Annotated in this window: 61 protein-coding genes and 7 pseudogenes (1 of these 68 only partly in view); 46 read left to right on the plus strand and 22 right to left on the minus strand. The window is 59.6% G+C overall.

Annotated features, from left to right (window positions below; translation table 11 throughout):
* The first annotated feature begins 97 nt into the window (after window positions 1–97).
* The 8 genes from N1937_RS03885 (at window position 98) to N1937_RS03920 (ending at window position 5,254) form a co-directional block, all read left to right on the plus strand.
* Window positions 98–376, plus strand: coding sequence for a sigma-70 family RNA polymerase sigma factor (locus tag N1937_RS03885; RefSeq protein ID WP_260057515.1), 279 nt, complete (start codon window positions 98–100; stop codon window positions 374–376).
* Between the two features lie 32 nt (window positions 377–408).
* Entirely contained in the window at window positions 409–774 is a 366-nt protein-coding gene (locus tag N1937_RS03890) for a hypothetical protein (protein WP_260057516.1), read from the plus strand.
* Window positions 740–1,138 (plus strand): hypothetical protein, encoded by a 399-nt coding sequence (locus N1937_RS03895; protein ID WP_180694243.1) that lies wholly within the window; start codon window positions 740–742, stop codon window positions 1,136–1,138. Before N1937_RS03890 ends, N1937_RS03895 begins: the two co-directional genes overlap by 35 nt.
* Entirely contained in the window at window positions 1,135–1,434 is a 300-nt protein-coding gene (locus N1937_RS03900; RefSeq protein WP_260057517.1) for a GcrA family cell cycle regulator, read from the plus strand. Before N1937_RS03895 ends, N1937_RS03900 begins: the two co-directional genes overlap by 4 nt.
* Entirely contained in the window at window positions 1,431–1,628 is a 198-nt protein-coding gene (locus tag N1937_RS03905; RefSeq protein ID WP_260057518.1) for a response regulator transcription factor, read from the plus strand. Before N1937_RS03900 ends, N1937_RS03905 begins: the two co-directional genes overlap by 4 nt.
* Window positions 1,629–1,641: 13 nt before the next feature.
* A complete protein-coding gene (locus N1937_RS03910) occupies window positions 1,642–2,235 on the plus strand; it encodes a hypothetical protein (protein ID WP_260057519.1) in 594 nt (197 codons plus the stop codon).
* A 184-nt stretch (window positions 2,236–2,419) separates the two neighbouring features.
* Complete coding sequence (locus N1937_RS03915; protein WP_260057520.1) at window positions 2,420–3,112, plus strand: hypothetical protein; 693 nt, start codon at window positions 2,420–2,422, stop codon at window positions 3,110–3,112.
* A gap of 567 nt (window positions 3,113–3,679) precedes the next feature.
* A complete protein-coding gene (locus N1937_RS03920) occupies window positions 3,680–5,254 on the plus strand; it encodes a carboxylesterase/lipase family protein (RefSeq protein WP_260057521.1) in 1,575 nt (524 codons plus the stop codon).
* A 157-nt stretch (window positions 5,255–5,411) separates the two neighbouring features.
* On the opposite strand, the gene N1937_RS03925 is transcribed toward N1937_RS03920, so the two are convergent.
* The gene (locus tag N1937_RS03925; RefSeq protein ID WP_222295566.1) at window positions 5,412–5,915 is read right to left on the minus strand and encodes an AAA family ATPase; all 504 of its coding nucleotides are present in this window, start codon (window positions 5,913–5,915) and stop codon (window positions 5,412–5,414) included.
* 392 nt (window positions 5,916–6,307) lie between these two features.
* Here N1937_RS03925 and N1937_RS03930 point away from each other — a divergent pair, with 392 nt between their 5' ends.
* On the plus strand, window positions 6,308–8,080 hold the full coding sequence (locus N1937_RS03930) for an adenylate/guanylate cyclase domain-containing protein (protein WP_260057522.1): 1,773 nt from the start codon (window positions 6,308–6,310) through the stop codon (window positions 8,078–8,080).
* Window positions 8,081–8,173: 93 nt separating this feature from the next.
* On the opposite strand, the gene N1937_RS03935 is transcribed toward N1937_RS03930, so the two are convergent.
* The 5 genes and pseudogenes from N1937_RS03935 to N1937_RS03955 form a co-directional block, all read right to left on the minus strand.
* On the minus strand, window positions 8,174–8,692 hold the full coding sequence (locus tag N1937_RS03935; protein WP_260057523.1) for a DoxX family protein: 519 nt from the start codon (window positions 8,690–8,692) through the stop codon (window positions 8,174–8,176).
* A complete protein-coding gene (locus tag N1937_RS03940) occupies window positions 8,689–9,489 on the minus strand; it encodes an HvfC/BufC N-terminal domain-containing protein (RefSeq protein ID WP_260057524.1) in 801 nt (266 codons plus the stop codon). Before N1937_RS03940 ends, N1937_RS03935 begins: the two co-directional genes overlap by 4 nt.
* Complete coding sequence (gene bufB, locus N1937_RS03945; RefSeq protein ID WP_260057525.1) at window positions 9,476–10,402, minus strand: MNIO family bufferin maturase; 927 nt, start codon at window positions 10,400–10,402, stop codon at window positions 9,476–9,478. The genes N1937_RS03940 and bufB overlap by 14 nt, the downstream gene beginning before the upstream one ends.
* A gap of 45 nt (window positions 10,403–10,447) precedes the next feature.
* Window positions 10,448–10,753: a BufA1 family periplasmic bufferin-type metallophore gene (locus N1937_RS03950; protein WP_012760544.1), complete on the minus strand. Its 306-nt coding sequence runs from the start codon at window positions 10,751–10,753 to the stop codon at window positions 10,448–10,450.
* A gap of 291 nt (window positions 10,754–11,044) precedes the next feature.
* Window positions 11,045–11,473 (minus strand): annotated as a pseudogene (locus N1937_RS03955) (TSUP family transporter); the annotation flags it as partial.
* Between the two features lie 354 nt (window positions 11,474–11,827).
* Here N1937_RS03955 and N1937_RS03960 point away from each other — a divergent pair.
* The 3 genes from N1937_RS03960 to N1937_RS03970 all read left to right on the plus strand — a co-directional run bounded on the left by N1937_RS03960 (window position 11,828) and on the right by N1937_RS03970 (window position 14,155).
* The gene (locus N1937_RS03960; protein WP_260057526.1) at window positions 11,828–12,379 is read left to right on the plus strand and encodes a hypothetical protein; all 552 of its coding nucleotides are present in this window, start codon (window positions 11,828–11,830) and stop codon (window positions 12,377–12,379) included.
* Between the two features lie 305 nt (window positions 12,380–12,684).
* Window positions 12,685–13,308, plus strand: a complete 624-nt coding sequence (locus N1937_RS03965; protein WP_222282091.1) for a DUF1684 domain-containing protein — start codon at window positions 12,685–12,687, stop codon at window positions 13,306–13,308.
* Window positions 13,309–13,672: 364 nt separating this feature from the next.
* Window positions 13,673–14,155 carry a hypothetical protein gene (locus N1937_RS03970; RefSeq protein WP_222282090.1) on the plus strand — a complete coding sequence of 161 codons (483 nt, stop codon included), beginning with the start codon at window positions 13,673–13,675 and terminating at the stop codon, window positions 14,153–14,155.
* A gap of 86 nt (window positions 14,156–14,241) precedes the next feature.
* On the opposite strand, the pseudogene N1937_RS03975 reads toward N1937_RS03970, so the two are convergent.
* Both N1937_RS03975 and N1937_RS03980 read right to left on the minus strand, forming a co-directional pair.
* A pseudogene (locus N1937_RS03975) lies at window positions 14,242–14,519 on the minus strand (transposase domain-containing protein); the annotation flags it as partial.
* A gap of 810 nt (window positions 14,520–15,329) precedes the next feature.
* Window positions 15,330–15,566 carry a hypothetical protein gene (locus N1937_RS03980; protein ID WP_222022653.1) on the minus strand — a complete coding sequence of 79 codons (237 nt, stop codon included), beginning with the start codon at window positions 15,564–15,566 and terminating at the stop codon, window positions 15,330–15,332.
* A 141-nt stretch (window positions 15,567–15,707) separates the two neighbouring features.
* Here N1937_RS03980 and N1937_RS03985 point away from each other — a divergent pair, with 141 nt between their 5' ends.
* The 4 genes and pseudogenes from N1937_RS03985 to N1937_RS04000 all read left to right on the plus strand — a co-directional run.
* On the plus strand, window positions 15,708–16,235 hold the full coding sequence (locus N1937_RS03985) for a nucleoside kinase (protein ID WP_170281600.1): 528 nt from the start codon (window positions 15,708–15,710) through the stop codon (window positions 16,233–16,235).
* Between the two features lie 197 nt (window positions 16,236–16,432).
* Window positions 16,433–17,041 (plus strand): TetR/AcrR family transcriptional regulator, encoded by a 609-nt coding sequence (locus N1937_RS03990; protein WP_260057527.1) that lies wholly within the window; start codon window positions 16,433–16,435, stop codon window positions 17,039–17,041.
* Window positions 17,042–17,052: 11 nt separating this feature from the next.
* Window positions 17,053–17,340, plus strand: coding sequence for a YciI family protein (locus N1937_RS03995; protein WP_017963250.1), 288 nt, complete (start codon window positions 17,053–17,055; stop codon window positions 17,338–17,340).
* A 4-nt stretch (window positions 17,341–17,344) separates the two neighbouring features.
* A pseudogene (locus N1937_RS04000) lies at window positions 17,345–17,574 on the plus strand (DNA-3-methyladenine glycosylase I); the annotation flags it as partial.
* A gap of 168 nt (window positions 17,575–17,742) precedes the next feature.
* Here N1937_RS04000 and N1937_RS04005 read toward each other — a convergent pair.
* Both N1937_RS04005 and N1937_RS04010 read right to left on the minus strand, forming a co-directional pair.
* Window positions 17,743–18,438: a methyltransferase domain-containing protein gene (locus N1937_RS04005; protein WP_260057528.1), complete on the minus strand. Its 696-nt coding sequence runs from the start codon at window positions 18,436–18,438 to the stop codon at window positions 17,743–17,745.
* A gap of 324 nt (window positions 18,439–18,762) precedes the next feature.
* Window positions 18,763–19,317 carry a hypothetical protein gene (locus N1937_RS04010; protein ID WP_221964383.1) on the minus strand — a complete coding sequence of 185 codons (555 nt, stop codon included), beginning with the start codon at window positions 19,315–19,317 and terminating at the stop codon, window positions 18,763–18,765.
* 512 nt (window positions 19,318–19,829) lie between these two features.
* Between N1937_RS04010 and N1937_RS04015 the strand changes: the two genes are divergently transcribed.
* The gene (locus N1937_RS04015) at window positions 19,830–20,633 is read left to right on the plus strand and encodes a glycosyltransferase family 25 protein (protein WP_260057529.1); all 804 of its coding nucleotides are present in this window, start codon (window positions 19,830–19,832) and stop codon (window positions 20,631–20,633) included.
* On the opposite strand, the gene N1937_RS04020 is transcribed toward N1937_RS04015, so the two are convergent.
* A complete protein-coding gene (locus N1937_RS04020; RefSeq protein ID WP_260057530.1) occupies window positions 20,630–22,024 on the minus strand; it encodes a HAMP domain-containing sensor histidine kinase in 1,395 nt (464 codons plus the stop codon). The genes N1937_RS04015 and N1937_RS04020 overlap by 4 nt on opposite strands.
* 58 nt (window positions 22,025–22,082) lie before the next feature.
* Entirely contained in the window at window positions 22,083–22,766 is a 684-nt protein-coding gene (locus N1937_RS04025) for a winged helix-turn-helix domain-containing protein (protein ID WP_222295554.1), read from the minus strand.
* Window positions 22,767–23,207: 441 nt separating this feature from the next.
* On the opposite strand from N1937_RS04025, the gene N1937_RS04030 reads away from it, so the two are divergent.
* Both N1937_RS04030 and N1937_RS04035 read left to right on the plus strand, forming a co-directional pair.
* Window positions 23,208–24,329, plus strand: a complete 1,122-nt coding sequence (locus N1937_RS04030; RefSeq protein ID WP_017963258.1) for an NADH:flavin oxidoreductase/NADH oxidase — start codon at window positions 23,208–23,210, stop codon at window positions 24,327–24,329.
* Between the two features lie 200 nt (window positions 24,330–24,529).
* Window positions 24,530–24,901 (plus strand): hypothetical protein, encoded by a 372-nt coding sequence (locus tag N1937_RS04035; RefSeq protein WP_260057531.1) that lies wholly within the window; start codon window positions 24,530–24,532, stop codon window positions 24,899–24,901.
* A gap of 96 nt (window positions 24,902–24,997) precedes the next feature.
* Here N1937_RS04035 and N1937_RS04040 read toward each other — a convergent pair whose 3' ends face one another.
* The gene (locus tag N1937_RS04040) at window positions 24,998–25,798 is read right to left on the minus strand and encodes an SMP-30/gluconolactonase/LRE family protein (RefSeq protein WP_260057532.1); all 801 of its coding nucleotides are present in this window, start codon (window positions 25,796–25,798) and stop codon (window positions 24,998–25,000) included.
* A gap of 223 nt (window positions 25,799–26,021) precedes the next feature.
* On the minus strand, window positions 26,022–26,900 hold the full coding sequence (locus N1937_RS04045) for an SDR family oxidoreductase (RefSeq protein ID WP_260057533.1): 879 nt from the start codon (window positions 26,898–26,900) through the stop codon (window positions 26,022–26,024).
* 125 nt (window positions 26,901–27,025) lie between these two features.
* On the opposite strand from N1937_RS04045, the gene N1937_RS04050 reads away from it, so the two are divergent.
* The 13 genes and pseudogenes from N1937_RS04050 (at window position 27,026) to N1937_RS04105 (ending at window position 37,746) form a co-directional block, all read left to right on the plus strand.
* A complete protein-coding gene (locus N1937_RS04050; RefSeq protein WP_162118203.1) occupies window positions 27,026–27,670 on the plus strand; it encodes a TetR/AcrR family transcriptional regulator in 645 nt (214 codons plus the stop codon).
* 101 nt (window positions 27,671–27,771) lie between these two features.
* Window positions 27,772–28,506: an NADPH-dependent F420 reductase gene (locus N1937_RS04055; protein WP_260057534.1), complete on the plus strand. Its 735-nt coding sequence runs from the start codon at window positions 27,772–27,774 to the stop codon at window positions 28,504–28,506.
* A 68-nt stretch (window positions 28,507–28,574) separates the two neighbouring features.
* Window positions 28,575–28,961, plus strand: coding sequence for a GFA family protein (locus N1937_RS04060; protein WP_260057535.1), 387 nt, complete (start codon window positions 28,575–28,577; stop codon window positions 28,959–28,961).
* A 121-nt stretch (window positions 28,962–29,082) separates the two neighbouring features.
* Entirely contained in the window at window positions 29,083–29,379 is a 297-nt protein-coding gene (locus tag N1937_RS04065; protein WP_017963265.1) for a DUF982 domain-containing protein, read from the plus strand.
* Between the two features lie 423 nt (window positions 29,380–29,802).
* Complete coding sequence (locus tag N1937_RS04070) at window positions 29,803–30,897, plus strand: glycosyltransferase family 4 protein (protein WP_170278648.1); 1,095 nt, start codon at window positions 29,803–29,805, stop codon at window positions 30,895–30,897.
* Window positions 30,898–30,912: 15 nt separating this feature from the next.
* A complete protein-coding gene (locus tag N1937_RS04075) occupies window positions 30,913–33,117 on the plus strand; it encodes an amylo-alpha-1,6-glucosidase (RefSeq protein WP_260057536.1) in 2,205 nt (734 codons plus the stop codon).
* Window positions 33,118–33,267: 150 nt separating this feature from the next.
* A complete protein-coding gene (locus N1937_RS04080) occupies window positions 33,268–33,756 on the plus strand; it encodes a hypothetical protein (RefSeq protein WP_260057537.1) in 489 nt (162 codons plus the stop codon).
* Complete coding sequence (locus N1937_RS04085) at window positions 33,753–34,970, plus strand: Nramp family divalent metal transporter (protein ID WP_170261928.1); 1,218 nt, start codon at window positions 33,753–33,755, stop codon at window positions 34,968–34,970. Before N1937_RS04080 ends, N1937_RS04085 begins: the two co-directional genes overlap by 4 nt.
* A gap of 1 nt (window position 34,971) precedes the next feature.
* A complete protein-coding gene (locus tag N1937_RS04090; RefSeq protein ID WP_222282078.1) occupies window positions 34,972–35,337 on the plus strand; it encodes a hypothetical protein in 366 nt (121 codons plus the stop codon).
* On the plus strand, window positions 35,334–35,633 hold the full coding sequence (locus N1937_RS04095; RefSeq protein ID WP_260057538.1) for a PRC-barrel domain-containing protein: 300 nt from the start codon (window positions 35,334–35,336) through the stop codon (window positions 35,631–35,633). The genes N1937_RS04090 and N1937_RS04095 overlap by 4 nt, the downstream gene beginning before the upstream one ends.
* 67 nt (window positions 35,634–35,700) lie before the next feature.
* Window positions 35,701–35,800: pseudogene (locus N1937_RS31510) on the plus strand (Crp/Fnr family transcriptional regulator); the annotation flags it as partial.
* 344 nt (window positions 35,801–36,144) lie between these two features.
* Window positions 36,145–36,606, plus strand: coding sequence for a DUF2231 domain-containing protein (locus N1937_RS04100; protein ID WP_162118194.1), 462 nt, complete (start codon window positions 36,145–36,147; stop codon window positions 36,604–36,606).
* A 444-nt stretch (window positions 36,607–37,050) separates the two neighbouring features.
* Window positions 37,051–37,746, plus strand: coding sequence for an SOS response-associated peptidase (locus N1937_RS04105; protein WP_017963273.1), 696 nt, complete (start codon window positions 37,051–37,053; stop codon window positions 37,744–37,746).
* A gap of 487 nt (window positions 37,747–38,233) precedes the next feature.
* Here the strand turns inward: N1937_RS04105 and N1937_RS04110 are convergent.
* The 3 genes and pseudogenes from N1937_RS04110 to N1937_RS04120 all read right to left on the minus strand — a co-directional run bounded on the left by N1937_RS04110 (window position 38,234) and on the right by N1937_RS04120 (window position 39,893).
* A pseudogene (locus N1937_RS04110) lies at window positions 38,234–38,829 on the minus strand (general stress protein).
* Window positions 38,830–38,845: 16 nt separating this feature from the next.
* On the minus strand, window positions 38,846–39,160 hold the full coding sequence (locus N1937_RS04115; RefSeq protein ID WP_260057539.1) for a PepSY domain-containing protein: 315 nt from the start codon (window positions 39,158–39,160) through the stop codon (window positions 38,846–38,848).
* A gap of 334 nt (window positions 39,161–39,494) precedes the next feature.
* On the minus strand, window positions 39,495–39,893 hold the full coding sequence (locus N1937_RS04120) for a RidA family protein (protein WP_260057540.1): 399 nt from the start codon (window positions 39,891–39,893) through the stop codon (window positions 39,495–39,497).
* A 137-nt stretch (window positions 39,894–40,030) separates the two neighbouring features.
* On the opposite strand from N1937_RS04120, the gene N1937_RS04125 reads away from it, so the two are divergent.
* On the plus strand, window positions 40,031–40,642 hold the full coding sequence (locus N1937_RS04125) for a TetR/AcrR family transcriptional regulator (RefSeq protein WP_260057541.1): 612 nt from the start codon (window positions 40,031–40,033) through the stop codon (window positions 40,640–40,642).
* Window positions 40,643–40,670: 28 nt separating this feature from the next.
* The gene (locus tag N1937_RS04130; RefSeq protein WP_260057542.1) at window positions 40,671–40,988 is read left to right on the plus strand and encodes a hypothetical protein; all 318 of its coding nucleotides are present in this window, start codon (window positions 40,671–40,673) and stop codon (window positions 40,986–40,988) included.
* A 2-nt stretch (window positions 40,989–40,990) separates the two neighbouring features.
* Here the strand turns inward: N1937_RS04130 and N1937_RS04135 are convergent, their stop codons facing one another.
* Window positions 40,991–41,197: a hypothetical protein gene (locus N1937_RS04135; RefSeq protein ID WP_260057543.1), complete on the minus strand. Its 207-nt coding sequence runs from the start codon at window positions 41,195–41,197 to the stop codon at window positions 40,991–40,993.
* A 320-nt stretch (window positions 41,198–41,517) separates the two neighbouring features.
* Here N1937_RS04135 and N1937_RS04140 point away from each other — a divergent pair, with 320 nt between their 5' ends.
* The 9 genes and pseudogenes from N1937_RS04140 (at window position 41,518) to N1937_RS04180 (ending at window position 47,006) form a co-directional block, all read left to right on the plus strand.
* Window positions 41,518–42,207: a transposase gene (locus N1937_RS04140; RefSeq protein ID WP_260057544.1), complete on the plus strand. Its 690-nt coding sequence runs from the start codon at window positions 41,518–41,520 to the stop codon at window positions 42,205–42,207.
* A 309-nt stretch (window positions 42,208–42,516) separates the two neighbouring features.
* Entirely contained in the window at window positions 42,517–42,879 is a 363-nt protein-coding gene (locus N1937_RS04145; protein ID WP_260057545.1) for a MarR family winged helix-turn-helix transcriptional regulator, read from the plus strand.
* A 3-nt stretch (window positions 42,880–42,882) separates the two neighbouring features.
* A complete protein-coding gene (locus N1937_RS04150) occupies window positions 42,883–43,698 on the plus strand; it encodes an NAD-dependent epimerase/dehydratase family protein (RefSeq protein WP_260057546.1) in 816 nt (271 codons plus the stop codon).
* Between the two features lie 260 nt (window positions 43,699–43,958).
* Window positions 43,959–44,264, plus strand: a pseudogene (locus N1937_RS04155) (alpha/beta fold hydrolase); the annotation flags it as partial.
* 396 nt (window positions 44,265–44,660) lie between these two features.
* Window positions 44,661–44,975, plus strand: coding sequence for an ArsR/SmtB family transcription factor (locus N1937_RS04160; protein ID WP_003546150.1), 315 nt, complete (start codon window positions 44,661–44,663; stop codon window positions 44,973–44,975).
* Window positions 44,972–45,331, plus strand: coding sequence for an SRPBCC family protein (locus tag N1937_RS04165; protein WP_260057547.1), 360 nt, complete (start codon window positions 44,972–44,974; stop codon window positions 45,329–45,331). Before N1937_RS04160 ends, N1937_RS04165 begins: the two co-directional genes overlap by 4 nt.
* A gap of 46 nt (window positions 45,332–45,377) precedes the next feature.
* Window positions 45,378–45,989 carry an ATP-dependent Clp protease proteolytic subunit gene (locus tag N1937_RS04170; protein WP_162118189.1) on the plus strand — a complete coding sequence of 204 codons (612 nt, stop codon included), beginning with the start codon at window positions 45,378–45,380 and terminating at the stop codon, window positions 45,987–45,989.
* A 376-nt stretch (window positions 45,990–46,365) separates the two neighbouring features.
* Entirely contained in the window at window positions 46,366–46,584 is a 219-nt protein-coding gene (locus tag N1937_RS04175; RefSeq protein ID WP_170278660.1) for a hypothetical protein, read from the plus strand.
* A gap of 164 nt (window positions 46,585–46,748) precedes the next feature.
* Window positions 46,749–47,006, plus strand: a complete 258-nt coding sequence (locus N1937_RS04180) for a GlsB/YeaQ/YmgE family stress response membrane protein (RefSeq protein ID WP_017963287.1) — start codon at window positions 46,749–46,751, stop codon at window positions 47,004–47,006.
* 78 nt (window positions 47,007–47,084) lie between these two features.
* Here N1937_RS04180 and N1937_RS04185 read toward each other — a convergent pair.
* Window positions 47,085–47,334: pseudogene (locus N1937_RS04185) on the minus strand (pyridoxamine 5'-phosphate oxidase family protein); the annotation flags it as partial.
* 115 nt (window positions 47,335–47,449) lie between these two features.
* Between N1937_RS04185 and N1937_RS04190 the strand changes: the two are divergent.
* Both N1937_RS04190 and N1937_RS04195 read left to right on the plus strand, forming a co-directional pair.
* On the plus strand, window positions 47,450–47,602 hold the full coding sequence (locus N1937_RS04190) for a hypothetical protein (protein WP_222387343.1): 153 nt from the start codon (window positions 47,450–47,452) through the stop codon (window positions 47,600–47,602).
* The gene (locus tag N1937_RS04195) at window positions 47,599–48,660 is read left to right on the plus strand and encodes a Cj0069 family protein (protein WP_222387342.1); all 1,062 of its coding nucleotides are present in this window, start codon (window positions 47,599–47,601) and stop codon (window positions 48,658–48,660) included. The genes N1937_RS04190 and N1937_RS04195 overlap by 4 nt, the downstream gene beginning before the upstream one ends.
* Before the next feature lie 292 nt (window positions 48,661–48,952).
* On the opposite strand, the gene N1937_RS04200 is transcribed toward N1937_RS04195, so the two are convergent.
* The 3 genes from N1937_RS04200 to N1937_RS04210 all read right to left on the minus strand — a co-directional run bounded on the left by N1937_RS04200 (window position 48,953) and on the right by N1937_RS04210 (window position 50,722).
* Complete coding sequence (locus tag N1937_RS04200) at window positions 48,953–49,807, minus strand: DUF1236 domain-containing protein (RefSeq protein WP_017963290.1); 855 nt, start codon at window positions 49,805–49,807, stop codon at window positions 48,953–48,955.
* Between the two features lie 101 nt (window positions 49,808–49,908).
* Complete coding sequence (locus N1937_RS04205) at window positions 49,909–50,304, minus strand: DUF1236 domain-containing protein (RefSeq protein WP_017963291.1); 396 nt, start codon at window positions 50,302–50,304, stop codon at window positions 49,909–49,911.
* Between the two features lie 145 nt (window positions 50,305–50,449).
* Window positions 50,450–50,722, minus strand: coding sequence for a BON domain-containing protein (locus N1937_RS04210; protein WP_162118186.1), 273 nt, complete (start codon window positions 50,720–50,722; stop codon window positions 50,450–50,452).
* A 796-nt stretch (window positions 50,723–51,518) separates the two neighbouring features.
* Between N1937_RS04210 and N1937_RS04215 the strand changes: the two genes are divergently transcribed.
* Window positions 51,519–53,089, plus strand: partial view of an arylsulfatase gene (locus N1937_RS04215; RefSeq protein WP_260057548.1) — the 5' portion only. 52 nt of this gene lie beyond the right edge of the window; 1,571 of the gene's 1,623 nt are visible here — the first part of the coding sequence; its start codon is at window positions 51,519–51,521; the stop codon falls past the right edge of the window.

A 53,089-nucleotide genomic window follows, 5' to 3' on the forward strand; every position in this document is an offset into this window, starting at 1 on the left:
CGGTCGTCATCGATGAATTTGAATCAAGCACGGGACGAGCCACCCGCTCCGGCGGGAACGGCGAGCTGCGTTCGAAATCTGAAAGAAGGATCAAGCGATGAGCATCCAGGCCGAGGCCGCGCCAGCGCAGCAAACCAATCACATGAACGCGCTGGAACTCTTCCGCACCGGCCGAGACTACATCGAAATATCAGCCATCCTCGGGTGGCCGGTGCCCTCGGTGGAAACCGAGATCCACTGGCTGCGAAGCGCTGAGAAGGGCGACACCGCCCAGCAGGACCATGCCTGTGGCGAGACCAGGCGGCTTCCTCACCGCACCGCCAGGCCCGGCGCCCCGGTCAATTTTGCCGGTGGGCGGCGGAGGCTGCGGGCTTGAAGAGGCCATCTCAACCCGGAAAGGCACATCGCATGGCTAAGGACACAGTGAGCGAGGAGATCATGGAGATCCTCCGCCCGGTGCTGGGCGAGGAACTGGCGGCGGCGATCATCGAGCATCGCAAGCGCACGCTGAAGAAGCCGCTGACGGTCTATGCCGCGCGGATGCAGGCCAGGGAATATCTGATGACCGGCGATCCGGTCGGCGCCGCCGAGATGCAGATATTCCGCGGCTGGCAGGCGATCAAATGCGACTGGTACCTCAAGGAGAAGGCGAGGGAAGCCGGGTCGATCAACAGCAGCACGAGAAGGACAGCAGTGGATGCCGCACGAGATTTCCCCTCTGGTGAAGATCATTTCGGGGATGCTTTCTGGCTTCCCGGCATCCGCCGGCACTGATCCCGACATGCAGATCCGCGCCTATCTCGTCGCCGTCGAGGGCCTGCCGGCAGAGGCGGTCTGGCGGGCCGCCAAACGCTTCATCTCCGGAAAGGTCAGGGACCATAACCGCGCCTTCGCCCCGAGCTCGGCAAGCTTTGCCGAAGAGTGCCGCCATCAGCAGGCGGCGATCGAGGCCGAGCGCCGGCCGCGCCTGGAAGCAGAGCCCGAGGTGCCGCGGCCGAAAGTGCCGGCCTACAAGATGCAGCTGCTGCGCGATGCAGCCAATGGCAGCCGCAACGCCAAGCGGGAGCTCGCCCGCATGTTTCCCGACAACCCGATCATCGCCCGCGCCGCACGCGATGCACAGGAGGCAGCCAAGTGACCATCACCTTTTGGACGGAAGACAAGATCGTCAGGGCGGAAAAGCTCTGGAAGGAAGGGCTGTCGGCGAGAGAAATCGCCAACCTGTTCGGCTCGAAGAAGAACACCGTCATCAACATGGCGCATCGAAACCGCGACAGGTTCCCCTCGAGGCAAGACACCTGGCATCCGCAGCCGAAGCCGGGCCCGCCCATCCAGCCGATCCGCCACCCCGACCGCGTCACGCGGGTGACCCTGTCCGGCGCGCATGTGACGATGCCGCGCGTGCCGTCCATCGATGGGCCAGCGGAGCCATGAGCCACGTCACCCCACGCGAAACCGAAGTGATCCGCTGGATGGCGTCGGGCAAGACCGCCGCCGAGATCGGCACCATTCTCGGCATCTCGCCGATCACCGTGAACACCCACATCGCCAACGCCAAGATGAAGCTCGGCGTCTTCAAGGAAACGGCGCTGGTCGCCGCGGCACTCAGAAACGGCATCATTCGATAGAAGGACGATCAGCATGGGCGGCAAAGCCACCAAGGTGAAGACAGGACGGGTTAACAAGGGCGCCGGCCGGCCGCGCAAGGAAAATGTCGAGCGTTTTCCCGGCGGCAAGATCAAGCCCTTCGAAACCGAGAAGGACAATATCAGCGTGGCGATCTCAGCCCGCCGCCGCATCCACGGCTTCGGCCGGACGGTTGATGACGAGACGGTCAGGAGCCCCTTTGCCGGCTACACCCTCGGCCGCATGTTCCTCGACGGCCTGATCACCGCCGAACAGCGCCAAGCCGGCGACGACTATGCCGAGGCGATCGCCCGCTACCACAAGACGACAGGCATCCCGGCCCCGAGCCCGAGGGCGCAATCGCTGTTCTCAGTCAAAGTCCACGAAGGCGAGCAGACCGAAACCTTCGCCGACCGCGCCCGCAAGGCCAGCAACCGGATGATGGCGCTGCAGGGTATCCTGCTGCGCTGCCCCGACGGCCCGCAGGTGCGCAGCATGGTCTATAACGTCACGGTGATGGACTACGCCCATCTGCGCCAGATGCCGCCGCAGCAGCTGTTGTGGCTGCGCAGGGGGTTGACGGCTTTGCGGGGGGCGAGGAGTGGGTGATGCAGTGGTTCACCCCCTGTCTTGAGCCGTCGGATTTGCGGCTACGACTGTGTCCGGCGGTGTTCCAAGCTGAGCCACAAACGGACATTGCTTCCATCGTAGAACGTTGTTAGGCATACTCAATTTTAGTGTCCGCAAGCCCTTCGAGAATTCCAATCATGTCCTCGACAACCGACGAGCACGTATGAATTTTGCCGCTGTTATATTGGGTGTGCTCCTCATTTGCGCATTGCTGTTCTTAGCAGCTATCGCAATTCTGTTTCTGGGGCTGCGACGCATGTGGCGACGGACGAGACCTGATCAGCGCTTCCTGAGAACTCTCATTATAGCTTTGGGTCTGGCGGCTATCGCATTGCCCTATGTTGCGATCAAAATTGGCGAGCGAAGGTCCGTTCTCGCTCGCGTTCCCGAACCACTCGAAGTGGCAGAGATCGAATACCGCCTGGAGGAATCTTGGGGCGTCGGTTTCATGCCCGGGGACAACGAAACCGGTTTCGTCGTCTATCGGCTGACCGATGACAGCGCAGACTGGGCGCGGAAACAGGGCAGCCAACTGGGCAACATGCTGGAGGGAGCAAAAGGAGCGTGGCGTGAAACACCGGTCGACGACAGTGGCGACGAAACAGCGATAGGCCGTTGGCACACCTACGACCGTGATCTGGATATGATGGCGGTAGAGCGTCCCAAGCACCACCCTGCGACGATATTTGAATACCTGGAAAAGTACGGCTTCACGATCTCAATTGCTCAAGGGCGGGATCACGAAGCCAACCAGTCGATACAGTCAAGTGGATCGTTTTACTCCTACGGACAAGGCGGCAGTGTCACGATCATTGATCCGGGCCGGGGTAAGGTTTATTTCGCCTATGCCGGATGAGCATCCATGACCATTCGCCATCGCTGCTGTTGCCGCAGAGCCCACCCGCAGCCTCCGTCGTCCTCGAACTTGACCCGAGGCCTCCATCAACAGCGGCCTGTAGACACGGGCGGGAGCGCGGCGAGGGGCATGCTGCGACGTTTCGATTCCCTCTTCTCCCCAGCGGGGAGAAGGTGCCCGTAGGGCGGATGAGGGGGCCGGCGAAGCCGGTCTTTCCAACAACGTCCACGCGGGCTCAGCCGCTGCGGCATTGTCTCGACCGTGTTCAGGGCGATGGGGCACGGCGTTGCAGGACTGGTTTCACGAGAGGGTGTACCGGGTGGCCCCCTCATCCGCCTGCCGGCACCTTCTCCCCGAGGGGAGAAGAGACTTGCGGCAGCCTCTCCGTTCCCATCGGCCTCAGGACGGTAAAGCCACTGGCTCGACCCCGGTAAGGCTAGTGTGAGGGGCAGCCGTTGCGCGAACCGGACAACGATGGCTCAAGGCACGTCGGACGGACCCTTTTCGTTGCCGCTCCATCAGAGTATTTTGCTCCCAAACTGTCTCAACTTGGCGCTGGAGAGTGCAGTGTTTGCGGACGGCGGGCGCACGTTTCTGCTCTTTTTGGCCGTCGCATCGTGTCAGCTGACCTTCGCGCCACGATTGGGTGCGGCAGAGGACACCGTGACGATCGACAGCGGAATGCTGAAGGGTGAGAGGTCGGGCACGGTCGTCAGCTTCAAAGGCATACCCTATGCGGCGCCGCCGGTTGGCGATCTGAGATGGCGTAATCCGAGGCCAGTGGAGACGTGGAGCGGTATCAAGGATGCCCGCGATTTCGGGCCGTCCTGCATGCAGGCCGACGACCTGCCGAAGTCAGAGGATTGTCTGACCCTCAATGTCTGGACACCCGTCAAGCGTCCCCGGACGCCGCTGCCGGTGATGGTTTGGATTTACGGTGGCGCTCTTGCCCAGGGAAACACCCCTCAATATCCCGGTGGTCAGCTAGCCGCCCAGAGAGTTGTGTTCGTCAGCATGAACTACCGCATGGGCCGGCTGGGTTACTTTGCCCATCCTGCCCTGATGAAGGAATCCGCTGACGAGCCCGTCGGCAACTATGGCTACATGGACCAGCTTGCAGCCTTGAAATGGGTCCAGCGAAATATCGAAGCCTTCGGCGGCGATCCGAAGAAAGTGACGATATTCGGAGAGTCGGCCGGTGGCGGCTCGGTGATGGCGCATATGATATCGCCGTTGTCACGGGGGCTTTTCCGCGGCGCCATCCTACAGTCACCTGACCTCCCGACCGCGCGTGCTGAGAGCACGCCCTTGTCAACATTGAAAGAAGCCGAGAAAACCGCATTGGACTATGCCGCTTCCCTGGGAATCGATGGAAGCGATGCCGAGGCTCTGACGGCCCTTCGGGCGCTGCCTGCGGAAAAGCTGACCGAAGGTGCATCGGCACAAGAGGTGCTGGCGGGGATGTCGACGGGCAAGCCCGTCATCGGCATATCAGGCGCGATGATTGACGGACGGTTTTTGCTCGAAACGCCGGAAGCGGCTTTTGCGGCCGGCCGTCAGGCGCAGGTTCCGGTCATCGTCGGGGCAAATGATCGGGATATCGGTATCGGTGAGGCCGCGATGAAAGACGATCTCTTCGCGCTGTTCGGGAAGCATGCCACCGAAGCCCGCACCCTCTACGATCCCTCCGGCCAACAGACCCTCGCTGAGCTGACGCAGCAGGTTCTGGCTGACAAAACGCTTGTTGAACCGTCTCGCCACCTCGCTGACGAGATGATCCGCGCCGGTCAGCCGACGTGGTGGTATCGTTTCTCCTATGTCGCCGAGGCTCTCCGCAACGATCCGGCATGGAAAGGCACTCCGCACGGCTTCGAAATTCCGTTTACGTTCGACATTCCAGACGCACTGGTGAAAGACAAGGTGACGCCTGCCGACTGGGCGATGGCCACATTGGCGAGTGCTTATTGGGTCGAATTTGCAACGAGCGGTGACCCCAATGGAGGCTCACGGCCAAAATGGCCTCACCACGACCCCTTCGTCCACAGGGTCATCGACTTCACCAATCAAGGCGTGACGTTCGGAGCCGATCCGCTGAAGCCACGGCTCGACCTCTGGCAAAGCTATTGGGAGGAGAAGGAGTGACGGGGTCGGTGCCTGTCGCTTAGCCCCATGTCAGGGTTCCGAAAGAGACGGCCACGTGTCCAGATCCGGTCGGAGCGCAACACCATTGTTGATTGCCCAAGTACTGAAATGCTCCTTGGCGGCAGGTCTGCGTTGAATACCCCAACGCTGTGGCGTTTCATCCAAGGGCGGTGATGGCTGGATGGGTTTGCCGATCGTAAAGCGCCAATTCCTCGGCGGTTGGCGGCTCGAACAGCGTCCACCATCGAAGCAGGTCCGCCCGCGAGATGTCGAACGTGGCGGCTGGAAGCTCGGCGTTTCGTCGGGAGACCCGGTCCCAAAGCGCATCGAAAGGAACGTCGAGGAAGCAGAGGACGACGCGGGCACCGGCTGCGCGAGCTTCCTCCCGGCAGGTGTCGCGTTCTTCCCGCGACCACACGCCCCAATCCACGACAACGTTACACTGGAGCCTGATGGCACGCAAAGCGATCTGCCATTGCAGGCTCTCGACTCTGCCTCGGCACGGACCAGTTTCGGCTTCCGGAGTGGAGATGCCGGGGTAAAGCTTGTGCATCCAGTCGTCGCCGGTCAGACGGAGGGCAGATGCTTCATGTTCGATGATCTTGGCAAGCGACGTCTTCCCCGAACCGGGAAGACCGCAAGTGAGGTAGAGCGTGGGCATTGGAAAATCTCTGATTTTGGCTTGGCAAGGGGAAGCGGGCCCCGCGGTGTCGTGCGGGACTGTGCTTCGCTCAAGGCCGCAAGGCGCGGCCAATCAGAGGTGTGTTGCCATGGTCTATCTTCTAGGACTGCTCTGCTCGGGGGTCAAGACGGAGCACATGGGTGGCGGACATTCGGGAGTACGGTCGTGACCTGACCCGGAGGGGCTTTCCGAACAACCGCGTTGGGCGGCCGGCAGCATGACGGAGCCGTCATTGCGTGAGGCTGCACCACCGGCCGCGTCCACATCCGTCATGGCCAACGCGATCTCAACCAGGATCGCCCTGGGCCGCGGCTGAAATTTGTTTCTTGCCCTCTGTCTCCCTGCTATCATGGACGTCGGGAGACAGCGCCATGAGCGAGAACCGAAAGCTGGCTGCGATCCTGGCCGCGGACGTGGTCGGGTACAGCCGCCTTGCAGGCGCCGACGAGGACCTCACCCTGGCGAGGTTGCGCACACTGCGCAGCGATCTCATCGATCCGACGATCGCCGTGCACCATGGCCGCGTGGTGAAGCGCACCGGCGATGGTGCGCTGGTCGAGTTCCGCAGCGTGGTGGACGCCGTGCGCTGCGCCATCGAGGTGCAGAACGGCATGGTGGAGCGCAATCACGGCGTCCCGCAGGACCGTCGCATCGAGTTCCGGATCGGTATCCATTTGGGCGATGTCGTCGAGGAAAGCGACGGCGATCTGATGGGCGACGGCGTCAACATCGCTTCGCGATTGGAGGGCGTCGCCGCGGCGGGCGCCATCTGCCTGTCCGAGGATGCCTATCGCCAGGTCAAGGCGAGGCTCGACCTCTCGGTCAGCGATCTCGGCAGCACGCAGCTCAAGAACATCGCCGAGCCGATCCGGATCTATTCGCTGCAAGTCGGCAGCGCAGCGACCAAGTCAGCCGCGGCCTCGGAAACCGCAACGAGCCAACCGGCGACGGCAGCGCCGCCGAAGCTGTCGATCGCCGTCCTGCCCTTCGCCAACATGAGCGGTGACGCCGAACAGGACTACTTCGCCGACGGCATCTCGGAAGACATCATCACGGCGCTATCGAAGCTGTCGCAGCTCTTCGTCATCGCTCGCAATTCGTCGTTCACTTTCAAGGGCAAGAACGTCCAAGTGCAGGAGGTGGGCACGAAACTCGGCGTGCGGCATGTCCTCGAGGGCAGCGTACGCAAGTCGGGAAACAGGGTACGCATCACCGCGCAGCTCATCGACGCGACCACCGGCGGGCATCTATGGGCGGAGCGGTTCGATCGCGACCTCACCGACATATTCGCGGTTCAGGACGATGTCACCCAGCAGATCGTCGATGCGCTGGCGGTCAACCTGACAGAGGGCGACCGGCAAAGACTTGCGCCGGGGCAGACCCGGCACCCCGAGGCATATGACTGCTTCCTGCGCGGCCGGGAGCTGTGGCACCGGCTGACGAGGCAAACGAACAGCGACGCCCGCGACCTTTTGCAACGTGCCATCGAACTGGACCCGAACTTCGCCTCGGCGCACGCCTTCCTCGCCCTTACCCATGGGCTCGACTACCTGAACCGGTGGAGCGCGTTGCCGCAGCGCTCGGTCGAGCAAGCCGAAGCGGCGGCGACGCTGGCGGTAGCGCGGGATGATAGCGATCCCGTGGCGCACTGGGCGCTCGGTATGGTCAAGCTCTACTCGCGACAGCACGATGAAGCCATCAGCGAGGTCGAGCGTGCGATCGTCCTCAATCCGAACTTCGCCGAAGGGCAGGTCAGCCTCGGCGAGGCACTCATCTATTCAGGCAGACCTGAGGAGGCACTCGCCTATTTCGATCGGGCGAGGGTCCTGAACCCGTATTTTCCGGATATCGTTCTTCACTTTCAGGCCTTGGCCTTGTTTCAATTGCGAAGGTACGAAGAGGCCGTCCAACTATTGCTGCAGCGCGTCAGCCGCAACCCCGTCACCGATGTCTCGCGCGCGCTTCTGGCCGCCTGTTACGGGCACCTCGGCCGTTTCGAAGAGGCTCGCGCGACGTGGCAAGAGGTGATGCGCGTCAATCCCGACTACTCCCTGGAATACCGTCGCAAAGTCCTGCCCTTCAAGAACCCCGCCGATTTCGAGCTCGTCGTGGAGGGGCTACGCAAGGCCGGTGTCGTACAATGACGGTGGTCGGCAACGACGACGGCCTCCAGCGTGATCGCCGGCAAGATCTGCTTTCAGGAAGCTGCGAAGCCATCCTCTGCCGCAAGAGCTAGATCAGGCAGGCCGGCGGCCAAACCAATGTGCAAGCCAATGGTCGATCGACAGTTTTCCCGGCCCCCATGCCATGAGCGACAGCGCCATCGCAGCCCAGGTAATGTGGATCGGCCATCCGTCCGGCACCGTGAGCTCGACGATCAACGTCATGAACAGCAGGCCGGTTGCCGCAAACCGGGTAGCGAAGCCCAGAACCAGCAAGATCGGAAAGGTGATCTCGGCAGCGCCGGACAGGAAGGCCATGGTTACCGGCGCCGGATAGGCATAGGGACCGCCCGGCAGATGGAGCATGAATTCGTCGGTGAACAATGTGACCGCCGTATCGTTCAATTGCAGGAAGCCATCCCACTTCAGAATGCCCGACTTCCAAAAGGGCACGGCCAGAGCGATGCGCACAACCGCCTGAACGACGCTCGGCTGCGCAAAGGCCCGAACCAGTCTCTGTGCCGTCTCTACAAGTGTGACGATCGGCTGAAGCCTGGCTCTGATCGAAGTCTGTTGGGTCGTCGATATCATCATGCGTCTCCGAGAGTGATGCCGCAAAATACCCCCGCTTCGATCATGCCAGCCACGCTGGCCGCGATGTCGAACGACGGACAAGCGTCGATGGCCTTGGCTGCGGCGACACCAAGCGGTTCGCCGGCAATGAGGGAAATCAGGAACGCTGCGCCGCCCAAAGGAAGGTAACGAACCGCCACCTCCATATCCGGCCGCGTTATAAGCGCATCTTCCGGGTCGACCACTTCGATCCGGATTATGGAGCCGTCACCGCGATTGGCGGCAAAGATCGTCAGCGCCGGATAGTCCGACCGAACGATCCTTGTTGCCGGATGCGCTGCAAAGACCAAATCACCGAGACGATCCGGCGGAACGGAAGCAAGAGCATCAGCGGCAAGGGGCTCGACATCCGTTGCGTGGTAGGCGTCCAGCCAAGCCCGTTCGATCCGGGCGACATCGGGAAGCCAGGGCAAGGACCGGGCATATTCGTACTGTTCGATGAACGCGGGAAAATCCCGGCCATATTCGAAGAGAAGCGGCGATGTCGGTGGCGTGGCGCGCACGTGAAAGCGCGCCATGGCGCGGAAAAACTCCGCCCCCGTCAGGCGTTGCACCGCCGGGAAAATCCCGGCGAGGGCATCGATCAGACTGACGGTGACGTTGTTGCGGTAGACGTTGTAGCGTTTGATCGCTCCCTTGCCGTTCGGCCCGACAACGCCGTCGGGCGTCCCAGCGTCCGGGTTGGTCAGGGCCGGCGCAAAATCCGCCGCATAAGTCAGGGGCTCTATGCGGCGAGATGGGGGATCAAGCCGCAACATGACTTTGATCCTGCAACGCGATGGAACCATGGAGATCCATGATCGCCTGCGCTGCGAGGGCCTCGCCACGCAGTATCGGCCAATCGGGTATGTTGCTGTCCCACTCGATGAGCGTTGGGATGGGGCCACTACGGCCAATGACGATCTCGTAAAGCTTCCAGACGGCATCGGCGACCGGCCCGTCATGGCTATCGATCAGCAGCAGCTCGTCCTCGTCGTCAGTCTGCTCGGCGTGGCCTGCGAGATGGATCTCACCAACCGCAGCAATGGGAAAATCGGACAGGTAGTCGAGCGCTGAAAAACCGTGATTGGTGGCGGAGACGAATACATTGTTGACGTCGAGCAGAAGACCGCAGCCGGTGCGCCGGACGATGGCGCCGATGAACTCGGTCTCGCTCATCGTCGATTGGCGGAACGTCACATAGGTGGATGGATTCTCCAGAAGGATCGGGCGTCTGATGGTCTCCTGGACTTCCTCGATATGCTCGCAAACCCGCGCCAGGCTTTCTCGTGTGTAGGGAAGGGGCAGGAGGTCGTTGAGGAAGGTCGTCCGATGCGTCGACCAGGCTAGGTGCTCGGACACCAGAGCTGGTTCGTAGCGTTCGACGAGAGAGCGGAAACGTTCAAGATGGGCCCGGTCGAGCGGCTGAGGTCCGCCGATCGACATGCACACGCCGTGGAGCGACACCGGATTGTCACGGCGGATCTGTTCGAGAATACGATGCGGCGGCCCGCCGGCCCCCATATAATTCTCGGCATGGACTTCGAAGAACCCGCGATGAGGCCCCTCCGCGGCTATGGCGGCAAAATGCTCGTGCTTGAAGCTCGTCCCCGCGAGCCCCTCGATCGGATGGCGGGGAAAGCGGAGAGCAGTTGCCGCAGACGCGGTCGTTGAAATTCGATCGGTGGTCATGGCGTCTCTCCGCCCCCTCATTGTCATCGCTGTCGCGTGTAGAAATTACATTGCCTTCAGCGTGCCGTGCTTGCCGTTCGGCAGGACGATGGAGGTGCAGGTGCCGCCCCGTACGAACTTCCAGGAATCGCCCTGGAAGTCGACTGTCGAGGTCCCCTGGCAGGACGTGCCGGCGCCGGCTGCACAATCATTCTGGCCCTTCAGGGCAACGCCGAAGCATTTTTCCTTGTGAGCGGCGGTTGCAGCGGCGCCCTCAGCTTTGGTGAGCGGTGCGGCGCCGGCCATCGAAGCAAGGGCGGTGGTGACAGCGCCGGCGAGGACGACGGAGTTGATGGTGGATTTGATGGACATTGCGGTCTCCCGATGATGGATGGACGCTCTCGTTGAGCGCATATTCAGGTTCGCAATCTCCCCGACATTCGTTACACCAGTCGCTATCACGAGTTCGTGAAAACTGGTCATGTCACCGGAAACCGGCACGGCCGCGGCGAGGCCTGCAATTGCTTCTCGCACGCCTGCCGGCGCCCGAAACTCTTCACGTCTGGAGACCCTCCGCTGCAAGCACATGCAGCGCAACAAGCAGGCAACTGGGTGCTCCGCGGCAAGGCTCGGGATCGACCTGTAGCCGTCGGCACTGCGCGCTCAGCCAGCCATTAGCCTCCCCCAGTTCCGATACAGGATGTAACCCGCGACCGCGAAGATCAGCGCTGCGAACAGGCGGTTGAGAATGTTCTTGTAGGCGCTGAGCCGGGTGGCGAGCAGCATGCCGAGTACGCCGCCGCCGATGCCGCCGCCGATGAATTCGGCGGCAAGCCACCAGTCCACCAAGCCCGAACTGGCATAGTTCAAGGACGTCGCCAGTCCGAACGCACCGACGGAGAGGAGCGATGTGCCGATCGCGTTGATCATCGGCATGCCCGTTGCCAGCATGAGGCCGGGAACGATCAAAAAGCCCCCGCCGATGCCGAAGAAGCCGGAGGCAGCGCCGGCGGCGAGTGCCACGGCGGCGGTGGCAAGGCACATCCTGAGGTCGACCGGACGGCACTCTACCGTCACCGCCTTCCTGGGCTTCCCTTACCGGCCAGGTTTATTCGATGATTTGGCAAAAACGCTGGACCCTGAATAAGCAAGAGGGCTTTGTGGCAAGGACTGCGGGCGCGTTCGCGGAGAATGCCATGCCTGAATGCGTGGGGAAATATGTCAGGGAAGGACATGTCCAGACAGAGACCCATTGGATGAAGGCGGAACTCATCCCAAACCGCTTGGCTGAAATCTAACGACCGCTTCTGGCGCAGAGTTGCCTGCCATCAAATCGAAAGTCTACCCGACAACGTGCGAGTGGCACACCGCTTCGTTGCACTTCATTCTAGCTTTGCATCAGAGTCATCTGAGTACATGATGAGGCCGTCAAGATAGGGGCGATTCATGAAGTGCATCTCTGAACTTTTGATGGGATTGGCGGGAGCGACCTTGGTCGTTATTAGCGCAGTTCAACCGGCGGAAGCTAACAGTGACAATGGCGAAGACCCATCTTGTGAAATCGTCAACTTTGCATACGCGGCAACCATGAACGCTACCCGGTCGAGCGTGACGGCTTATGCCGAGCAGGACGATGGATCTTTAGTGTCTATTGCCGATTTGCGAACCCAGTTAGGTACGAATTATCTGAAAGATGCAACGCGAAAGCAATGGATCCGTTACCCACAGACAAAGTGGGTTCCAGCGGACCGATTTGGTCCAAAAATAACTGACTGTGTATTTAGGGGTGATGAAAGTAACCTGGATCTCGCAGCAAAGCACTATTCAGCTATCCGTCATGAGGCACCGCATGTCTCTAAAGTGGATTTTTGGATTACGCATGACGATGGACGAATTGTAAAAATGCGAATTGGGCCGTGGGGGGTCAAGCTTAAGTCCGGACTAGGAGTAATTGAAATCCGGAAGTTCGATGATGAGGCATTGACCCCTCCGCTTTGATCCGCAGCCGCAACAGACTTGCGCTTCCATTCGAACGGTATGTCCGATGCTTTTGTCGAAATCCTGAACCGGGATTACATGCGCATATCCGCATATCAGTTCCATAGGACGCCGAAACAGCGCTCCAATCGCGCCGACGCCCAGTTTCCGTGAAAACCTTAAACCGCTGCGCCGGCACGTCTGAACGTAAGCGGTGTTTAGACCGCACCTTTCGGATCAGTGCGTGATTGCTTAAAGTTGCGCCGCGATGATTGGGCGAGCGTCGATGAATGAGAGCGGCGAAATTTCAGACATGGGGAAATGATTTGAACGAGACTCAACAACTGTGGGAATGGCGCGAGAAGACCGCAAATCTCTACTACGAGGTACGTTCTAGCCCGGACGTGGTTGCTGCTTGGGGGCTTTGGTGCGACACCCGTTCGACTCTGTTTCGCGACCATCCTCAGTCGCCAATTGAATCGGCGGACCGCAAGACGTTCGAAGGGCCGACGACATTTTCTTATGATCCCTCGTTTCGCTTGACGGTACAGCTTGTCCCGGTAACGCCGGAACGGATAACCGTCGCAACAGGAGTAGATGGTGACCTGTCGATGCATGCGTTCTCTCGTACAACGGGGCTGGAGGCCAGATTGGGTGGCGAATTAACCCTTTACTGGATTGAGGGGTACGGCGGTGGCGTGTTCCTGCCGTTTGTCGACGCGACCTCAGGGACGGAGACGTATGGTGGTGGCCGATATCTCATCGACACCATCAAGGGAGCGGATCTCGGAGTTGTCCGTTCAGATGGCGCACTGGTGCTAGATTTCAATTTCTCTTATTTTCCTTCGTGCGCCTATTCTTCCCGCTATGTCTGTCCGTTAGCGCCATCGGGCAATCGACTGAAAGGCGCAGTGAGAGCCGGAGAACGGCTAGCTGTCTGGAAGCGATAAGCGCAGGGGTCAGAAGCCTGAAACTTCGTAGCCGGGCATTTAGAAGTCGTGCCTGCTCCTCCCTGTCGTTAGCGCTGTTTGCCTGCTGAGCCCTGCCTTTCCCAGCGACAGCTTGAACTTGATTGAGCTGGGATTTGCCGTGAGATCGCGGACTCCGCCCGCGTTAATCGTGAGCGCTGTTTTCTTCGCACATTGACCAAGCGCAGTAGGCTGTTCAGAAAACTACCGCTGCGACATCGATGGCAACAATGCGCCAAGAGCAGTCGCACAGCGAGAGTCCCATCAGCGGCCACGATGCCCGTTGCGGACAACTCCTAACGCGACTATCCAGATGATCTCCTTTGAGGTGACGGGGGTCGTTTGAATGGACAGTCAGGATTCGGCGGTCACAAAACTGGATGCCTGCCGCCACATATTCCTTGCCAAACTCGGGACCGGGCCTTCGCTCGACCTTCGTATTTTTGTTGTGGAAGCCCGCGTCCAAGATGAACTTGTTTCGGTTAGGCCCGGTGACAGAGACTTGGAAGCGATTTTTGCGGAGGCGCACCCTATCATGACAAAGGAGGGATACGATGCCTTTACAATCATTTTTGAGAGTTACGTTTGCTTTTCGGTTAGGAACGAGACTTACGCAATTCCCGAAGATGATGAGGATTATTCGCGCCGCTTACGTACGCACGAACAATCCACTTTTTTGGATTTTGTGTCGAAGGGCACTTGGGCGTCGTCGGACCATCCGGGACCATTCGTGCATTATGCAGTGATTTGCGAGGATCATGTAATTGATGTTGCGTGCAATTCCGCGCCGATAATCGAGCATCGAATTGTGACAGCCGATGATATGTAAGCTCGTATTGAGAAAGGTAAACGATGGCCTCCCACCCAAGGCGAACCTCACCATCCTAGAGGTCCGCAACGGGCCGGAAGCAGACTTCAGTCGCTTGTTCGTCTTGCAAAATTCCACGGCATAAGCTCATTCACCCGACTCTGTTTGTCGCCATTGACAATGGAGGTGAGTGTGGCGGTCAGATACGCAAATGGATCGACGCCATTGACCTTACAAGTTTCGATGAGCGAGGCGATGGTCGCTTCGTTCTCCGCCCTGCGTCGTGTCCGGCGAAGAGAGCATTCTTGCGTGGCCGGATGGTTCTCTCGACGGTATTGTTGTCGATCCCGATGCGTCCGTCGGTCAGGACGATACAAAGGCCGTCCGTAAGCGCCGTCCCGCTCACACCGTGACCAAGGTGCTTTTGCGGTGTCAAGGACTGAATCCATGACGGGGACGGTAACTAAGAGCCAGCAGTGGACTTTTTACCTGCTGCCATCCCCGAAAAAATGTGCCCTTTTAAGGAGATATCCGATTGGTCGCTGACTTTCCGGCCTGTGCTGACCAGGGGGGTCACGCTCAAAGACCTGCTTCGGCGTGTGCAGCCACGGTAGCCGCTCTCTGAGACGGTTAGTAATTGGGTTGTTAGTGATTTCTATTTCAAGCCCGCTGAATCGCACTCCGGGGAAGTGCTCGCCTACCCTGTGAGGGTCAACCTCAAAGATGGTCTTCGGATTTTTTTCGCTCGAGTAGAACGTACCTTTCCTCGGCATGTCTGCGATAAGCGCCTCACCGTACAAGCGTGTTGCACCACCGGCACCGATCAGACTGTTGGTCACGCGTGCATAGTGAACTTCCATCACCGTGGATGCTTGAAACGGTCTACCGTCTACTTCTAGCGATGCGATTGCACGGTATCGTACTTTCACCTTCTCGCCGGACTGGCATCCAGCCAAAGGTAAAGCTGTCAGCGATGCGAGAAGACTTCGCCGCGTTATAGCTTTCAAAGGATGCCCAGCTCGGCTGATTATTCCAGCGAGCCCACATTCGGTCAACTCACATGGTCCGCCCCGCTCGCCGAGCGTCGGGAAGGCCAGCAGCCCCCACTCGGCCACGGCAACACGAGGCAGGTTAACTTCGACGCGACCTTCATTCGCGTCGACGCCAATGCCCCCACTGAGGATGATTACAGCCTTCACGAGGCTGAGAATTTCACCATGACACCGCGCTGGCGAAAGTAGGCCTGCATTCGCTTCCTGCCGGAACGGTTATTCTGCACGAGCCGAGCCGGGTCGAATACGGCCTCTTTTAAACCCGCCCGCGTCAACGCCGCCTTGAGGGTCGCGATATGCACGTCGATTTCCGCATTGTCCGCCTGCAGCGACTCATAAATGCGGTTTGTTGCATCTGCTACGGTCGGTTCGCTCACGATTGCACTCCTGTTTTCGTCTGGTTGGCCTGACCCTATTGGGGTGAAAACCGTTCACGTCAATGGGTGACGATGGATTGGAACAAAGCGTTCTCGAGGTAGAGTGTCTTCTCACCAGATCGAAGGCCATGATAAGCAGCGCCCATGGGAATCAAGAACTATCTGATCGAAGGCGGTTCCGGCACTGGGAAAACGTCTGTCGCTACCGAACTGGAGCGGCGGGGCTACCATGTCGTCCATGGTGACCGGGTCTTGGCCTATGTCGGCGACCCCGAGACGGGCCAGGCGCTCGCAGGACCACCCGCAGGCGCGGACCGCATCGTTTGGGGATACGCCCACTGGATCTGGCCTGTCGACAAGGTCCGCGCTATTGCTGCCGACACCAGCCATCCTGCCACCTTCTTCTGTGGCGGCTCGCGCAATTTCCACAAATTCCTGGACCTTTTCGACAAGGTTTTCGTGCTCGATATAGACGTTGAGACCTTGAACCGACGATTGGATGGGCGGCCGAATGAGCCGGGCTTCGAGCCGGCCGAGCGGGCGCTGGTGCTCCGCTACCATCATACCCGGGAATATCTTCCCATCGGCATCAATATCGACACGACGGGTACGGTCCCAAGTGTCGTCGACGCTATCCTCGCTCAAACTCACCTGACGCCCCGAAAGTATTGAGTGTGGGATGGAAAGCGGCGGCGAGTGGGACATGCTAGACACTTGAGCCATTTGCAACGACAATCCCTATCTTCCGGAAGGCAGGAATCCCGTCACCTTTCAGGCCCCACCCTTGACGTCTTTAGGTCAATTGTCCTAAAGAGTTTCGTAGGGCATTTGTCCTACTCGCTGGGCAATGGCAATGGAGAACCGGGCACTTGGGGGCAGCGACCACACGACTGCAGATTGTTGAGGCTGCAGACAAGCTATTTTATGAGCGGGGATTCGAGGCGACGTCCTTCGCCGACATTGCGGCAGTCGTCGGACTTTCGCGAGGCAATTTCTACTATCACTTCAAGACGAAAGACGAGATTCTCGATGCGGTGATCGCCCATCGTCTTTCAAAGACCAAGGCGATGCTAGATGCGTGGGAGGCTGGGGCTGAAGCTCCCAGCGAACGGATCAGAAGCTTCATCTATATGTTCATCATGAACCAGACAAAGATCATGGCCTTTGGCTGCCCGGTCGGCACGCTTTGCAACGAACTCGCCAAACACGACCACACTGCCAAGGACGAGGCGACCAAGCTTTTCACTCTGTTTCGCAATTGGCTTTCGCGCCAGTTCGCCGCACTTGGCCGTGAGACCGATGCCGACGCGCTTGCCATGCACATCCTGATGCGAAGCCAGGGCGTCGCCGCACTTGCGACCGCCTTCCGCGACGAAGCCTTCATCCGCCGTGAAGTCGACGATATGTGCCTATGGTTGGCAATGCAGCGACCCAATCTATCCGATCATCCCGAATCCGTTTCCATCCAGAATTCCTGAAGGGCCTCTGTATGTTCGTCGTTACACTTAAATTCTCCGCCAACAAGGCCCGAGCCTCCGCCCTTATGGAAGGGCATAATGCCTGGATCAAACAGGGCTTTGACGATGGTATCTTCCTCCTTACCGGAAGCCTTCAGCAAAGTGCGGGCGGAGCGGTTCTCGCCCACAATACATCCCGCGCCGATCTCGAAATACGCCTCCAGCAAGATCCTTTCGTTGTGGGGGGTGTCGTAAGCGCAGACATTCTTGAAATTGCACCGGGCCGAACCGACGACCGCTTGGCCTTTCTCAGGGCATGAGAAAATGAGCGCGACGATCTTCGGCCCGGATGGGCAGCCGCGTTGCCGCTGGTGCGCAGCCGCTCCGGAGTTCATGCCTTACACGACACCGAGTGGGGCTTTCCGGTAGATGATGATCACCGTTTATTTGAGAAGCTTTGCCTCGAAGGCTTCCAGTCAGATTTGAGCTGGCGCACTATCCTGTCCAAGCGCGAGAATTTTCGGGCTGCCTTTCTCGGTTTCGACTTTGACCGCACCAGCTAGGCCCTTCCCATATGTCGCGTTCGACCGATCTTGCGATTTGGTATGGATCAACAGCTGCCGGAGGTGATGATCAACGCAGGCAGCTCCCATTCAGACAACCATACGGATCGGAACACCACGCCCGATGGAGTCAAGAGACCCCAACGCCGGCACCCGTCGTCATGCTTTCACCGCCGAGAAGAACAGGAACCCCGGCTTGGTCGTCAGGCTCTGATAGGCCTGCGGGAAAAGCGTGCGGGCGCGCGGATCGGGCTGGGGCTCGCTGACGATATCGATCTGGAATCCGGCCGACTTCAGCGCATCGAACATGGCATGCAGCGGCCGATGCCAGAAGCGCATGGCGATATGTTTTCCGGCGCGCTGCCAGGTCTCATCGAAGCTGTAGGTCTCGAAATAATTGTCGCGGCCGGTCGAGGCGTGATCCATGAAGGGATGGTGGGTGGAAAAAACCAGGCGTCCGCCTTCGGGCAGCAGCCGGTGGAATTCCGAAAGCGGCCTCGACCAGTCGGGCAGGTAATGCATGACAAGCGAGGCAAGGATCAGATCGAAAGCCTTGTCCGCAAATGGCAATGCTTCGTTGAGATCGGCCGATAGCAGCCGCGCCCGCCCTTCCAGCCGACGTTGCGCGATCTCAAGCATGCCCGCACTGGCGTCGATCCCGGTCACGACAACGCCGCGCTCGAGAAGCGCTGCGGCATGCGCCCCGCCGCCGCATCCCGCATCGAGCACGGAAAGCCCGGCGACGTCGCCAACCAGCGCGAGAATGGCCGGCCGCTCGTAATAGGCATTCCAGGCATTGACCTCGTTATCGGCATCATAAGCCGCGGCGAAGGCATCATAATCATTCTCGGCCACGATATCTTTCCCTTTGCGAAGACTGTTCGAGGATGCCTGTGCGTCGGCTGATGGGACCAGCGACAGCGGTTTTGCTGTTTCCCTCACCGATGAACGAGATCGCGTGCTTTCATTTCATCCTCAGTCAAACGAGGCGAAAGGCTTGTATTCGAAGTACGAGCAACCTGCCGGGCAATCGACACGGGGTGGTTGTGCTTGGCAAATGTCGGGACAACTCAAATAGGGCAGCTTCCTCATCGACCAGTGTTGCCGAAGTGATCGGGATGGTGACAGCGATCGAGGGGACACTGTGCGCGATCCTGGCTGGAGTTACTGTCGCTTAGATCACACATCCCAGTCGTTGTGATCTGTGAGAGCTTTGCGCGCCGCAATGGCGCCGTCATAACGCTGATGGGCCTTGAAGTCGCCGAAGACGCCGTCAACGATGCAGTTGCGAAGTAGGGTTGTGTCTTTGCTGTTATACAAAAGAGGGTTCTTTGCCAGAGCCATGCCAATAAGCGTCCGTTCCATCCATTCAATCAATGGCTTGTCGGTTTTGTATGCCTTGCTGAGCATTCCGCCCCCTGTAATCAGCGGGAAAAGCAACATCTGAGGCTTCCAGCCTTGCGGAGCTTCGGAGATCACGCCGCGGTAATGCTTCAATTTATGTTCAGTGAAGATCTCGCCTTGAAAGCCCGCGACTGCATTTGTTTTGCCGACGTACCAAGGCCTAAGCTTGCCCGCCCTGCTCATGATGAAAACGTAGCAACCAATTGCGTTTCTCAGCATACCACCGGCATCGTCATTGTACTCGCTTACCTCCTGCCAGAATTCTCTCCGCCATAACTCGTTTTCATTTGAAAGTCCGACATTGAACGGGCCATAAGACCAAAACTGCAAATTAGAATCCCCCGGTTAGCGTAGGCGATTACTACTCCTAATTGATCTTTTGCCAAGCCCCGTGGCTGTGGACAAGGTTATAGTGAACGGTTCCAGACGCATAAGGATGCTCGAGACGAGCGCCCGGCCATAAAACAGTGATGTCGTTCACGGATTGTGCAGCAGTCTGGTAACTGATTTCATCGTTGGTCGGGGTTTTAACAGTGGTGGGCACTGAGCCCATTGCTGAAGCCAAGGGTCATCCGGCACGGCACGCAGTGGGTCGCTGTCGTCATCGAAGGCGCGCTGGTTGTCGTTCGATCGCGGGAAGGGAGGCGTCCACTGCATGCCGCAGGAGAGCTGGTAGCGCGGTATTCTTACGCGTTCTTTGCCGGGATCATACCAATCCGTAAGAATGCCGCCCCGTCCGCCCGACCGCCGCACTTTACCAAAATGTATAGTCCCAGCGAGGTCCCCGTGAGGTTTGGAGCGCAGCTTGGCGCCATCATTGCCAAATCGAGGTCAGCTCTCTCATGAACATGCGCGCCGCACCTGCCGCCCTTATGCCGGCCCTTCATCCGGTCAGCCTGCGGGTGAACACCTACCTGATCAATCTCGATCGTGCGCCCTTGCGCAGGTTCCGAATGGAACGCCTGCTGGCAAGCTTCGGCCTTGCCTTCGAGCGCGTCGCGGCGGTCGATGGGGCAGGGCTGAGCCTGCCGCATCCAGGCTTCGACGAAGCAGCCTATCTCAGCCGGCACGGCCGCCGGCCGAACCCTTTCGAGATCGGCTGTTATCTGAGCCACGTCGAATGCGCCAAGCGGTTCCTCGGCAGCCATGCCGAGTTCGCCCTCATTCTGGAAGACGATCTCGATTTTGATGACGACCTGGCCGAGCTGCTCGAAGCCGCCCTCAAGCACCAGGCGCGCTGGGACATCCTGCGTCTGTCCACCGTCAATTCCGGGAAAAAGCACAAGGTGGAGCCGCTGACTGCGTCGCGCTCGCTTGCCATCGCGCTCACCCGCGAAAAGGGGTCCGGCGCCTATCTGATCAACCGCAAGGCAGCAGGCTGGATTGCCGGTGTGCTTGTCCCCATGCGCCTGCCCTATGACCTCGCCTTCGATCTGGAGTTCGACGATGGGCTTTGCGCCTGCTTCGTCGATCCGCTGCCGGTCAGCCAAAGGGCGGATCCCTGTTCCCAGATCCAGCCAGGGCTCTCGGCCTACCGGCTTGGCCGCCGCCGGCCGTGGAGCGTAATGCCATATCGCGCCGCCGCCGAGCTGCGCCGCTTTGCCGCCCGCTTCAGCCGGCTCGCGGCATGGCGGATGAGAGGTTAGGTGTTTAGTCCCGGCATCAGCGGGAAGCCGATCGAAACGACGAGGCCGGGATGATTGTCCGCCATGCCGATCTCAGCCGAATGCAGGTCGGCGATCGCCTTGACGAGGCTGAGCCCGAGGCCGCTTCCCGGCGTCGCGCGGCTCTTGTCGACCCGGTAGAGGCGCCGGAAAACCTTGTCCCTCTCGTCGGCGGGAATGCCGGGGCCGCTATCGGCGACCGAGACGATGGCGCGGCCGTCCTGGCGGCGGAGCGAAACCGTGATGCCGGTTCCGGCCGGGCAATGGTTGATGGCGTTCTCCACCAGGTTGGCGATCATCTGCGTCAAGAGATCGCGGTCGCCCCGGATGAGCGCCGAACAGCGTTCGGCGATCGTCAACGCCATCTGCGCGTCTTCGGCGACGTCGACATAGACCTCGGAAATCACGGCAAGTACGGCGTCGAGATCGGTCGCCTGGAAACGCTCTTTGCGGGCGCCGGCCTCGATCTGGGAAATGCGCAGCAGCGCCTCGAAGGTGGCGTTGATCCGGTCGCTCTCGTGTCTGGCTTCGTCAAGCAGCGCCGAAACATCCGCCTGCTGGTCGTTTCCGGCCACCGCGGCATCCAGCGTCAGGCGCAGCCTGTTGAGCGGCGTCTTCAGATCGTGGGCGATATCGGCGCTCACCTGCCGCATGCTCTCTACCAGTCTCTGCAGCCGCTCCAGCGCCGCATTGATCTGGATCGCCACCGTATCGAGGTCGTCGCCGTTGCCGGTGATCGGAATGCGGGCGTCGAGCGCGCCGTGGGAGACATGGTTCATGGTATGTGCGACCCCGTCCAGCCGTGCCTGGGCCCGGAAGGCGAGGAAGACGCCGCCTCCGATCGCGGTCGCGACGACGATCGCGGCGGCCCATTCGAAGCTGACCAGCACGATCCGCAGCATCTCGTCGACATCGTTGAAATTTTCCGCCACCACCAAGCTGTAGGGGCCGATGGTCGAGACCTGCATCCGGTAGCGCTCATGTCCCTTCAGCCCGACATCGCCTGAGGTGACGGTATAGACGCCGTTCGGGATGCGGGGGGCGGCGAAATTGCCGGCAAGTTTGCGCCCGCCTGCATCCGTCAGCGAATAAAGCCCGTCGGAGGTCGACTGGAAGTTCGCATAATTGTTCAGCGTATTGATCAGGTCCTCGGGATCATTGGGCTCGTAGGTCGAGACGATCAACGAATTCATTTCGCCCAGCGACTGTTCGAGATCGCGCACGAGGCCGAGCCGCAGCATGTGATAGATGATCGCGCCGCTCAGGATGAAGGCGACGACGAAGAGCACGCCGAAGGTCACGGCAAGCCGGAACGGCGTGCTCCTGCGCAGGCTAGATGCCGAAAAGTGTGCGCGGTTTTCGGAGGACATCATGCTCTTGCTCTCCAAATTGCGAACAGGATTTAGGATCTTCAGGCCGATGGGCTTGAAATCATCCTGTTCGAGGCGCGTGCAGGCTGTATCCGGTGTTGCGGACCGTGTGCAGAAGCTGGGCCTGGAACGGCTTGTCGACCTTGGCCCTGAGCCGGCTGATATGGGTCTCGACGACGCTGGTCTTCGGATCGAAGTGGAAGTCCCAGACCCGCTCCAGCAGCATCGTCTTGGTGATGACCCGGCCTTCGCCGCGCATCAGCACCTCGAGCAGGGTGAATTCGCGCGGCTGCAGCTCGATCACCTGGCCGGCGCGGCGGGCCTCCCGCCGGATCAGATCGAGCTCGAGATCGGCCACCTTCAGCACCGTCCTCTGCTCCTGCACCGGCGGCCGGCGGCCGAGCGCATTGACGCGCGCCATCAACTCGGAGAAGGCAAAGGGTTTGACCAGATAATCGTCACCGCCCGCCTCCAGCCCCTCGACCCGATCGTCGACGCCGCCGACCGATGTCAGGAACAGCGCCGGTGTGCCGACCTTGGCCGCCCGAAGCGAACGCACGATCGCCAGCCCATCGAGACCCGGCAGCATGCGATCGACGACGATGACGTCATAGGCCTCGCGCTGCGCCTGAAACAGCCCATCGCGGCCGTCGCCGAACACGTCACAGACATGCCCCGCCTCGGAAAAGCCCTTGGCGATATAATCGGATGTTTTCCGGTCGTCCTCGATAAGCAGGATTCGCATCAGTCCGATCGTTCCCGGCATGCCTGGGGCGAGATTTAGCCGAGAGGATGGCTTGGCGACAACTTACGGATTGGTAAGATTTCGCGTTCCAATCCCTGACGACGCAATTCCGCCGGCGCCTGCGGGCCTCCGTGACATCCTCAACCTTTTCGAGCGTTTGTTAACGCTGCTCCTTCCATTTTGCTTGCAAGATAAAGCGTAAGCGGTGTTTTCCGCGCACATTGACCAAGCTCGGCTGGCCATTCCGAAAAATGCCGCTACAACATTGGTGGCAAGAATGCGCCAACAGCGGACGTTAGTCGATGGCGACGGTCGCCAACTAATAGCGTGCCAACGTGACTTGGCCGGGCGAGCTGCATCTGCGTATCGGGGGTTGCCAAGGCAGCTTAGTGATGCGCATCTAGCCGCGTATTTTCCTTCCAATTGTATCTGGCGGCCCTCATGTCCAAGCTCTTTTCACCGATCACCCTGCGTGGTGTCACGCTGCGCAACCGCACAGTCGTTTCCCCGATGTGCCAGTATTCGGCTCAGGATGGCTTTGCCAATGAATGGCACTATGTACATCTAGGGCGCTTCGGAATGGGAGGCTTCGGCTTGGTTCTGGTTGAGGCCACAGGGGTCCTGCCCGAAGGGCGCATTTCGTACGCCGACCTCGGTCTATGGAAGGACGAGCACATTGCCCCGCTTGCCCGGATCGTGAATTTCCTGCACGGCCAGGGTGCCGCCGTGGGCATTCAACTTAGCCATGCAGGCCGCAAAGCCTCGACGCCGGTTTGGCGGGATAAGGCAGATCAGCCCGCAACAGAAGAGCAGCGCCGCGCCGTTGGCTTCGAGCACTGGATTCCCGTAGGTCCGAGCGCACAATCGAACGACCCAACCAACGCTGACTATCAGGTCCCCAAAGCCCTCGACAGAGACGGCATCCGCCGTGTGGTCGACGGATTCGCGGCTGCTGCTACGCGCGCCAACCAGGCAGGCTTTGACACCGTTGAAATCCATGCCGCGCATGGTTACCTGCTCAATCAATTTCTGTCGCCGCTCGCCAACCATCGAACTGATGAATATGGCGGTAGCCGACTAAATCGAATGCGGCTGGTTCTGGAAGTCACCGAAGCCGTCCGCAGCGTGTGGCCAGCCGAAAAACCGCTCATCGTTCGCCTCTCGGTCAGCGACAACAATGCCGACGGCTGGCAGGTGGACGACAGCGTTGCCCTGGCCGCGGAACTGAAGGCACGTGGTGTTGATGCTATCGATTGCTCTAGCGGCGGCTTTGCTCAGGGCCGCATTAGGTCCGCTCCAGCCTATCAAGTCCCCTTCGCTAAGGCGGTAAAACAAGGCGCCGGTATCCCGACTATCGCAATCGGACTATTGGGCGATGCCTATGAAGCCGAAGCGTTCATTGAGAACGGCGATACAGATTTTATAGCTTTAGCGCGGGGCGCGCTCAACGATCCCAACTGGCCGCTCCATGCCAATCGCGAACTCGGCGGCGACTACACTCTTTGGCCGGTCCAGACCCGTCAAGTCGCTGAACGTGATCGCGTCCTTTCCTCTCCTCAGTGAAATTGGCGATGAGCCTCACGTCGGCCCCGCCGCGTCGTGAGAGCCTCCAATGTAGTGTCCATGGAGAAACTCCTTGTCGCTCGTCCATGGAAACTCGATCACAGATCAGGCGACAGCGGACAAGGTGGGGTCACAACACCGGTTACGATAAAGCAGCGTAGATTGGTGACGTCCGCACAACGCGATACGGGTTCGGTGAGATGGGTAAACTTTGGCAGCGGATCACCTATTACCGTCATCGCAGCGAGCTCTGGGCACTCGCTTTGGCGAAGCGGGGGCCTCGCTTGTCTATCTATCCGATCGGATTTATGCTCTGTTTCTGGTGGGGGATCGCTCCGTCGCTGATTCTTTTCCCGATTATTCTATTGCTCGAGAACAGCGGCCAGCTCGGCGAAACGATCTTGGCTCTCTTTTCAATCCCGGCTCTTGTGGTGCTGGGGTTCGCCTTGCCATGGTTCTCTAGCTGGTGTGACATTGCAGTCGGTCTGATGTTGGGTCGCTTCACGGCCGCGAGCGCCAAGGAGAAAGCCTTGGCGGAATCAATTCATGCCTACCGGACGAGGGCCAGTTGAGCCGCGGTGACAGCTTTCACAAACTCGATCGCAAGGGCCCCTTCTGGAGCGCGCTACGATCCGATCTTGTGTCCCGATGCGGCTACCACATGCCGACTAACCGTGAGGCCAACCCGCGCCGGCCGTCTCGACCTCGACGGACAAGAGCTGGCCAGTTCCGCCCATCTGGTCCATCTTGTCCATCCCGAACCATCTGGCGGCAGTAATGTAGAGGGTGGTTCGATCAGGTCCACCCAGCATGCAGGCGAATGCGCCGCGATCGAGCTTCACTTCATCGAGGAGCGCGCCGCCTTCACGAACCCTGCGGCAGTAGGCATTGGGGACGTCGGCGTACCAGATCGCGCCTTCAGCGTCGAAGCATATGCCATCGGGCGGCCCGGGAAGATCGGCCCAAACTCTTCGATGGGAGAGTTGCCCGTCGGCGGCGACATCAAACGATGTCAGCCGTTTCGCCCAGCTTTCGGCGCAAACCAGTGTGCGCCCGTCCGCAGAGAGAGCCATTCCGTTCGGAAACTGAAAGCCTTCCGCTTGTGTTTCGACCGTCCCGTCTGGACGTATCAGCAGGATCGCCGGGCCGTTGACGTAGATCCGGCCTTGCGGATCGATCACGATCTCGTTCCAGCCATTCGCTCCCAACTCGGCGAACTCTTCCAGTCCGGAGCCGTTGAACCGCAGCAGATGCGATGCCCCGGACGCGATGACGTACATGTCACCCTGTGGTCCGAAGTCGAATGACAGGGGCGGGGCTTTCGCCGCTGTCGCCACTCTGGCAGTTCCGTGCTCGCTGAAGGCGAGGATTTCGCCGCTTGTCCAATCCGCGAACCACAGCTCGCCGCCATGCCATCGTGGGCATTCGACCAGCCCCCGGTCTTCCAACCGAACCCTTGCCCTGTTCATTTCGGCCTCCTATCGCTCTGCGCCTGGGCCCGTCGAATGGAGCCACGGTGTAAAGACGAACAAGCAAAGCCGATGCCGACATGTGTCTGGCGAAAGGGCAATCACGGCCGCGACTGGTTACGCAGAAAGTGCCGCAAGCCTTGCCGGTATGCGGCGTCGCAAACGGGTCCGGAGTACCCCCTCAAAGGGCGGCGGGTGGCACCACCCGCCGACCCCAGAGTTCTCAGATCACGCTCGACATGCCGAGCGCGCTGAGCAGGTCGTTCTGAATTGGGCTTACCGCGTCGTTCAGCCGCTGCACTCCGAGGTCCATGCCTTCAGGCATGACGACCGTGCGCAACGGACGTCGTTCCGTGGCCTCGACCAGCCGTGCGATGGCATCGGCAACCATCTGGGGCCTCGGCGGGTTAGCCTCGTCATGTCCGTCGTTGGCGTGGGCTTTTATCTGACCCGGTATCGCCGCAACCTCGCCGTAGGATGCAAGCACGGTCTGGTCGGATGGCTCCGGGCTCGACGAGATGAGGTTGCTCGGGAATGGGCCTGGCTCGACGATGACGGAGTCGATTCCAAATCCCTTCAGTTCATACCGATAGGCTTCGGCAAGCGCTTCGAGCGCGAACTTGCTCGCGGAGTAGGTGCCGAAGAACGGAAAGACCACCCGCCCCATCAGCGATGTCACATGAACGAGCAACCCGCTGCCGGCGGCACGCATATGCGGCAGAGCGGCGCGGTCGGCCCGCATGGCGCCGAAGAAATTGACCGCAAATAGCCGTTCGACGTCCGCTATAGTGTAGGCTTCCGTGACCCCGACGGGCATTATTCCGGCATTGTTGATCAGGGCATCGATCTTTCCGTGCTGCTTGACGACCTGGTCGATCGTGGAATTGACCGACGCCTCGTTGGCAACGTCCATGTCAAGGACTTGCAGCACATGCCCTTCAGCTTTCGCCGCCTCGATAAGATCGCTCCGCACCTGGGCATTTCGCCCTTCGACGTCCCGCATGGTCGCAACCACCGTATGGCCCCGCCTTGCAAGCTCCAATACTGTGAGTTTCCCAAAACCACTGCTCGCACCGGTCACAACAACGACTTTTCCGCTCATCCTAAGTCCTTTCCATGAAATCCAAGGGGCGTCGCACCATATAGACAGACCTGTATGTACTTGCAATCACAAAGTTGACAGAATAGTCTGTCTATAAGCGGACAATGAATCCGAGGTGATGGAAGATGCCAACGCGCAGCGTGCTTGAATTTGTGGATGTGGAGGGACAACCGCTTAATGCGCTTTCCCCGCGAGAACGAATATTAAAGACGGCATCGGACCTGTTTTACCGGTTCAGCATCCACTCTGTCGGGATCGACCGCATCATTGCCGAAAGCGGCGTGGCGAAGATGACGTTCTACAAACACTTTCCATCGAAGGCCGACCTGATCGCTACCTATTTGCGTTACAAAACGGACACCTGGTTTCAGATGCTCGCAACCTCGACTGAAAGAGCCGGGCTGTCGCCGCTGGAGCGTGTCCTCGCTATTTTTGACGCGATGGAGGAACCGTTCCGCGCGCCTTCTTTCCGCGGCTGCCCATTCGTAAAGGGGTTAGCCGAGTTCGGACCGGAGGCCAATTCCCCAGACGTACAAGCGACCATCGCCGGGTATTTCAGGGGCTTGCATGAATTTGTTGCGTCACTCATCGAGCCCTTGGCATTGAGCAATCCCGAAAGAGCCGTGATCCAGATCCTGTCGCTCTTCCAAGGCGCGATCGTGATCGCACAATCGACGCGCGATCCTGCTATTGTGGAGGCAAACCGCGATGCAGCCAGAGTGTTGCTGGAAGATGCGTTGATCTCGTCGTCCGAACCCGGAGTTCGTTAGGTGGTGGGGTAGGCGACCGGCGCCACCATCGCTCGAGGTCGCGGCTTCCCACGTCTCCGCTGGAGTGCGTTGAATCCAATATTCGCAGCAAAGGAAATGTTATGAAGATCGGAATTATCGGCGCAGGGAACATCGGCGCGACGCTGGCGCGAAAGCTCGCGGCCGCTGGGCACGAGATCAAGCTTGCCAATTCCAAGGGCCCGGAATCTATTCGCGAGCTTGCAGCGAAAGTTGGTGCGACGGCAGCGACCAAGCAAGATGCCGTGGCGGGGGTGGATGTTGTGATCCTTTCCGTCCCGTTTTCGGCTCATCGCGATCTTGCCGATTTATTCGCAAATGTTCCCGAGAACGTCGTTGTCGTAGATACGTCCAATTACTACCCGTTCCGTGACGGAGCGATCGCCGACGTCGATGGTGGCAAACCGGAAGCGGTCTGGGTCAGCGAGCAGATCAACCGACCGATCGTTAAAGCCTGGAATGCGGTGCTTTCTGCGACGCTCGCGGAAAAAGGCGTAGACAAGTCGCAACCCGGCCGCATCGCCCTTCCGGTAGCGGGTGATGACCTCGAAAAGAAGTCGATTGTCATGCAACTGGTAGAGGCGACGGGCTTCGACGCTCTCGATGCCGGGGGTCTCGCGACCTCGTGGCGACAACAGCCAGGCACGCCTGCCTATTGCACGGAACTGTCTGCTGACGAGCTGCAAACGGCGCTCGAAAAAGCTAATCAGAACCGCTCGGCGGGCAACCGCGACGCCCTGATCAAGGTCTTCATGGACAAAGGCGGCAGCCTTACTCACGATGAAATCGTAGCCCGAAACCGCGCCGGGTCCGCGTGAGCGATAAGGCGACATCATGAAGTCCTCAGACTAATTTCACGCCGTGATGGCGGATGACGGGAGCTCTTATGCATAAAGGCAGCTGTCTCTGTGGCACAGTGAAATACGAAGTTCGCGGCGAGCTAGGTGCGGCGATCTATTGCCATTGTTCGCGTTGTCGCAAGGCGACCGCTACCGCATTCGCCAGCAATGCGCCCGTCGCGACCAGCGACTTCGTCATCATTGAGGGCGAGTCGGCGCTGAAGGCATTCGATTCTTCGCAAGGCGTTCATCGCCTCTTCTGTTCCAACTGCGGTTCGCCCATCATCAGTCGCCGCGATGCGGTGCCGGATGTCGTGCGCTTGCGGCTGGGGACGCTCGATACGCCGCTGCCAGCGCCGCCGAGCGCGCATTACTTCGTCGCCTCGAAGGCCGAGTGGTACGATATACACGACGACTTGCCACAGTTCGCGTAGCACATCATCGATGCCAGCACGAAAGCCATCCCCGGTGACGATCTCAGCCAAACCGCGATCTTGAAGAGCGGAATTCCGTTGCCTAAATCAGCGGCACTCACGCCATGAAAGGAGGTAAACGATGGCACTTGATACTTTTGAACACCCGATTTACGCGCAACGGAAGTACTTCGTGCAAGAGATCGCCGGGCTTGACGATCTTTTTGATTTTCTTGACGAATGGCCGGAGGAGAAACGCGATGTCACCTATGAGGTGATGTTGGACGCCTGCCAGAAAGCCGCCAACCGTCAACTTCCCGCGTCGGTCGTCGCGGCGAATTTCAGTCGCTTTCTCAGAACGCATGGCAAGCTCGCAGACATAGAAGACGTGCCCCCGCACCTGCGGCGGGTCAGCGATCGAAATGTCTCAGAGATCTAGTACCGAAGGTGATAGCCACGGCCCAGGGAGGCCCGAGGGGCGCGCGTCGCCCAGCTCATCCGTCCGGTTGAAAGTAGATGTCCTGGTAGGCGTTCAACGCCCTGGAGCCATCCGCAATTGCCGAGCGGTTCGACCGGGCTCCCTGCGTTCGCAATGACCACACTTCGAAGACGACGTCGGCGGCTGCCTGCGAAAGCGACGCGCTGTTGCGGAGGAAGACCAGCTAGCGAGCCATTGCGCCGGAACCAAAACACGCTCGCTGAGTTCGGCAAAATGAAGTCCTGATGGGACTGGGAAGGCCTACTGGAAAGGAGGACGCAGGAAGCAGCCGTTGCAAATTTAGGATTCAACTGCCGCATGCCTTTTAGTATGCGGCCCCGATTTTTGCGGTCGACTCTCTGCTCACCTGAGGAGATTTTGCCGATGAAGATCGCTCAGATTGCCCCGCTTGCAGAAAGTGTTCCGCCGAAATTATACGGGGGAACCGAGCGGATTGTTTCGTATCTTACCGAAGAGCTGGTGGCCCAAGGCCACGATGTGACGCTGTTTGCCAGCGGTGATTCCGTTACCGATGCCCGCCTCGTGCCGTGCTCGAACGTTGCCCTGAGGCTAAATCCCGCCATCAAGGACCACCTGCCGCACCAGATCCTTATGCTTGAGGAAATCCGCAGGCGCGCGCCCGAATTCGATGTCCTGCATTTTCATGTCGATCTGCTGCATTTCCCGCTGATCCGACATTTTGCCGACCGCACCGTAACAACGCTGCATGGGCGGCTCGACCTGCCTGATCTCTGGCCTTTCTACAAGGCGTTTCCGGATATTCCCCTGGTATCGGTCTCCAATGACCAACGCCACCCAATGCCGCCGGTCAACTGGTTGGGGACGGTCTATCACGGCCTGCCCGCTAGCCTCCTGTCTTTCACGGAAAAGCCGGCGGGCGGTTACCTCGCGTTCCTCGGACGGATCGCTCCGGAGAAGCGGCCTGACCGGGCGATTGAAATCGCCGCCAAGGTCGGCATGCCGCTGAAGATCGCCGCCAAGATCGACAATGCCGACAAACATTATTGGGAAACGGCAATTCAGCCGATGGTGATGAGCCATCCGAACGTTGAGTTCATCGGCGAGATCAACGATCATCAGAAGGCGGACTTCCTGGGCAATGCCGGCGCGTTGCTTTTCCCGATCGACTGGCCTGAGCCCTTCGGGCTTGTGATGATCGAGGCGATGGCCTGCGGCACACCGGTTCTGGCCTTCCGCTGCGGCTCGGTCCCGGAGGTGATCGACGACGGGATCTCGGGAATTTTGGTCGATACCGTTGCCGAAGCTGTCGAGAACGTCGAATGGGCACTGCAGCTTGATCGACGCAAGGTGCGGGCGAACTTCGAGCGACGCTTTACTGCGGGACGTATGGCAAGAGACTATCTCGCGGTCTACGGCCAGCTGCACGGATTTTGCGCAAAAGCCGCGCACCGCCGGCGCCCGAACCCTGAGATATCCATTGGCCAGGTTGTGGCATAAAAACCGGAGGCGACAATGACGACATCGGCAGGCGGCAATCCAAATCCCGCCGCAATGAAACAAGTGGCGCCGATAGCGCAGTTCTTCATTCCCGCTGCCGCGTCGCTGCAGGAACGGCAACCACGTACACTGAAGCATGGCGATACATTCGCGGTCTTCGACCACAATGGCGATGCTCTTTCCGGACCAGGAAGTCCCGACGGGCTCTTTCACCGCGACACGCGATATCTTTCGCATCTCTACCTGACGCTCGAGGATAGGCGTCCGATGCTGCTGTCGTCGACATTGCGCGACGACAACGCCACGCTCACCTGCGATCTCACAAACCCGGACTTCCTTGGCAAAGATGGAAAGCTGCGTCTCGAGCATGATCTCATCCATATTCGAAGGACACGCTTTCTATGGGCGGGGCGTTGTTATGAGCGCCTGGCAGTGACGAACTATGACGACAGCGATCATCACCTGCGGATGAAGCTGCAATTCTTTTCGGACTTTGCCGACCTCTTCGAAGTGCGAGGCACCGTGCGGGCAAAAAGAGGCCGTAGCCTGCCGGCCGTCATCGAAGATGGAAGCGTCCTTCTGTCCTATATCGGCCTCGATGGAAAAACACGGACAACCCGCGTCTCGTTCGATCCGGCTCCCGATGAACTCGCACCGGATCTGGCGGTCTACGACCTCCACTTGAGCGCGCGCGGCAGTCGCTCGATCTTCATCGAGATCGACTGCGACCGTTCGGACAAGGATCGCCGCGTCAACGGCTTTTTCCTGGCCATGCGCGATGCTCGACGGGCATTGCGATCGTCGATGGCAAGGACGGCATCGGTCTCGAGTTCCAACCAGATCTTCAATCAGCTTGCGCGGCGAAGCGTGTCCGACCTTTACATGTTGATCACCGACACGCCTGAAGGGCCGTACCCTTATGCCGGGACGCCGTGGTTCAGCACGGTGTTCGGCCGCGATGCGATCATCACCGCGCTGCAGACGCTCTGGCTGGATCCAGCCATCGCAAAGGGGGTGCTTCGCCATCTCGCCGCCAACCAGGCGACCGAGATCAATCCCGCTTCGGATGCCGAACCCGGCAAGATCCTCCATGAGGTTCGCTTCGGTGAAATGGCCGAGCTGGGGGAAGTTCCGTTCCGCCGTTACTACGGCAGCGTCGATTCGACCCCGCTGTTTGTCATGCTGGCGGGCAGCTACCTGGACCGCACCGGTGACACGGCGACCCTTCATCAGCTTCTGCCGCATATCGAGGCGGCGCTGACCTGGATCGACGAATATGGCGACCGCGACGATGACGGCTTCGTCGAATACGGGCGCCAGACCTTGGAGGGCTTGATCAACCAGGCCTGGAAGGACAGCCACGATTCGGTCTTTCATGCGGACGGGACACTCGCCAAAGGGCCGATCGCGATTGCCGAGGTACAGGCCTATGTCTATGGCGCGTGGCAAGCGGGCGCGGAGATATTCCGCCGGCTCCACCGGCCCGAGCGCGCGGCGACATTGCTGGCGAAGGCAGAAGCGCTGCGGCGTGCTTTCGACCGCCGTTTCTTCGACGAGGAACTCGGTACGTTCGTGCTGGCGCTGGACGGAGACAAGCGAGCCTGTCGGGTTCGCTCTTCGAATGCCGGCCATGCTCTCATGACCGGCATTGCCTACCCCGAAAGAGCCGAACAGGTGGTTCGCACCTTGATGAACGCCTCGTCCTTCTGCGGCTGGGGCATTCGCACCATTCCCGCCACCGAGGCGCGCTACAACCCGATGAGCTACCACAACGGCTCGATCTGGCCGCACGACAATAGTCTGATCGCCATGGGGCTTGCGCGCTACGGCTTCAAGGCAGCAGCAGCGCAGATCTTTGAAGGTCTGTTCGCAGCCTCGACCTATATCGATCTACGCGGGCTTCCCGAGCTGTTCTGCGGTTTTTCCCAACGGCGGTCGCATGGACCGACCTTCTATCCCGTGGCGTGCTCCCCCCAGGCCTGGGCCGCCTCAGCGCCTTTGTCGTTGCTGCAATCGTGCCTCGGCCTGGATTTCGACCCGAACGCCTCACAGATCAGCTTCAACCAGCCGCGCCTGCCGGCATTCCTGGATGAGATCACCCTGCGGCATCTTATGGTTGGCTCCGGATCCGCTGACGTCGCCATTCGCCGATCCGGCCGACAGGTCGTCGTAGACGTCGTGGGTCGCAAGGGAGATGTACGCGTTCTCACGACCGCTTAGTTCGGCAACCTCCGCAGCATCTGCTCGGCGGCCCCACCCAAAGGTGCCCCCTGCGCTTGCGCACAAATTTGGAACTTAGACGATCGATAGCGGGTTAGTTGATGATCGAAATTTTATGACATTGCCTTGTTTGCAGTGAGGAGATGCATTTTGATCCAGTGTTTGTTGCGGAGCAGCTCTACCGACGTTGCAAAAGCTTCGATATCACAACTTTCGCGGCATAAGAGGCGAGGCAGGTTTCCTCCATTTTGGAAAATAGCTTTATCGGCGTTTCTATCGCTGTCCCTCGTCTCCTGCACGAACGAGAATGAGCGGTTCGATAAGCAAATGCAGCAGATCCTCTCCTGGAGTGCCAGCGCCGAAATGATCCTCGATGCCCGCATCGCTAAAAATGTTCCAGAAGGTTTCACCGATCTCGCAGTCGAGAAATGCCAGACGGAGATCTCCGATATCGCATCACAGCTGCCGCAAACGGCGCGAACCGCCCACGCCAGAGCTGCCGTCGTCATGCTGAATGGATTGATCTCTGCGGCGCATGACGAGATTGGCCATGGCCGCCTTGAACAGGGGCACCAGCACATCGCCGAGCTCCACCGCTATCAGGCCGAACAGCGTTCGACCCTTGGAGCGGGCGGATGAAAAAGCTGCTTCAGATATCACTTGGAATCGTAACCAGCGTCGGAGGGTTTATCGAAACCGGTCAGATTGCGACCTCGGCCCAGGCCGGCGCAGCATATGGATTCAGCCTGCTTTGGGCCATTGCCATTGGTACAGTCTGCCTCATTTTCCTGATCGAAATGTCCGGGCGATTTGCCATCGCCAGCCACCACACCGTTGCGGATGGAATGAGAGAGCGATTTGGATCGAACTATTTTCTGCTCACGCTGCTGATCGTTTCGATCGTCAATCTTCTCGTCCTGGCGTCGGAGATCGGCGGCGTTACCCTGGCATTGCAGTTCGTCAGTGGCGTGGACTATCAGTGGTGGGCCTTGCCTGTCGCCTTCATCGTGTGGCTTCTGCTCTGGAAGGGCACGTTCGGCATGATCGAGGACGGCGTCGCTATACTGGGCCTGGTAGCGCTGTGCTTCGTGGTCGGGGTATTCGTCATGGATCCGCCCTGGCTGGAGGTGGCCAAAGGTCTGGTGCCGACGCTGCCAGACAAACAGCCGCTGCACTATGGATTCATTGCCGTCAGCATTCTCGGTGCCGTCATCGCTCCGTTCCTGTTCCTGTTCTACTCGTCAGGCGCAATCGAAGAAAAATGGGACAAGAGCTTCTTTGGCGCCAATCGCGTAATCTCGACGCTCGGCATGAGCTTTGGCGCCGTCATCGCAGCCGCAATCTTGATCGTGGCGGCACTCGCCTACCCGCCGCGCGGCATCACCGACATCGAAGGGTATGACCAAATTGCGCCGATCTTGACTCCGGCTTTGGGCAAATGGGGTTTTTACCTGTTTGCAGCCTCGCTTGGCATCACCTGCTTGGGCGCCGCGCTGGAAGCTAGCCTTGGTCAGGCCTATCTGGTTGCCCAGGGTTTCGGCTGGAACTGGTCGGAAGACGCCAAGCCGAGGACCAACCCGGCCTTCTCGCTCGTCTATACAGGTTTCATCGCAGTTGCCTTCATGCCGATCGCGATTGGGGTCGATCCTCTCCAACTCACTATTTTTTCGATGGCGATCACGGCCTTGGCCTTGCCCTTTGGCGTGGTTCCGTTTTTGTTTTTGATGAACGATCGGAATTATGTCGGCGATCATGGCAATGGATGGATCAGTAACACTGCCGTGCTGGTCATCATCGGCCTCTCGTTTATCGTCGCTCTCATAACCATTCCGTTGCAAATATTCGGAGGATGATATGCTTCTGATCCGCGACGTTCTTGACAAGCAAATGGTTGACAAAGAGCAAAATCGTATCGGTAAGGCAGACGGGATCGTCCTGTCCCTGTCTGATGGGAACGCGCCCGAGGTCGCGTTCATTGAGATGGGCAGTTTGACACTGTCGCGGCGGCTGGGCCGCCGGCCCCATCGCTGGATGCTTTGGATTCGCAGGGCCGCAGGCGCAGAGGGTGCGGCCGAGATTTTTCGTGTGCCATGGGCAAAAGTGAGAGACGTGGGTGTCGACATCGAAGTGGACGTGGATCGACGCGTGACGCCGTTGGGGCGATGCCAGGAATGGCTGGAGCAGCACGTGATCAACCGGATACCGGGAGGGCAATCATGAAAGAGGTCCAGCTCGAGTTGCTTCTGGGCAAACAGGTCTACGACCTTGACGGCAAGCCTGTCGGGCGTGTGGAAGAGGTCAGGGCAGAAGCACGCGGTGAGAATTTTTATGTCATCGAGTATCACCTCGGTGCTTACGGCCTTTTTGAACGGCTGTCCGCCCTGGCCATTGGCCGCGCCGTTCTGACCGCCCTGGGGGCGGCAGGACCTGGCAGCAAGAAATTGGTACCATGGGACCAGCTCGACATAAGTGATCCAGAGCATTTGCAGGTGACATGCCGCAAAGCCGCTCTATAGCCTCTTGGTTGAATCGGTCGGCAATAATCGATTGTAGATTGCGATCGCTCTCCCACCAAGACCCTGCGGCAACGTCCGCATCCTGGATCGCGACAAGCCGATCGAGATCGCCGGCGGCTGCTATGGGGTCCCCCGAGCAGGCGTACCAGCGGCTGATCGACCGGCCGAATCTGAGGTGGTTCGTCCGGTCGCGCGCCCCGGCAGACCGCATGCCATCGTCGCGCGGTAGCCCAGAAGCTGCCTCCGGCATTGACACGATCAAGCAGAAGGACGTCAGGCCCGTGGGTCGGTGATCCCGATCGCGGCCAGCCGTGATCCCGATCGCGGCCAGCCGTGATCCCGATCGCGGTTCAGTCGTGATCTCAAAGTCGTTGTCATGAACGATAAGCCCTGGAAAACCTGAAGCCTTCGCAAACCTGCTCGAAATTGCCTTCATCCCCGACGAGCCGGGAACCGAACATGCCGCCGTTTGTTTTCACAGCGCATAAGCTGAGCACGTCGGAGCGAGCACATGAACCCGAAAAGCACGTTGAGCATCGCCGGCCATCCGATCCATCCCATGTTGATCCCGTTCCCGGTGGCCTTCTTCGTCGGAACGCTTGTCACCGATATCCTTCACAGCCAGTCCGGCGACCCGTTCTGGCCGGCGGCGTCGAACTGGATGCTGGCGGCCGGCCTCGTCATGGCAGCACTGGCGGCACTCGCCGGATTGACCGACTTCTTCGGCGATAGCCGCATCCGCAGCTTGCGGGCTGCGTGGTTTCACATGATCGGCAACATCGTCCTCGTTCTGATCGAGGCCGTCAGCCTTTGGCGTCGGGTCGTACAGGGCCCTGATTTCATCGTGCCGACCGGGCTGGCGCTGTCTTTGATCGCCGTTGCGCTGCTGCTGTTCAACGGCTGGAAAGGCTGGGAAATGGTGTATCGTCACCGGGTCGGCGTCAGCGAAGAAACCGGCAATTCAACGCGGTGAGGGAGGCGGCAAACGTCCGCACGTCTAGCGTCCTCTGGCCGACGGACAACTCTCCTTGCGGCGCGCAAGGACTCGAGCCGGGTTTAGATCGCCTTCAGTCCGTAGCTGTCGTTTAGCGATCTCGAGGTAGACGACCGCTTCGCGCCCGGTCCGGTCCATTCACAAAAAGAGGACCATGGAGCGGAAGCATAGCGAGCATTCCGTGCCGGCGAGCGCCGCCAGCTGCTTGCGACTGCCCTGTAAGCCGGATGTTGTTTGACACCAGGTTCCGGAATTACAGGGAATATTACGGGGCGGATCCTCCCACTTCATCAGCAACGTCTTAAAAAGCAATTGCCCCGGATTGGGTATCGATTGTTCGGTTCCGCACGGGAACGGTTCTGTTGCCTTGACCTGCCGAGGCAGGATTACATCTAAATAAGTAGTTCCCAATGGCATGGTCGAATGTGTAGTCGCGTTTATATCAAGGAATCGCTTCACGAGCTTGCGCGTAGGTTCGCTTTCGCCGGACAAGGCGACCTTGACGGCTTGGTTGACCGCATCCCTCGATATAACGGCGCGCCGCGGCTGGTCTACGCGATCATCATCCAAGACGCAGGGCCGGAGACGGATATCATGGCGCCGGTCTTTGCAATGGCGGTATGGGGCCTGGTGCCCGCATTGATGAAACCGAGCGACCGGCGTCTCCCATTGATCAATATTCGCTGCGAAAACATTGCCACGCATGGACTTTCCGGACCTGCCTATCGGTCGCGCCGCTGCCTGATCCCAGTCAATGGCTTCTTTGAGTGGAAGTACGCCAGCGGCCGGGACAAACAACCTTATGCTGTCGCGATGAAGACCGACGTTCTGTTCGCTCTTGCCGGCATTTGGGAGGTCTGGCGTCACCCGGCTGGCATCGATATCCGCACCTTCGCTGTCATCACCTGCCCGTCGAATGAGTTGATGGCGAACATCAGTAAGCGAATGCCCGTCATCCTCCGTCAAAAGGATTATGAGCGCTGGCTATCTCCTGATCCAAATCCATCCGACCTGATGAAGCCATACCCGGCGGAGCTTATGACCATGTGGCCGACCGGAACGGGCGTTGACAGCCTGAAGAACACCGGCCCCGAAATCATCCAACCCGGTTGCTCTTGATCCGCAGCGTTGGAATTGTCGGCCTAGCTGAGGGGCCGCAACCGCCGTCCATGCTGCCATGACGTCAGCCATCTTGAAAAGGAATAGAGTATCGCGCACCTGAACACAATAAGAACATCGGCGCTGCGGCCGCCAAATCTGAAGATCAGAACGTCTTGCTCATAAGCAGGATAGGAACCGGAGCCCCGCCACGCTCGTCGAAGAATTTCTTGACGGGTTGGTACCAGCAGGCGCGATATAGTGGCTCTCCGGCCGCGGTAGCTGCCAGCTCAGCACGGGCGAAACCCTCGGCCTTGGCGGCAGGCTCTTTTGGCCCTTCGAAAATCTGAAATCTTCGCCAACCTGCTCAAATCTCGAGGGCGGCGGCAAACGTCCGCAAACTCCATCGCAAGAGCTTCTCTTGGGCCGGCATAGGGACGGTTTCGCGTGCTCTGGCCGACAGCCAACTCTCCTCGCGAGGCGCAAGGAGGGTTGAACTCAAGGCCGATTAAACGGCTGTCCGCCGATACCGGTCGCGCTCTTGCGCGATCTGCTCGGGGGAGTAGCGATCGGGCGCGTCGTCGAACCGGGTCCATCCCTGCTCGTTATAGGCACGCCGGCGCCGACCGGGTCGACCCGGTTCGAACCCTGGAGGATGGCCTGCGCCTCGGAGGCGCGGGCGTCGTCGACCTTGGCCGTGACCAGGCTGCCGCCACGGCGGACACCTTCGGCATAGAGGTGGGCATCGTCTTGCGAAACACCCGAGTCGGTGAGGGCGCCGATCAGGCCACCAACCGCACCGCCAGTGACGGCGCCGGCGACAGCCCCGGCCGCAGTCACGGCGAGCCAGCCTGCGGCAACCGCCGCTCCGACACCAGGAATGGCCATCAGGGCCAGTCCGGTGAGCAGGCCGCCGGCGCCACCGACGGCAGCGCCGATGCCGGCGCCGATCGCTGCATCCTCAGCAACGCCGGAGCGATGGACCCGGCCAGCCTTGTTGGAGACGATACTGATGTCGTTCGAGGGAATACCTGCCGCTTCCAATTTGGTGACGGCGGAGCGAGCGTCCGAATAGTCGTCGAAAACTCCGGTTACAGTTCTCATCATGCTTCTCCTTGGGCTACCTGGCGACGATGTTGCCTCGATAATCGAGGGCGGAGACGGCTTTCCCGTCCTTCATGCCGCAGGCCATCCAGATCCCATTGTCGTCGAGCTTGAGATTCTTGACTTCGGTGTAACCCGCTTCCGCAATACGATCCTTCGCCTGAGCTTCGGTAAGGCTGTTGGCGCCCTCGACGGGCGCAGTCGGATTTTTGGTGTCTGGGATTACAACCGTAGATATATCTCCATCCGCAGGTGGAGCCGGTGTTGTCTGGGCAAGGGCTGCAACTGTAGACGCGCAGAGAATGGTCGCCGCAAAGGCGATCTTCTTCATACGTGGTTCCTCCACTTTGCGGATCAGATGAAGATCCTTGCGGTCAAAACACGCAGAGGCGATCTTTGTTCCCGGAGAACATGTGCTTGATTTTTCTATATATATGGCAAGGCAGGCGGCCTGTTGGACTATTCTCTATCGTGCCGGGCCAATGCAAGCAGACAACAATGGAAGGGACATCCGGTGATCCATGCCACGCCTACAGGAGGCTTCTGAGAGTGAGATCGGATCTTTAAATTTAAAGTTGTGATACTGTCTAATGGTCAGGAGGTGGCAGGGCGGGGCCGCTCTTCTGCCGGGCGCTTCGTGCGGCGACGGATGCGGCCCGCCGATGTCAGTGACTGCCCGGAATACGGGCAATGACCTTGATCTCGAAGTCGAAGCCGGCGAGCCAGTTGACGCCGATGGCGGTCCAATTAGGGTAGGGCGGCTTGCTGAACATCTCCTGCTTGACCGCCATGATCGTTCCGAACTGGTTTTCGGGGTCTGTGTGGAAGCTGGTGACGTCGACGATATCATCCAGCGTTGCGCCGGCGGCACTCAGCGTCGACTTCAGGTTTTCGAAGGCAAGCCGCACCTGGCTTTCGAAATCGGGTACGGGAGTCCCGTCCGAACGGCTGCCGACCTGTCCGGACACAAACAGCAGATCACCGGATCGGATCGCGGCGGAATAGCCGTGCTTTTCGTAAAGAGCGTGCCTGTCGGCCGGAAAGATTGCTTCGCGTTGGGTCATTCTGATCTCTCTTCATTGTTGACAACGACCCTTGAGCGCGACGTATTGCTTCACATTTCGCGCCTCGTTTGATATACGGTTCGTATGTGAAATGTATGGGATACGCATCGTATGTCAAGTCCATATACGCTTCGTATATGATATTGAGGGATGGAATGGCAAGGAAACGCAGCGAAACGATGCAGGAAAACCGCGCCAAGCTGATCGCGGCGGCGCGTAAAACCTTTGCGGAAAAGGGCTACTCCGCAGCATCGATGGACGAACTGACGGCCGACGTCGGGCTGACACGCGGCGCGCTCTACCACAATTTCGGAGACAAACGCGGGCTGCTGGCGGCGGTGGTCGATCAGATCGACACGGAGATGGCGGTGCGCGCGCAAGAGATCGGGGCGCGCGCAGGCAGCGATTGGCAGGGCCTGCTCGCCGAGGGTGCGGCCTATATCGAGATGGCGCTGAACCCGGAAGTCCAGCGCATCGTTCTGCTCGACGGACCTGCGGTGCTGGGCGATCCCTCGCAGTGGCCGAGCCAGAATAATTGCCTGCAGGTGACCAGGAGCACCGTTGCGCGCCTGATCGCTCAAGGCATGCTCAAGCCGCTCGACCCGGAGGCGGCCGCCCGATTGCTGAGCGGCGCGGCTCTCAATGCCGCCCTCTGGATCGCCGCGAGCGAACACCCAGAGAGCGTGATGCCAAAGGCGGTCGAGGCTTTTCAGGCCTTGGCGGCAGGTCTGCTTGCGGAGCCTTTGTGATCTGGCAAGGCCAAAGTTGAGCGAAGGGATGTTCACCGCAGTAACGGCGAAAGTGGCTCCTTCTCCTTACTCGCTCTTCGAAGCGAGAGAAGGGAAGCGGCACGGGCTGGATCGGTGGTCGTCGGTTTACCTTCGTCATTGGATGATGATGGGGGATGATGATGGGGCGATGGGTCTGCTTTCGGCCCAACAACCGGTCATTGACCGCCGCAAAGTCCGCCGCGAAACTCCAACTTTGCGACAGAGTTTTGCGGCAAGGATCCTCGAACGCTTTCAGGAAAGACCGGAGTGTCGCAAAAGTCAGGCAGACCGTCCGAAAACCCGAGCAGAGCGCGATCTCGCGTGAACCTACTTCAGGCCCAAACCGTCAATGAGATCGGCTCTGCCGATGTGAACCAGAGCCGAGATCAACGCGTTCTTTTCGTCCGACGGAGCTTGCTGAAGCTCCGCGGCGACAGCTTCCAAAACCTCAATATCACCATCCTCCGTGGAGGTCGCAGAACGTCGATCTAAATAGGAGGTGGCGATTGCCAGAGCGGCAGCTAGATTACGCATGTGCCTCTTTCGATAGTACCCGCCGTGCAGGCCAACCACGGCTCTGAGTCACAGTCGCAAATATCTCGCAAACGATCTGAACGCGTCCTGTGTGATTCCGTAGAATAGTCGTCCATGGTATGTTTTGCCATGGCACATCTTTCGGGAACGGATCGTTCGCAACTTCTACTTCTGCCTGAAGTTGTTGACGACTATGTGGGACCAGACAATCCGGTCCGCTTCATCGAGGCCTTCGTGGACGGCGTCGATCTTGCTGCCGCGCCGGCTTTGAGCGGGTTGCAGCGAAGGAGACGGGACGTCCGGGCTTCGATCCGGCCGACATGTTGAAGCTCTACATCTACGGATACATCAACCGGGTGCGATCCAGCCGCCGCCTGGACGCCGAGGCGCATCGCAACATCGAGGCGATCTGGCTGCTGCGGGGTCTGAAGCCCGACTTCCGCACCATCGCCGCCTTTCGGCGTGTGAACCGCTCGGCCTTCAGGAAGGTGTTCCGCGAGTTTGTCGTCCTTTGCCGCCAGCTCGACCTTTTCGGGCGGGAGTTGTTGGCGGTCGATGGCACGCGCATCAAGGCGGTCAACAACAAAGACCGCAACTTCACCCGCGCGGTGCTTTCGAAGTTCATGCGCGAGGCCGACGAGAAGCTGGCTGACTACATGAAGCGCCTCGATGACGGCGATGCCGAGGAAGAGCGTGTTGGCGGCAAAAGCGGCGTTTCTGGCTGCGGAGACGACAAACTCGCCGAGAAGATCGCGGCGATCAGGGACAAGCGCGCCCGGCACAAGGCGCTTCTGGAGGAACTGGATCGCACGGGCGAAGACCAGATATCGCTGACCGATCCGGATGCCCGCGCCATGGCGCGCATGACGAAGGTGGGCGTCGGCTACAATGTCCAGCTTGCCATCGATGTGAAGCACAAGCTGATCGTCGAACAGGAAGTGCGCACCCAGGTACTCGACCTGGGCCTTCTTGCACCGACGCACCAGAACCGCCTGGAAACGCCCTGTTGAGGCCACACGCCGCCCAAACGCCGTTGATCGCAAAATCTCCGGAAAAACAACATCGTCGATCAACAGCCGACGCGCTCAGAAGCACAGGCCTGCGGCGTTTTAGGACGGTCTGCAGGAGATTTGCGACGGCGCAGATGTCCAGTCTTCTTCGCCACCCACGGCTGACGGTCCCTGAAAGCCGGACTTGACATTTTGTATGGTGCCTGACATTATTGTCAGGTGACTAACAAATCGAATGAAACTCATTACGGGTCTGTCGGTGCTTGGGCGAAGCGGTGCTACCTCGCTGGTCGCGCGGCGATGGAGGCGATGCTCCGCCCCCATGATCTCGGCGCCACGCAGTGGTACGTTCTCTACCATCTGGCGCATGACGGACCGATCATGCAGCGCGATCTGGTGAAAATCCTCCAGGTCGAGCGAGCGACGTTAAGCGCGGTCATAGCCGTGCTTGTCCGCAAGGGGCTCGTGGAGCAGGTGCCGGATAGCGTCGATCAGCGGCAAAAGCTGCTCCGGATGACCGCGGCGGGCATCAAGCTCTGGGACGAACTGCCCGATCTGGCAGTCATTCACAGCATCGCGTTCGACGGCATGGACGACGACGCCGTCGCCGCAGCGGTCGAGGTTCTCAAGACCGCCACCGAGCGACTCGAGCAGCTCACAGAAAGGAAGTGATGTATGGCAGTCTTGATAACGGGCGTGACCGGCCTTGTAGGGGCCCGCCTCCTGCCTCGTCTCGTCGAGGCAGGTGTGGATTGTCGCGCCCTTGTGCGCGGAGGAAAAGACGTTCCTGCCGGCGTGACGGCAGTCGAGGGCGACCTACTCGATCGTTCGACGCTTGGGCAGGCGGTTGACGGTGTTACAGATATCATCCATCTCGCTGCCGTCTTCCGTACCCAGGACGCCGACCTGATCTGGAAGAGCAATCTGGAGGGGACACAAAATCTCGTCGGTGCGGCGAAGGACCATGCGTCCGAGGCGCGCTTCATCCTCGCGAGCACCAGCAACGTTTACGGCGCGGACAGCGCTCATCCCGGGCGCGAGGAGGATGCGGTCGATCCCAAACTCGCCTATCCCGCAAGTAAGTTCGCTGCCGAGAAGGCATTGCGGGACAGCGGTCTCAACTGGACGATCCTGAGGTTTCCCTTCGTCTACGGCGATGGGGACGGGCATCTGGAAGAACTGCCTAAGCACGCGGTCGCGGGCAGGTGGCATCCGGCGAAGCGGATCAGCACGATCCACCATCGCGACATCGCTACGGCCGTCAAACTAGCCTTGGACGGCGTGTTCGACGGTCGCATCGTCAATATTTCCGATGAGGCGTCGAGTTCAATATATGAGCTCGCGGCGTTGGTCGGCCAAAAGCTGGAGTCCTCCGCCGAGCCACTGGAAAGCCCTTGGCATCTCCATGTGGACGCCTCGCTGGCGCGTAGCCTCGGCTTTCAACCCAGCGTAAGGACGATTTACCAAGCCGTGCAAGAAGAGATCATGTGAATAGGGGATCTTCTGGCGCGCGATCGCTTCGCCTGAGCGCAGATGGGCGCGCGTTTTAGTTTACGCTTCCGGTTCGCCTGCGCGTCGGGTCTGCCGACTATCTGGTACCTGACCAATAGGAAGATCATCGGCTTTTGCGAATGGCTTAATGGCGAACGTTGGTCCGGCGCGATGTAGAGTTTGTGGCTATCAGGGGAACTTCCTTCGCTTGCACCAGACAACAGCAAAACAAGATTTCCATCCCTTCCACGCATGGCTGCGTGCATGGCTGGCCCGGCTCCTTCATCGAGTTTGAGGACCTCATTGCGCCGCTCGTCGCCGACGGGCACGATGTGGTCGTCCCATCGCTGCCGGGCTTCGCCTTCTCCAATCCCATCCGCGCGATATCCGGGCCAATCCGTATAGCTGAACAGTTTCACGGGCTGATGGTCGAGTTGTTCGGCGAGGCGCGCTATTCCGTGGAAGGTGGTGATTGGGGCTCCGGCATCGCCATCCACATGGCGTATCGCAACCCCGAAGCTGTTCTCGGCATCCACCTCAACATGGTCGCCATCAGGGCCGCCGATGTGCGGCCGACGACGACCGAGGAAGAGGATTGGCTCGCCCGTTTCGCCGCCAATTTCGGACGGGAGAGCGGCTACAGCCATGAACAGGGAACGCGTCCGCAGACACTCGGCGTCGCAATGGCCGATAGCCCCGTCGGCCTGGCGGCTTGGATTCTGGAAAAGTTCGGCGTGTGGTCGGACCTGCCCCGGCGCGGAGATGGCAGTCCCGGAATTGTCGCTCGGCGATCTGCGCGCCTTCGTTGCCAAGGTCCTAAACCGTCGTCGCCGATGTTTCAGGTCCGCTACGGGGATCGCCGCGAGTGCAAGAAATGGTCCTGGCAGGACGAGATTGCGCGACAACGGAAGCCATCGCGAAATAGACTTGCGAATCGCATAAGTGTGTGCTTATGTGTTGGCATGATCGAGAATGATATTTTCCGAGCCTTGGCTGACCCGACCCGCCGCGCGATATTCGAGAAGCTGGCGGCGGGCGGCATGAACGCCAGCGCCCTGCGTGAGGGCATGGAGATCAGCCAGCCGGCAATGTCGCAACACCTCTCGGTTTTGCGGAGCGCAAAGCTCGTGAGGGAAGAACGGCAGGGGCGTTTCGTGAATTACGAAGTCGATCCGGAGGGGCTGGCTCTCATCGCACAGTGGTTGGCGAAATATCGCGCCTACTGGCCTGCCCGCATCGAAGCTCTCAAGGTCTTGCTGAAGGATATGGACCAATGAACGATCAAAAGGCCAAGGAGCAGAAAGGCGGCATCGAACTGGAGTTCGATCTGGATGAACCGCCGCAAAAGGTCTGGCGGGCAATCAGCATTCCGGAATTTCGGGAAAACTGGTTGCCGAAAGACGCTTTAGCCGATCCCACCCCAGCCACGATCACACCTGGCGAGGAAGTCCGTTACAGCCTGCGCGACGACGCTCCACCTTTCCTTGAAAGCACGGTGACGTTCACGATCGTCCCGAACGCGACCGGCGGCACCCGCCTGCGTATTATCCACGAGCTTACCGACACGAGGCTTGACCGGATGGCGAAAACGGCCGCGAACAACAACGCTCCGGCCCTCATGCTCGCCGCCTGACGCGGCAAGCTCTCCCCTTTGATTTCTGGAAGATTGGAGTTCGCCGATGCGCGAAGCGATGCAACTCGTCCCTATGGTCATAGAACAATCCAGCAGAGGGGAGCGGTCCTTTGACATTTACTCCCGCCTTCTGCGCGAACGCATCATCTTCCTCAATGGCGAGGTCAACGATACCGTTTCCGCTCTGGTCTGCGCGCAGTTGCTGTTCCTCGAGGCCGAGAACCCAAACAAGCCGATCAATCTCTACATCAATTCTCCGGGCGGCGCCGTGACCAGCGGCCTTGCCATGTACGACACCATGCGCTTTATCCGCGCGCCGGTTCATACGCTTTGCATGGGGACAGCCCGTTCCATGGGATCGTTCCTGCTGATGGCAGGCGAGGCCGGCGGAAGAGCTGCTTTGCCCAATGCCAGTATCCTCATTCACCAGCCATCCGGTGGCTTCCAAGGGCAGGCTTCCGACATGCTGATTCATGCCGAAGAAATTCTGAAGACCAAGCAGCGCATGACGCGGCTCTACGCGGAGCATTGCGGACGCTCCTATGAAGACTTCGAGCGCGGGATGGATCGCGACCGCTTCATGACGGCGGAAGAAGCATTGGAATGGGGTCTTATCGACCGTATTCTAAAGGTTCGGGAAGCCGAAGTTCCCGATTGAAGCGACACTTGTTTTCCCAACTTTTGCAACTTCGCAGAATAGACGGTTTTGCGATGCCGGCAAAAGAGTCCAGGCCGGGCGGAACCGTTGCTGCGGCTATCGGTTAATCCGCCGAGGTCGCGGCGCGCCAATCGGACGTGACGGAGATGGTATACGCACCGGTTTTTCCGATTTCTCGGTGCAGGCAACGAAATGCCAGGCGAGCACCTTACCCGCCGCGATCTCATCCCAACAGGATTTGGCGAGGATCGACCGTCAGCCAGGGAAGCAAATCGATCGCTGTCTCCTGCGCGCGGAAACCGCCGCCCGCCATCAAAGGCGGAGGAACATGTGAGCGACCATGCTCCGTGTGGATCGATCAGAGGAGGAAAAGGTCATGAGCAAAAATAATTGGAAGGTCGGGCTTCGCGCCAAGCTGGAGCATCTCGTCGACGACTGCGTTGTGGCTGGGGCCAGGCAGCAGGACGTTTTCGATACGATCATCAAGGAGATCGGCAATCTGCGCGCAGCCCTTGAGCGCGATCCCGACCCTGCCGACGACGATGTTGCCGTCATAGAGGAGCCTGCGAACGATTGGCCGGCAGCCGACAAATGACCTGAAGCAGATCGGGGAGGGGCACGCGAGCGCTTTGGGGTGCTTATGGAACCAACTGGCGCGGCAAAGATTTACAGTCTTGTCGCTTGGCAATCGGTTTAACTTGGATCTGCGAGATCTGATTGCCCGCGCCGGCCGCTCATCATTCACAAGGGGGAATTGCTATGGAAAGTGCAGGTATCGGCTGGATCGCCGCAATCGTCATCGGCGGCATTGCCGGCTGGCTCGCCGAATTGCTCATGAAGAGCAACATGGGCGTGCTGATGAATATCATTCTGGGTATTGTCGGCGCCATCGTCGCCAACTTTATCCTGTCGCTCTTCGGCGTCGTCCTTGGCGGATGGCTGGGTTATCTCATCGCGGGCTTCATCGGAGCCTGTATCCTCATCGCTGTGGCGAGAATGGTCAGGCGGACGGCCTGATCAAACAGGAGGCGGCCTCGCAAACCGGCCGCCTTCATCGCGTTTTCGGGTTGGCGCTCACGCTTGGTCGTCCGGCGTTCAGGGATTGATCCAGCGGGAGGAGGTCAGCGCGCCCAGACGGTCGTAGGCAAAGACTGCGCGTCGATTGTCGGCATGGCGCAGCTGGAACCAGTCCAGCGTTTCGGCTCGGCCGAAGAAGGCCCATCCATCGGCGTCTGCGATCCTACCCTCGCTGGCCGATTTCATGGCCCGGCGGCCCGCCTATCCACGTGGTGCGCGGCGATCGCGGCAGCAAGCTCCGGGCCTCGGCCGCGCCTTCGCTTGCCGGCCTGCTTGACAGGGCGATCCTGCTTTGAGAGTTTTGGCTCATGGGGCAGCGATCGCCCCACGAGGCTAAGGCCGAAGAATCGCGTCCTTGAACCCGCATCAACGGAGGACGCGCCATGCCGTCATTTCTTGAAATCACACCTGACAAGCTGAATCTGATCGTCGGTACATCAGGCGCCCAGAGGCTGATCGACGTCCGCTGTCAGCAGGGACGCAAACTCGGTCAAGGCGCCTTCGCCTATCGCCTGTCGTTGGAGGTGCATCCATGACGAACTCGCCCTCAAGGATTGCCATCGTCTGGCGCGGCGACCGGGATGCCCGGTGCGCGGCGACGCCGCAGAACAACCGCTTCCACCGGATCTTCGAAGAACTCGCGGCAGTCGGCTTTGCGCCGGAGCCGGCCGTCTTCGACGAAGAGCTCGCCGACGAGGTCCTCGAACAGCTCCTTGCCGTCGACGCCGTGCTTGTCTGGGTGAACCCGCTCGATGATGGGAAGACGAGAGAGATCCTCGATCCGCTTCTGCGGCAGGTGGCGAAAGCCGGCCGATTTGTAAGTGCGCATCCGGACGTGATCCTCAAGATGGGGGTCAAGGAAGTGCTCTACGAGACCAGGCATATCGGCTGGGGCGTCGACACACGTCTCTATCGCACCGGCGCGGACTTCCGCCAGGCGTTCGTTCCAACCTTCCTGGCCGCCGGACCGCGCGTGTTGAAGCAAAACCGCGGCAACGGCGGACAAGGTATCTGGAAGGTCGAATTCACCGGAGCCCCACGCGGCGGTGGGACCTTGATCAGTGTGCTGGAAGCGAAATCAAGCAGTGTCCCTGAAACCATCGATCTTTCAGACTTCATTTCCCGCTGCGACACCTACTTCACCGAGGGCGGCTGCATCATCGATCAGCCGTTTCAGTCCCGTCTGCCCGAGGGCATGATCCGCTGCTACATGTCTGGAAGCAGGGTCGTCGGCTTCGGACAACAGTTGGTCAAGGCGCTGGTGACGCCACCGTCAGGACCTGGTGGGGAACCACTTCAGCCCGGCCCACGCATGATGCATCCAGCATCCGCAGAACCGTTCCAGACCTTGAGGACAAGGATGGAAAGCGAGTGGACGCCGGAAATGATGTCGACGCTTGGGATCGAAGCAGCGTCGTTGCCAATCATTTGGGACGCCGATTTCCTTTACGGGCCACCAGACACTGCAGGCAACGACACCTACGTCCTCTGCGAGATCAACGTCAGCTCCGTCTTCGCCATTCCTGACGAAGCCCCTGCGGAAATTGCACGGGCGATGGCGTCGCGGCTAGAGCAATCCAGCAAAAGTGCATAGCGTTTTTTGCGTCCGGAAGTGCGTGAAAACAAAGAGATAGAGTATTTTCGCGATTCGAAGAATAACGGAAATACTCTAAGCCGGTCGCGACTGTAACTCTGTCGCCGGCGCATCTTCTGATGTGCGTAGATCAATCCATGACATGCAGGGCGGAGACCGGCGGCACGCCATCCGCCGCCGGGACATGCCTGCTAAAGCAATTCCAGGAAAAGTGCGAAGCGGTTTTCCGTCCGGAATTGCGGCGAGACAAGAGGTTGAGCGGTTCTGCTTTTCGATGAAAAGCTGAACGGCTCTAGGCCTCGATGATGTAGACAATCTCGAGAGTATCGGGATCGACGATGATGATCCGGCCATCCGCAAGGATGAAGAAGCGGTAGCCTTCATACTGCGGAACGATCTTCACGATGCGGGGCGGCAGTGGTTCGAGACGAACCTTCTTCGGGATCTTCGTTCCGACGGAGACCGTGAAATTCACTTCCTTCACCGGCGCAACATGGACCTCCTTCACCGCTGTTCGAATTTCAGTCTGCTGTTCGACGGAAATGTTGACGTTGGTCTTGGACGTCTGATTGTTCGTCGTGGTGTTGTTGTTGACGTTGGTTTCGGAAGAGCTCTTGTTCGTCGTCGAAGAGTTCTGGTCGGTCGGCTGCTTCGTGGTGGCGGCGTTGCCGGAGCCCTCCGCAGGCTTGGCATTTTGCGTGCTGCTGTTCGTGCCTGAGGTGGCTGAGCCGCTTGTATCGGTGCTGCCGGACTTGGCGGCGGGCTTCTGTTCGGTCGTGGTGGCGCCGCCGGCGTCTTGCGATCCGGGTTTGGCTTCTGTCGAAGACTTGCCGGAGGCAGTTCCGCTCGTCGAAGAATTATCGTTCGAAGGCTGCCCGGCGCTCTTTTTCATGTCGGAGCCCTGGCCGGATTTCTGCTGCGATGACTGGTCCTTGCCTTGTGGGCAGGCTCCCGACGCGTCGGGGGTGCAGTCGGTGCCGGTGGTCTTGGAGCCGGACTGCGAACCGGCATCCGTACCGGTCTGTGAACCGGATTGGGCCTGGCCGCCGCTCTTTGTGTTCTGCTGGGCTGCGGCGGGCAATGTAGCAAGTGGCGAGACACTGAGTGACAGCGCCGCCAGGAGCATGGTGAGATGGTTGCTTTTCATGATCAATCTCCGAGGTTTCGGGCACGCGATTCCGTCCCGCATTCTCATGCGTTTGCATGCATGCCCTGATTATCGTAAGGGCGGCCGAAGCCGCCCGAAGGTCACTGAATGACCTGGATGACCTTCCGGGAGGAAGGTTCGACGATCACACGCTCATCATTGACGATCGCGTATGCATATTTGGGGTCATCGGGAACTGGCGTGACGACCACGGTCTCCGGCAGAGGTTGTCCGACGACGACCTTCTCCTTGACCACGACGCGCTTGGTCGGGGCGGGAGCCTGCTGAACATAGGTCACCACCTTCTGCGGCGGCGGTTCGATGGCGCTGCCTGCCACGCCGCCGGCGATGCCGCCGACAGCAGCACCGACCGGGCCACCAACGGCTGCACCCGCTGCAGCGCCGCCTGCTGCGCCCGTGACCGTCGACGACTGCGCAAAGGCTGACGTCGATGCCAACAGGATGCCGGCGGCGATTCCTACTAGTTTGGTATTCATCTGTTTTCCTCCTTGGATGCGGTTGGTCTTGGATGCGGTTGGTTCCGCTGCGCAGCCAAACCGAAAGATGGAGGAAGTGTTCCTGACGTGGGACTTCATGCCGGGGTTTGCTCAGACCTTCGTCCTATCGGCAGGATTCGGTTGTCTACTGCGGGGGAAAACGGCTCAGCATCCGGTCCTGGACGTTCTCTTCGCCGACGATCATCGCAGCAAGCGAGATGGCTTTCTCGCGGTCTGCGGCGTTGCTTATATAGCCTTCGAGCAGGACGACAGGACCGAGCATCCTGATCTCGATCGCACTGCTGTCGATATCCGGATCGGCGGAAAGCGCCGCTTCGATCGTCGCGATGGTCGACGCCGAACTGTGGCCTTGCGAGCAGCGCTCTTCGTGATTGGAGTGATCGGGGCCGAACTTCATATTCTCCTCCTATCCGCCCCTCCACGGACCTTCACCTTACCTCGCATGACATATGAGCAGCGTCTCCTGACGTCGCCAGCCGGACTTAAGTCCGACTTTCCTTCGGCCCGATCCGGCTTAGATTCTCCTGATCCTTGTTGAAAGGACATCAGGGAGGTTTTAGCGATGTCGCTGAGTTCCAGTCAAAACCTCCCTGATGATTTATCGATCAGTGCCAGCGGGAGAACCCGTCTTGCGAGGTAAAGGGAGGCGATCGGCCGATGGTACCTTCACGGTAAATCTCGTGTTTCGATGTCGAGCATCGGGGCCATTTGGAATGGCAACGATGGGCCAACATCAATTGAGGCGAAACTAGGAAAATTGGTGGCGGCCGGCCGGGCACGCGTCCGCAGTCACGGCTTCGCCCCGATCACTTGTCTATTCTTGTGTCAAATCACACGAATTCAGCCGACCTGCTCTACCGCCAACGCTCCTGCTATCGGCACGCGAATAGCGAGCGTTGAAAGAGATGTCTGTTTCCTTTCAAGAAATTCCAGAACGGCCACGGCTGCCCCAAGGTACAATATCGCGGCGGAACGCCGTTTGGTAGGTTGCGCGCCGTGAGCCTCCTTTCATAAACCAAGGGACCTCACGCTCGGGCGGTGCCGGTCCCACTTGACGACCGTCCGGAACTGAAATTGCTCCAGTTGTTTCGATTGAATTCAGAGTGAATACGCGACTGCGGCGCTCGTTGAATTTTGCTGCCGTGCGTTCTGATGAATCATCGTTCGGCCGGAAATCACAACGGAGGAGTCACATGTATCGCAAGATCATCTGCGGCCTCGGAGCATTGGCTGCTTCGGCCGTTCTCTGGGGCGCGCTCGTCGTCCCGGCGCAGGCACAAGAAGCGCAAAAGCCCAACATCGTCGTCGTCATGGGCGACGACATCGGCATGTGGAACATCGGTGCCTATCACCGCGGCTTGATGGCCGGCCGTACGCCGAACCTCGACAAGATCGCCGCCGAGGGCATGCTGTTCTCCGACTATTACGCCGAGGCGAGTTGCACGGCGGGCCGGGCGAACTTCATCACAGGCGAGCTTCCGATCCGTACCGGCATGACCACCGTCGGGCAGGCAGGTGCCAAGACCGGCCTACCGGCGGAAGCGGTGACGTTGGCGACTGCCCTCAAGGACATGGGTTATGCCACCGGCCAGTTCGGCAAGAACCATCTTGGCGATCTCAACGAGTTCCTGCCGACGGTTCACGGGTTCGACGAGTTCTTCGGATATCTCTATCACCTCGACGCGATGGAAGATCCCGCGCATCCCAACTACCCGCAGGACTTGCTGGACAAGGTCGGGCCGCGCAACATGGTCCATAGCTGGGCAACGACAACAGACGACGCGACCGTAGACGCGCGCTGGGGGAAGGTCGGCAAGCAGAGAATCGAAGACGCCGGCACGCTCTATCCGAAACGGATGGAAACGGTGGACGACGAGATCCGCGACCAAGCCTTGAAGTTTGTGGAAAAGGCCAAGGCGGAGAACAAGCCTTTCTTCCTGTGGCTCAATCCGACGCGCATGCACGTCATCACTCATCTCTCGCCCAAATATGAGGCGCTGCGGACTGCGGCGAATGGCTGGTCGCTCCAGGAAGCCGGCATGGCTCAACTTGACGACGACGTCGGCTTGGTGATGCAGAAGCTCAAGGATCTAGGCGTCGACGACAACACCATCGTCCTGTTCACCACCGACAACGGCACGGAGACATTCACGTGGCCGGATGGCGGCAACACACCCTTTCGAGGGCAGAAGGGTACGATCTACGAGGGCGGCTTCCGCGTGCCGGCATTTATTCGCTGGCCAGGCCAGATTCCTGCCGGAACTGTGGAGAATGGCCTGATCTCCGGACTAGACTGGCTGCCGACTTTCGTGGCCGCTGCCGGAAATCCGAACATCACGGACGAACTGTTGAAGGGAAAGCAGATCGGCGACCGGACCTATAAGAACCATCTCGACGGCTACAACCAGCTGGATCTGCTCACTGGCAAAGGCCCGTCGAAGCGCCACGAGATCTTCTATTTTGGCGAAAGCACGCTGGGCGCAGTGCGTATCGATGACTACAAGTATCGCTTTATCGAGCAGCCGAATGGCTGGCTCGGAGCCAAGGACCATGTCGACGCGCCCTCGATCACGAACCTGCGCCTCGATCCCTTCGAACGGCTGGGCACGCCGGCAAACGGAACGCTGGACGGCGCACAGGGCTACTTCAACGAATGGTTCATGTTCGAATTCTGGCGCTTCGTGTTTGTCCAGCAGGAAGTCGGCAAGCTGGCGGAAACGGCCATCGAATTCCCGCCGATGCAGAAAGGCGCGAGCTTCAACCT

It is taken from the genome of Rhizobium sp. WSM4643 (assembly GCF_025152745.1).
In the GTDB taxonomy this organism is placed as follows: Bacteria; Pseudomonadota; Alphaproteobacteria; order Rhizobiales; family Rhizobiaceae; genus Rhizobium; species Rhizobium leguminosarum_I.

What these genes read in the sequence shown, in the direction of transcription:
- N1937_RS03885 (WP_260057515.1), top strand. Translation starts at nt 98, where the DNA reads ATGAGCATCCAGGCCGAGGCCGCGCCAGCGCAGCAAACCAATCACATG.
- N1937_RS03890 (WP_260057516.1), top strand. Translation starts at nt 409, where the DNA reads ATGGCTAAGGACACAGTGAGCGAGGAGATCATGGAGATCCTCCGCCCG.
- N1937_RS03895 (WP_180694243.1), top strand. Translation starts at nt 740, where the DNA reads ATGCTTTCTGGCTTCCCGGCATCCGCCGGCACTGATCCCGACATGCAG.
- N1937_RS03905 (WP_260057518.1), top strand. Translation starts at nt 1,431, where the DNA reads ATGAGCCACGTCACCCCACGCGAAACCGAAGTGATCCGCTGGATGGCG.
- N1937_RS03910 (WP_260057519.1), top strand. Translation starts at nt 1,642, where the DNA reads ATGGGCGGCAAAGCCACCAAGGTGAAGACAGGACGGGTTAACAAGGGC.
- N1937_RS03915 (WP_260057520.1), top strand. Translation starts at nt 2,420, where the DNA reads ATGAATTTTGCCGCTGTTATATTGGGTGTGCTCCTCATTTGCGCATTG.
- N1937_RS03925 (WP_222295566.1), bottom strand. Translation starts at nt 5,915, where the DNA reads ATGCCCACGCTCTACCTCACTTGCGGTCTTCCCGGTTCGGGGAAGACG.
- N1937_RS03930 (WP_260057522.1), top strand. Translation starts at nt 6,308, where the DNA reads ATGAGCGAGAACCGAAAGCTGGCTGCGATCCTGGCCGCGGACGTGGTC.
- N1937_RS03935 (WP_260057523.1), bottom strand. Translation starts at nt 8,692, where the DNA reads ATGATGATATCGACGACCCAACAGACTTCGATCAGAGCCAGGCTTCAG.
- N1937_RS03940 (WP_260057524.1), bottom strand. Translation starts at nt 9,489, where the DNA reads ATGTTGCGGCTTGATCCCCCATCTCGCCGCATAGAGCCCCTGACTTAT.
- bufB (WP_260057525.1), bottom strand. Translation starts at nt 10,402, where the DNA reads ATGACCACCGATCGAATTTCAACGACCGCGTCTGCGGCAACTGCTCTC.
- N1937_RS03950 (WP_012760544.1), bottom strand. Translation starts at nt 10,753, where the DNA reads ATGTCCATCAAATCCACCATCAACTCCGTCGTCCTCGCCGGCGCTGTC.
- N1937_RS03960 (WP_260057526.1), top strand. Translation starts at nt 11,828, where the DNA reads ATGAAGTGCATCTCTGAACTTTTGATGGGATTGGCGGGAGCGACCTTG.
- N1937_RS03970 (WP_222282090.1), top strand. Translation starts at nt 13,673, where the DNA reads ATGGACAGTCAGGATTCGGCGGTCACAAAACTGGATGCCTGCCGCCAC.
- N1937_RS03985 (WP_170281600.1), top strand. Translation starts at nt 15,708, where the DNA reads ATGGGAATCAAGAACTATCTGATCGAAGGCGGTTCCGGCACTGGGAAA.
- N1937_RS03995 (WP_017963250.1), top strand. Translation starts at nt 17,053, where the DNA reads ATGTTCGTCGTTACACTTAAATTCTCCGCCAACAAGGCCCGAGCCTCC.
- N1937_RS04015 (WP_260057529.1), top strand. Translation starts at nt 19,830, where the DNA reads ATGAACATGCGCGCCGCACCTGCCGCCCTTATGCCGGCCCTTCATCCG.
- N1937_RS04020 (WP_260057530.1), bottom strand. Translation starts at nt 22,024, where the DNA reads ATGATGTCCTCCGAAAACCGCGCACACTTTTCGGCATCTAGCCTGCGC.
- N1937_RS04025 (WP_222295554.1), bottom strand. Translation starts at nt 22,766, where the DNA reads ATGCGAATCCTGCTTATCGAGGACGACCGGAAAACATCCGATTATATC.
- N1937_RS04030 (WP_017963258.1), top strand. Translation starts at nt 23,208, where the DNA reads ATGTCCAAGCTCTTTTCACCGATCACCCTGCGTGGTGTCACGCTGCGC.
- N1937_RS04035 (WP_260057531.1), top strand. Translation starts at nt 24,530, where the DNA reads ATGGGTAAACTTTGGCAGCGGATCACCTATTACCGTCATCGCAGCGAG.
- N1937_RS04040 (WP_260057532.1), bottom strand. Translation starts at nt 25,798, where the DNA reads ATGAACAGGGCAAGGGTTCGGTTGGAAGACCGGGGGCTGGTCGAATGC.
- N1937_RS04045 (WP_260057533.1), bottom strand. Translation starts at nt 26,900, where the DNA reads ATGAGCGGAAAAGTCGTTGTTGTGACCGGTGCGAGCAGTGGTTTTGGG.
- N1937_RS04050 (WP_162118203.1), top strand. Translation starts at nt 27,026, where the DNA reads ATGCCAACGCGCAGCGTGCTTGAATTTGTGGATGTGGAGGGACAACCG.
- N1937_RS04055 (WP_260057534.1), top strand. Translation starts at nt 27,772, where the DNA reads ATGAAGATCGGAATTATCGGCGCAGGGAACATCGGCGCGACGCTGGCG.
- N1937_RS04060 (WP_260057535.1), top strand. Translation starts at nt 28,575, where the DNA reads ATGCATAAAGGCAGCTGTCTCTGTGGCACAGTGAAATACGAAGTTCGC.
- N1937_RS04065 (WP_017963265.1), top strand. Translation starts at nt 29,083, where the DNA reads ATGGCACTTGATACTTTTGAACACCCGATTTACGCGCAACGGAAGTAC.
- N1937_RS04070 (WP_170278648.1), top strand. Translation starts at nt 29,803, where the DNA reads ATGAAGATCGCTCAGATTGCCCCGCTTGCAGAAAGTGTTCCGCCGAAA.
- N1937_RS04075 (WP_260057536.1), top strand. Translation starts at nt 30,913, where the DNA reads ATGACGACATCGGCAGGCGGCAATCCAAATCCCGCCGCAATGAAACAA.
- N1937_RS04085 (WP_170261928.1), top strand. Translation starts at nt 33,753, where the DNA reads ATGAAAAAGCTGCTTCAGATATCACTTGGAATCGTAACCAGCGTCGGA.
- N1937_RS04090 (WP_222282078.1), top strand. Translation starts at nt 34,972, where the DNA reads ATGCTTCTGATCCGCGACGTTCTTGACAAGCAAATGGTTGACAAAGAG.
- N1937_RS04095 (WP_260057538.1), top strand. Translation starts at nt 35,334, where the DNA reads ATGAAAGAGGTCCAGCTCGAGTTGCTTCTGGGCAAACAGGTCTACGAC.
- N1937_RS04100 (WP_162118194.1), top strand. Translation starts at nt 36,145, where the DNA reads ATGAACCCGAAAAGCACGTTGAGCATCGCCGGCCATCCGATCCATCCC.
- N1937_RS04105 (WP_017963273.1), top strand. Translation starts at nt 37,051, where the DNA reads ATGTGTAGTCGCGTTTATATCAAGGAATCGCTTCACGAGCTTGCGCGT.
- N1937_RS04115 (WP_260057539.1), bottom strand. Translation starts at nt 39,160, where the DNA reads ATGAAGAAGATCGCCTTTGCGGCGACCATTCTCTGCGCGTCTACAGTT.
- N1937_RS04120 (WP_260057540.1), bottom strand. Translation starts at nt 39,893, where the DNA reads ATGACCCAACGCGAAGCAATCTTTCCGGCCGACAGGCACGCTCTTTAC.
- N1937_RS04125 (WP_260057541.1), top strand. Translation starts at nt 40,031, where the DNA reads ATGATATTGAGGGATGGAATGGCAAGGAAACGCAGCGAAACGATGCAG.
- N1937_RS04130 (WP_260057542.1), top strand. Translation starts at nt 40,671, where the DNA reads ATGTTCACCGCAGTAACGGCGAAAGTGGCTCCTTCTCCTTACTCGCTC.
- N1937_RS04135 (WP_260057543.1), bottom strand. Translation starts at nt 41,197, where the DNA reads ATGCGTAATCTAGCTGCCGCTCTGGCAATCGCCACCTCCTATTTAGAT.
- N1937_RS04140 (WP_260057544.1), top strand. Translation starts at nt 41,518, where the DNA reads ATGTTGAAGCTCTACATCTACGGATACATCAACCGGGTGCGATCCAGC.
- N1937_RS04145 (WP_260057545.1), top strand. Translation starts at nt 42,517, where the DNA reads ATGCTCCGCCCCCATGATCTCGGCGCCACGCAGTGGTACGTTCTCTAC.
- N1937_RS04150 (WP_260057546.1), top strand. Translation starts at nt 42,883, where the DNA reads ATGGCAGTCTTGATAACGGGCGTGACCGGCCTTGTAGGGGCCCGCCTC.
- N1937_RS04160 (WP_003546150.1), top strand. Translation starts at nt 44,661, where the DNA reads ATGATCGAGAATGATATTTTCCGAGCCTTGGCTGACCCGACCCGCCGC.
- N1937_RS04165 (WP_260057547.1), top strand. Translation starts at nt 44,972, where the DNA reads ATGAACGATCAAAAGGCCAAGGAGCAGAAAGGCGGCATCGAACTGGAG.
- N1937_RS04170 (WP_162118189.1), top strand. Translation starts at nt 45,378, where the DNA reads ATGCGCGAAGCGATGCAACTCGTCCCTATGGTCATAGAACAATCCAGC.
- N1937_RS04175 (WP_170278660.1), top strand. Translation starts at nt 46,366, where the DNA reads ATGAGCAAAAATAATTGGAAGGTCGGGCTTCGCGCCAAGCTGGAGCAT.
- N1937_RS04180 (WP_017963287.1), top strand. Translation starts at nt 46,749, where the DNA reads ATGGAAAGTGCAGGTATCGGCTGGATCGCCGCAATCGTCATCGGCGGC.
- N1937_RS04190 (WP_222387343.1), top strand. Translation starts at nt 47,450, where the DNA reads ATGCCGTCATTTCTTGAAATCACACCTGACAAGCTGAATCTGATCGTC.
- N1937_RS04195 (WP_222387342.1), top strand. Translation starts at nt 47,599, where the DNA reads ATGACGAACTCGCCCTCAAGGATTGCCATCGTCTGGCGCGGCGACCGG.
- N1937_RS04200 (WP_017963290.1), bottom strand. Translation starts at nt 49,807, where the DNA reads ATGAAAAGCAACCATCTCACCATGCTCCTGGCGGCGCTGTCACTCAGT.
- N1937_RS04205 (WP_017963291.1), bottom strand. Translation starts at nt 50,304, where the DNA reads ATGAATACCAAACTAGTAGGAATCGCCGCCGGCATCCTGTTGGCATCG.
- N1937_RS04210 (WP_162118186.1), bottom strand. Translation starts at nt 50,722, where the DNA reads ATGAAGTTCGGCCCCGATCACTCCAATCACGAAGAGCGCTGCTCGCAA.